Origin of the sequence: Azospirillum lipoferum 4B (assembly GCF_000283655.1) — a bacterium.
Classification (GTDB): Bacteria; Pseudomonadota; Alphaproteobacteria; order Azospirillales; family Azospirillaceae; genus Azospirillum; species Azospirillum lipoferum_C.
This window is the reverse complement of the sequence record NC_016623.1, coordinates 515,317-571,256: the sequence shown is the minus strand read 5'-3', so window position 1 is coordinate 571,256 and position 55,940 is coordinate 515,317. Positions and strand designations below refer to the sequence as shown.

The 55,940-nt window shown below is 69.5% G+C and carries 51 protein-coding genes (2 of these 51 only partly in view); 25 read left to right on the top strand and 26 right to left on the bottom strand.

Annotated elements, in window-relative coordinates:
• The 11 genes from AZOLI_RS23940 to AZOLI_RS23890 all read left to right on the top strand — a co-directional run.
• Positions 1-286 carry the final stretch of a motility protein A gene (locus AZOLI_RS23940; protein WP_014249783.1) on the top strand. Its footprint begins 554 nt before the window's first position, so 286 of the gene's 840 nt are visible here — the last part of the coding sequence; the start codon falls outside the window, past its left edge; the stop codon is at positions 284-286.
• A complete protein-coding gene (locus AZOLI_RS23935; protein WP_014249782.1) occupies positions 273-1,172 on the top strand; it encodes an OmpA/MotB family protein in 900 nt (299 codons plus the stop codon). The genes AZOLI_RS23940 and AZOLI_RS23935 overlap by 14 nt, the downstream gene beginning before the upstream one ends.
• Before the next feature lie 263 nt (positions 1,173-1,435).
• On the top strand, positions 1,436-2,896 hold the full coding sequence (gene atpD, locus AZOLI_RS23930) for a F0F1 ATP synthase subunit beta (protein WP_014249781.1): 1,461 nt from the start codon (positions 1,436-1,438) through the stop codon (positions 2,894-2,896).
• Positions 2,893-3,351 (top strand): F0F1 ATP synthase subunit epsilon, encoded by a 459-nt coding sequence (locus AZOLI_RS23925; protein WP_014249780.1) that lies wholly within the window; start codon positions 2,893-2,895, stop codon positions 3,349-3,351. Before atpD ends, AZOLI_RS23925 begins: the two co-directional genes overlap by 4 nt.
• Positions 3,348-3,626: an AtpZ/AtpI family protein gene (locus AZOLI_RS23920; RefSeq protein WP_014249779.1), complete on the top strand. Its 279-nt coding sequence runs from the start codon at positions 3,348-3,350 to the stop codon at positions 3,624-3,626. The genes AZOLI_RS23925 and AZOLI_RS23920 overlap by 4 nt, the downstream gene beginning before the upstream one ends.
• Before the next feature lie 4 nt (positions 3,627-3,630).
• The gene (locus AZOLI_RS23915) at positions 3,631-3,933 is read left to right on the top strand and encodes an ATP synthase subunit I (protein WP_014249778.1); all 303 of its coding nucleotides are present in this window, start codon (positions 3,631-3,633) and stop codon (positions 3,931-3,933) included.
• The gene (locus AZOLI_RS23910) at positions 3,930-4,604 is read left to right on the top strand and encodes a F0F1 ATP synthase subunit A (RefSeq protein WP_014249777.1); all 675 of its coding nucleotides are present in this window, start codon (positions 3,930-3,932) and stop codon (positions 4,602-4,604) included. The genes AZOLI_RS23915 and AZOLI_RS23910 overlap by 4 nt, the downstream gene beginning before the upstream one ends.
• 5 nt (positions 4,605-4,609) lie before the next feature.
• Complete coding sequence (locus AZOLI_RS23905; RefSeq protein WP_014249776.1) at positions 4,610-4,849, top strand: F0F1 ATP synthase subunit C; 240 nt, start codon at positions 4,610-4,612, stop codon at positions 4,847-4,849.
• A 23-nt stretch (positions 4,850-4,872) separates the two neighbouring features.
• Positions 4,873-5,652, top strand: a complete 780-nt coding sequence (locus tag AZOLI_RS23900) for a F0F1 ATP synthase subunit delta (protein ID WP_014249775.1) — start codon at positions 4,873-4,875, stop codon at positions 5,650-5,652.
• A complete protein-coding gene (locus AZOLI_RS23895; protein WP_014249774.1) occupies positions 5,615-7,144 on the top strand; it encodes a F0F1 ATP synthase subunit alpha in 1,530 nt (509 codons plus the stop codon). The genes AZOLI_RS23900 and AZOLI_RS23895 overlap by 38 nt, the downstream gene beginning before the upstream one ends.
• The gene (locus tag AZOLI_RS23890) at positions 7,141-7,980 is read left to right on the top strand and encodes a F0F1 ATP synthase subunit gamma (protein WP_014249773.1); all 840 of its coding nucleotides are present in this window, start codon (positions 7,141-7,143) and stop codon (positions 7,978-7,980) included. The genes AZOLI_RS23895 and AZOLI_RS23890 overlap by 4 nt, the downstream gene beginning before the upstream one ends.
• A gap of 121 nt (positions 7,981-8,101) precedes the next feature.
• Here the strand turns inward: AZOLI_RS23890 and xdhC are convergent, their stop codons facing one another.
• The 8 genes from xdhC to AZOLI_RS23850 all read right to left on the bottom strand — a co-directional run bounded on the left by xdhC (position 8,102) and on the right by AZOLI_RS23850 (position 18,473).
• Complete coding sequence (gene xdhC / locus AZOLI_RS23885; RefSeq protein WP_014249772.1) at positions 8,102-8,950, bottom strand: xanthine dehydrogenase accessory protein XdhC; 849 nt, start codon at positions 8,948-8,950, stop codon at positions 8,102-8,104.
• Positions 8,947-11,337, bottom strand: coding sequence for a xanthine dehydrogenase molybdopterin binding subunit (gene xdhB / locus AZOLI_RS23880; protein WP_044552900.1), 2,391 nt, complete (start codon positions 11,335-11,337; stop codon positions 8,947-8,949). The genes xdhC and xdhB overlap by 4 nt, the downstream gene beginning before the upstream one ends.
• Positions 11,330-12,802, bottom strand: coding sequence for a xanthine dehydrogenase small subunit (gene xdhA / locus AZOLI_RS23875; protein ID WP_014249770.1), 1,473 nt, complete (start codon positions 12,800-12,802; stop codon positions 11,330-11,332). The genes xdhB and xdhA overlap by 8 nt, the downstream gene beginning before the upstream one ends.
• Before the next feature lie 346 nt (positions 12,803-13,148).
• Positions 13,149-13,814, bottom strand: a complete 666-nt coding sequence (locus AZOLI_RS23870; RefSeq protein ID WP_014249769.1) for a hypothetical protein — start codon at positions 13,812-13,814, stop codon at positions 13,149-13,151.
• A gap of 62 nt (positions 13,815-13,876) precedes the next feature.
• Positions 13,877-14,896, bottom strand: a complete 1,020-nt coding sequence (gene cydB, locus AZOLI_RS23865) for a cytochrome d ubiquinol oxidase subunit II (protein ID WP_014249768.1) — start codon at positions 14,894-14,896, stop codon at positions 13,877-13,879.
• Between the two features lie 5 nt (positions 14,897-14,901).
• Positions 14,902-16,299: a cytochrome ubiquinol oxidase subunit I gene (locus tag AZOLI_RS23860; protein ID WP_014249767.1), complete on the bottom strand. Its 1,398-nt coding sequence runs from the start codon at positions 16,297-16,299 to the stop codon at positions 14,902-14,904.
• 194 nt (positions 16,300-16,493) lie between these two features.
• Positions 16,494-17,120 (bottom strand): MarC family protein, encoded by a 627-nt coding sequence (locus AZOLI_RS23855; protein ID WP_044552896.1) that lies wholly within the window; start codon positions 17,118-17,120, stop codon positions 16,494-16,496.
• Between the two features lie 231 nt (positions 17,121-17,351).
• Positions 17,352-18,473, bottom strand: coding sequence for a DNA topoisomerase IB (locus AZOLI_RS23850; RefSeq protein WP_014249765.1), 1,122 nt, complete (start codon positions 18,471-18,473; stop codon positions 17,352-17,354).
• A gap of 116 nt (positions 18,474-18,589) precedes the next feature.
• Between AZOLI_RS23850 and AZOLI_RS23845 the strand changes: the two genes are divergently transcribed.
• A complete protein-coding gene (locus tag AZOLI_RS23845) occupies positions 18,590-18,919 on the top strand; it encodes a hypothetical protein (protein WP_014249764.1) in 330 nt (109 codons plus the stop codon).
• 15 nt (positions 18,920-18,934) lie between these two features.
• Here the strand turns inward: AZOLI_RS23845 and hemF are convergent, their stop codons facing one another.
• Positions 18,935-19,810, bottom strand: coding sequence for an oxygen-dependent coproporphyrinogen oxidase (gene hemF, locus AZOLI_RS23840; RefSeq protein ID WP_014249763.1), 876 nt, complete (start codon positions 19,808-19,810; stop codon positions 18,935-18,937).
• Positions 19,807-20,295 carry a tRNA (cytidine(34)-2'-O)-methyltransferase gene (locus tag AZOLI_RS23835; RefSeq protein WP_429725911.1) on the bottom strand — a complete coding sequence of 163 codons (489 nt, stop codon included), beginning with the start codon at positions 20,293-20,295 and terminating at the stop codon, positions 19,807-19,809. Before AZOLI_RS23835 ends, hemF begins: the two co-directional genes overlap by 4 nt.
• Positions 20,296-20,533: 238 nt before the next feature.
• Here AZOLI_RS23835 and petA point away from each other — a divergent pair, with 238 nt between their 5' ends.
• The 4 genes from petA to AZOLI_RS23815 all read left to right on the top strand — a co-directional run bounded on the left by petA (position 20,534) and on the right by AZOLI_RS23815 (position 23,825).
• Positions 20,534-21,103 (top strand): ubiquinol-cytochrome c reductase iron-sulfur subunit, encoded by a 570-nt coding sequence (gene petA, locus AZOLI_RS23830; protein WP_014249761.1) that lies wholly within the window; start codon positions 20,534-20,536, stop codon positions 21,101-21,103.
• Positions 21,104-21,131: 28 nt separating this feature from the next.
• The gene (locus AZOLI_RS23825; RefSeq protein WP_014249760.1) at positions 21,132-22,400 is read left to right on the top strand and encodes a cytochrome b; all 1,269 of its coding nucleotides are present in this window, start codon (positions 21,132-21,134) and stop codon (positions 22,398-22,400) included.
• Positions 22,400-23,161, top strand: coding sequence for a cytochrome c1 (locus tag AZOLI_RS23820; protein WP_014249759.1), 762 nt, complete (start codon positions 22,400-22,402; stop codon positions 23,159-23,161). The genes AZOLI_RS23825 and AZOLI_RS23820 overlap by 1 nt, the downstream gene beginning before the upstream one ends.
• A 112-nt stretch (positions 23,162-23,273) precedes the next feature.
• Positions 23,274-23,825 (top strand): DUF924 family protein, encoded by a 552-nt coding sequence (locus AZOLI_RS23815; protein WP_014249758.1) that lies wholly within the window; start codon positions 23,274-23,276, stop codon positions 23,823-23,825.
• Here the strand turns inward: AZOLI_RS23815 and AZOLI_RS23810 are convergent.
• Entirely contained in the window at positions 23,822-24,700 is an 879-nt protein-coding gene (locus AZOLI_RS23810) for a response regulator (protein WP_014249757.1), read from the bottom strand. The genes AZOLI_RS23815 and AZOLI_RS23810 overlap by 4 nt on opposite strands.
• Positions 24,701-24,916: 216 nt before the next feature.
• On the opposite strand from AZOLI_RS23810, the gene AZOLI_RS23805 reads away from it, so the two are divergent.
• A complete protein-coding gene (locus AZOLI_RS23805) occupies positions 24,917-26,347 on the top strand; it encodes a diguanylate cyclase (RefSeq protein ID WP_162488396.1) in 1,431 nt (476 codons plus the stop codon).
• On the opposite strand, the gene AZOLI_RS23800 is transcribed toward AZOLI_RS23805, so the two are convergent.
• A complete protein-coding gene (locus AZOLI_RS23800; RefSeq protein ID WP_014249755.1) occupies positions 26,319-27,779 on the bottom strand; it encodes a helix-turn-helix domain-containing protein in 1,461 nt (486 codons plus the stop codon). The two genes, AZOLI_RS23805 and AZOLI_RS23800, sit on opposite strands and share 29 nt — an antisense overlap.
• A 232-nt stretch (positions 27,780-28,011) precedes the next feature.
• Between AZOLI_RS23800 and AZOLI_RS23795 the strand changes: the two genes are divergently transcribed.
• The 6 genes from AZOLI_RS23795 to AZOLI_RS23770 all read left to right on the top strand — a co-directional run bounded on the left by AZOLI_RS23795 (position 28,012) and on the right by AZOLI_RS23770 (position 35,279).
• Complete coding sequence (locus AZOLI_RS23795) at positions 28,012-29,544, top strand: acyl-CoA carboxylase subunit beta (protein WP_014249754.1); 1,533 nt, start codon at positions 28,012-28,014, stop codon at positions 29,542-29,544.
• An 11-nt stretch (positions 29,545-29,555) separates the two neighbouring features.
• On the top strand, positions 29,556-31,571 hold the full coding sequence (locus tag AZOLI_RS23790) for an acetyl-CoA carboxylase biotin carboxylase subunit (protein WP_014249753.1): 2,016 nt from the start codon (positions 29,556-29,558) through the stop codon (positions 31,569-31,571).
• Positions 31,572-31,719: 148 nt separating this feature from the next.
• Positions 31,720-33,873, top strand: a complete 2,154-nt coding sequence (gene scpA / locus AZOLI_RS23785; protein ID WP_014249752.1) for a methylmalonyl-CoA mutase — start codon at positions 31,720-31,722, stop codon at positions 33,871-33,873.
• An 80-nt stretch (positions 33,874-33,953) separates the two neighbouring features.
• Positions 33,954-34,208, top strand: coding sequence for a type II toxin-antitoxin system CcdA family antitoxin (locus AZOLI_RS23780; protein ID WP_044552888.1), 255 nt, complete (start codon positions 33,954-33,956; stop codon positions 34,206-34,208).
• A gap of 15 nt (positions 34,209-34,223) precedes the next feature.
• Positions 34,224-34,520 carry a CcdB family protein gene (locus AZOLI_RS23775; protein WP_014249750.1) on the top strand — a complete coding sequence of 99 codons (297 nt, stop codon included), beginning with the start codon at positions 34,224-34,226 and terminating at the stop codon, positions 34,518-34,520.
• A gap of 24 nt (positions 34,521-34,544) precedes the next feature.
• Positions 34,545-35,279, top strand: a complete 735-nt coding sequence (locus AZOLI_RS23770) for a DUF2161 domain-containing phosphodiesterase (RefSeq protein WP_014249749.1) — start codon at positions 34,545-34,547, stop codon at positions 35,277-35,279.
• A gap of 9 nt (positions 35,280-35,288) precedes the next feature.
• On the opposite strand, the gene AZOLI_RS23765 is transcribed toward AZOLI_RS23770, so the two are convergent.
• Positions 35,289-37,271 (bottom strand): PP2C family protein-serine/threonine phosphatase, encoded by a 1,983-nt coding sequence (locus AZOLI_RS23765; RefSeq protein ID WP_014249748.1) that lies wholly within the window; start codon positions 37,269-37,271, stop codon positions 35,289-35,291.
• Positions 37,272-37,567: 296 nt separating this feature from the next.
• Here AZOLI_RS23765 and AZOLI_RS23760 point away from each other — a divergent pair, with 296 nt between their 5' ends.
• Entirely contained in the window at positions 37,568-37,942 is a 375-nt protein-coding gene (locus tag AZOLI_RS23760; RefSeq protein WP_014249747.1) for a hypothetical protein, read from the top strand.
• A gap of 29 nt (positions 37,943-37,971) precedes the next feature.
• Here AZOLI_RS23760 and AZOLI_RS23755 read toward each other — a convergent pair whose 3' ends face one another.
• The gene (locus tag AZOLI_RS23755; protein WP_014249746.1) at positions 37,972-38,931 is read right to left on the bottom strand and encodes a glutathione S-transferase family protein; all 960 of its coding nucleotides are present in this window, start codon (positions 38,929-38,931) and stop codon (positions 37,972-37,974) included.
• A gap of 34 nt (positions 38,932-38,965) precedes the next feature.
• A complete protein-coding gene (gene wrbA / locus AZOLI_RS23750) occupies positions 38,966-39,568 on the bottom strand; it encodes an NAD(P)H:quinone oxidoreductase (RefSeq protein ID WP_014249745.1) in 603 nt (200 codons plus the stop codon).
• 142 nt (positions 39,569-39,710) lie between these two features.
• Here wrbA and AZOLI_RS23745 point away from each other — a divergent pair, with 142 nt between their 5' ends.
• A complete protein-coding gene (locus AZOLI_RS23745; RefSeq protein WP_044553077.1) occupies positions 39,711-40,661 on the top strand; it encodes a LysR family transcriptional regulator in 951 nt (316 codons plus the stop codon).
• Between the two features lie 24 nt (positions 40,662-40,685).
• Here the strand turns inward: AZOLI_RS23745 and AZOLI_RS23740 are convergent, their stop codons facing one another.
• From AZOLI_RS23740 to AZOLI_RS23690, 11 genes are all read right to left on the bottom strand, one after another.
• Positions 40,686-41,078 (bottom strand): hypothetical protein, encoded by a 393-nt coding sequence (locus AZOLI_RS23740; RefSeq protein WP_014249743.1) that lies wholly within the window; start codon positions 41,076-41,078, stop codon positions 40,686-40,688.
• A gap of 301 nt (positions 41,079-41,379) precedes the next feature.
• On the bottom strand, positions 41,380-43,026 hold the full coding sequence (locus tag AZOLI_RS23735) for an alpha/beta fold hydrolase (RefSeq protein ID WP_014249742.1): 1,647 nt from the start codon (positions 43,024-43,026) through the stop codon (positions 41,380-41,382).
• Between the two features lie 8 nt (positions 43,027-43,034).
• Positions 43,035-45,308: a serine/threonine-protein kinase gene (locus AZOLI_RS30730; RefSeq protein ID WP_014249741.1), complete on the bottom strand. Its 2,274-nt coding sequence runs from the start codon at positions 45,306-45,308 to the stop codon at positions 43,035-43,037.
• A 61-nt stretch (positions 45,309-45,369) separates the two neighbouring features.
• Positions 45,370-46,986 carry a type VI secretion system-associated FHA domain protein TagH gene (gene tagH / locus AZOLI_RS23725; RefSeq protein WP_014249740.1) on the bottom strand — a complete coding sequence of 539 codons (1,617 nt, stop codon included), beginning with the start codon at positions 46,984-46,986 and terminating at the stop codon, positions 45,370-45,372.
• Positions 46,987-47,028: 42 nt separating this feature from the next.
• The gene (locus AZOLI_RS23720; protein WP_014249739.1) at positions 47,029-47,319 is read right to left on the bottom strand and encodes a PAAR domain-containing protein; all 291 of its coding nucleotides are present in this window, start codon (positions 47,317-47,319) and stop codon (positions 47,029-47,031) included.
• Between the two features lie 24 nt (positions 47,320-47,343).
• The gene (locus AZOLI_RS23715; RefSeq protein WP_048816567.1) at positions 47,344-47,967 is read right to left on the bottom strand and encodes a DUF4123 domain-containing protein; all 624 of its coding nucleotides are present in this window, start codon (positions 47,965-47,967) and stop codon (positions 47,344-47,346) included.
• Positions 47,968-47,987: 20 nt separating this feature from the next.
• Positions 47,988-50,051 carry a type VI secretion system Vgr family protein gene (locus AZOLI_RS23710; RefSeq protein ID WP_014249737.1) on the bottom strand — a complete coding sequence of 688 codons (2,064 nt, stop codon included), beginning with the start codon at positions 50,049-50,051 and terminating at the stop codon, positions 47,988-47,990.
• On the bottom strand, positions 50,051-50,656 hold the full coding sequence (gene tagF / locus AZOLI_RS30725; protein ID WP_014249736.1) for a type VI secretion system-associated protein TagF: 606 nt from the start codon (positions 50,654-50,656) through the stop codon (positions 50,051-50,053). Before tagF ends, AZOLI_RS23710 begins: the two co-directional genes overlap by 1 nt.
• Positions 50,638-54,147, bottom strand: coding sequence for a type VI secretion system membrane subunit TssM (gene tssM / locus AZOLI_RS23700; protein WP_014249735.1), 3,510 nt, complete (start codon positions 54,145-54,147; stop codon positions 50,638-50,640). Before tssM ends, tagF begins: the two co-directional genes overlap by 19 nt.
• Positions 54,148-54,211: 64 nt before the next feature.
• Positions 54,212-55,570 carry a type VI secretion system protein TssL, long form gene (gene tssL, locus AZOLI_RS23695; protein ID WP_044553072.1) on the bottom strand — a complete coding sequence of 453 codons (1,359 nt, stop codon included), beginning with the start codon at positions 55,568-55,570 and terminating at the stop codon, positions 54,212-54,214.
• 198 nt (positions 55,571-55,768) lie between these two features.
• Positions 55,769-55,940: the 3' end of a caspase family protein gene (locus tag AZOLI_RS23690; protein ID WP_044552882.1), read on the bottom strand. 3,170 nt of this gene lie beyond the right edge of the window; the window shows 172 of its 3,342 coding nt (coding positions 3,171-3,342); its start codon lies off the right edge, out of view — the gene reads right to left on this strand; its stop codon occupies positions 55,769-55,771.

Genomic DNA, 55,940 nt, shown 5'->3' with positions numbered 1-55,940 from the left:
GCTGATCGGCATGATGGCGCAGCTGGGAACCGCCACCATCGCCCAGGTGGGAGAGCACATGTCGGTGGCGCTGGTTGCGACGCTCTATGGCGTCGTGCTGGCCAACCTCGTCTTCAAGCCGATCGCCATCAAGCTGGAACAGCGCACCGCCCGGCGGGTGGCGATGCTGAACGTGCTGCTGGAGGGCATCATCCTGGTGCGGCTCGGCCGCTCGCCGACGGTGATCGCCGACGCGCTGGCCGAGTTCGTGCGCGAGCGCGGGGACGAACTCCATGGCACCTCGTGACGACAGGCCCGCGAACGGCGGTCTCGCGCCGGACGACGCGGAGGATCTCGCCTCCCCGACCTGGGCGGCCGGAATCGCGACGGGCAACGTCCTGCCGCAGGCCGGCGCGGAGGAGGATCAGGAGATCTGGCTGCTCAGCTACTCCGATCTGGTCACGCTGCTGCTGTCGGTGTTCGTCATGCTGCTGGCGATCACCAGCCTGAAGGACCAGCTGCCGACCACGCCGCAACCGGAAACTCCGGCATTGTCGCAGCCGGTCACGCTTCCCGCCCCCCTGCCGATCCCGCCGCTCTTCGACGAACCGGCGCCGCAAGCCGAGCCTGCGCCGGCAGCCGATGCCGTGCCGGCCGATCCGCGGCCGCGCCTGGACGACGGCGAGGTGGCGGTGACGGCGCCCGACCGGGTGGCGGAGCGCTGGCGCGAGACCCTGGCGGGTCTGGGCGTGCCGCGCAGCGTGGCGGTCGACGTGCGGCAGAACCGGGTCGGCATCGTCATCGGCGAAGGCATCCTCTTCGCTCCCGGACAGGCGGAGCTGACGCCGGGCGGCGACGGCCTGCTGCGCCGGCTGGCCCCGACGCTGGCGGCCACCCGCGGCGACATCGTGGTCGAGGGGCACAGCGACTCCACGCCGATCGGCAACCGCCGCTTCCCCTCCAACTGGGAGCTGTCGGGCGGACGGGCGGCCAGCGTGGTGCGGCGGCTGATCGAGCTGGGACTGGCGCCGGACCGGCTCTCGGCGGTGGGCTTCGCCGACACCCGGCCGCTCTCCACCGGCACCGACCCGGTCTCGATGGCGCGCAACCGCCGCGTCGCCATCACGATCCAGGCCGATGGCCTCCCGGATGAACTCCCGGCGGGACAGGAGCCAGCCCGGGCGATTCCATAGGGGCAGGGTTTGATTTGACGCAATGCCGCAACGCAACGAAGGGGGCTATGCTGGGATCCGGTGGTCGATCTGGTTGACGCGTTGCCCTCCACCCCCCACGGCGCCGCCCCACGGGAGAAATCCACGGGAGCATCCAGGCGCCCCTTCCCCCGCCCGCCGGGGGAAGGCCGGGTGGGGCTTCGATAATGTAGCCCTGCCGCGGCACTGCCCTTACCGCCACCATCCTGCACGGTTCCCGTCCCGCCCAATCGGCCGGAGTGACCATGTCCGTTCAAACCTCCGCGCGACCGCCTGCCGATCCACCTGCCGCCCCGGATTCCGACTCGGCGCCGGGCCGGGTCGTCGCGGTCCGCGGTTCCGTCATCGACATCCGCTTTCCCGAAACGGCACTGCCGCCGCTGTTCGACGCGGTGGAGATCCTGTGGGACGGTCCCGAGCGGCTGGTGGCGGAGGTGCAGAGCCATCTCGACGCCGCAACCGTCCGCGCCATCGCGCTGCAGGGCACCTCCGGCCTGCGGCGGGGCGCGCCGGCCCGCTCAACCGGCGGTCCGCTGACCGCCCCGGTGGGCGAGGCGGTGCTGGGCCGGCTGATCGACGTCATGGGGCTGGCGCGCGACGACGGGCCGGAGCTGCCGCCCGACACCCCGCGCGCGCCGATCCACCGCCCTCCGCCGCCGCTGGCCCGGCGCAGCCCGCGCCGCGACCTGATGGAGACCGGCATCAAGGTGATAGACCTGCTGGCCCCGCTGGCCCGCGGCGGCAAGGCGGCGATGTTCGGCGGCGCCGGGGTCGGCAAGACCGTGCTGGTGATGGAGCTGATCCGCAAGATGGTGGAGCGCCACACCGGCATCTCCGTCTTCGCCGGCATCGGCGAGCGCTCCCGCGAGGGGCAGGAGCTGTGGGAGGAGATGAAGCGCTCCGGCGTGCTCGGCCGCACCGCGCTCGTCTTCGGCCAGATGAACGAGCCGCCGGGCGCCCGCTGGCGCGTCGGCCTGACCGCGCTCACCATCGCCGAGCATTTCCGCGACGAGGAACATCGCGACGTGCTTCTGCTGATGGACAACGTCTTCCGCTTCGTCCAGGCCGGTGCCGAGGTGTCGGGGCTGCTGGGCCGCCTGCCGTCGCGCGTCGGCTACCAGCCCACGCTGGCCAGCGAGATCGCCGAGCTTGAGGAACGGGTGGCATCCACCCCCGGCGCGGTGGTGACGGCGATCCAGGCGGTCTATGTCCCGGCCGACGACTTCACCGATCCCGCGGTGGCGGAGCTGTTCAGCCATCTCGACAGCTCCATCGTGCTGTCGCGCGCCATGGCGGCGGAGGGGCTCTATCCGGCGGTGGATCCGCTGAGCTCCACCTCCAGCCTGCTCGACCCTCTGGTGGTGGGGGAGGCGCATTACCGGCTGGCGGAGGATGTGCGCAAGACCATCGCCCATTACCGCGAACTGCAGGACGTCATCGCGTTGCTGGGCATGGAGGAGCTGAGCGCCGCCGACCGTCTGGCCGTGGGCCGCGCCCGCCGCCTGCAGCGTTTCCTGACCCAGCCCTTCCTGGTGACGGAGGCCTTCACCGGCCATGGCGGCGTCAGCGTGCCGCTGGAGGAGACCCTGAAGGGCTGCCGCGCCATCCTGGACGGCGAGGGCGACGACTGGGCCGAAAGCGCCTTCTTCATGACCGGCACCCTGGATCAGGTGCGCGACCGCGACCGCGCCGGGAGGGTGGAATGAGCAACCTCTCCCTCATCGTCACCACCCCCACCTCCGTCGCCGCGCAGCTCACCGGCCTCCGTCACCTCCGGGCGGAGGATGCCAGCGGCGCCTTCGGCATCTGGCCCGGCCATGCCGACCTGCTGACCGCCCTGGCGATCTCCGTCATCAGCTGGCGCACCGCCGACGGCCGCGAGGGGCATTGCGCCGTACGCGGCGGGGTGCTGACCGTCCGCGACGGCGCCCGGATCGCCGTGGCGACGCGCGAGGCGGTGGTCGGCGGCGACCTCCACGCCCTGGAACGCGACGTGCTCGCCCGCTTCCGCCGCGACCGCGAGGAGGAGGGGGAGGCGCGCAGCGGCGCCCGCCGCATGCATCTCGCCGCGATCCGCCATATCCAGGCCTATCTGCGCCCCGGCCGCCGCCCCAATACCCCCTTCGCCCCCACTCCCGACGGCGGGGAGGAGGCGCCATGACCGACGACAAGGATCCGCTTCCCGGCAGCGTCCGCCGCCATCGCGAAAGGCGGGAGCGCTGGGCCCGCGAGGGCGAACGGCCGATGGGCCGCAACCTCGCCCTGATCGGGGCGCTGGGCTGGCTGGTGATCATGCCGACGCTGGCCGGCCTGTTCGCCGGGCGCTGGCTCGACGAACGGGCGGGCGGCGGGATTTTCTGGACGGCGGCGCTGCTGTTCGCGGGCGTGGCGCTCGGCGGATGGCTCGCCTGGAACCGTATCGAGCAGGAGCGTTGACGCGATGACCGCCCCCCATCTTCTTCCCATCCTGGTTCTTTCCATCCTGACAGGGGCGCTGGCAGGGCTGGCGTTGGGAACCCTGTTCTTCCGCGGTCTGGCGGCGACCGCCCGGCTCTATGTGGCGGGCGGAATCCGGCGGGCGGTTCCGCTCTATCTGCTGCGGTTGGCATGCGCCACCGCCGGCTTCACCATCGCCGCCCTGTGGGGCGGGGCGGAGGCGCTGCTGGCGATGCTGGCCGGATTCCAGATTGCCCGCAGCCTCGTGGTCCGGCGCGAAAAGCGGGCGGAGGCGGGAACGCCATGACCGAGTCCCCCCTGACGACGCCGGTTGTCTTCCTGCTGGGGCCGGTCCCGGTCACGCTGCCGGTCGTCGTCACCTGGGGACTGATGGCGGCCATGACGCTGGGCTCCGCCCTGGCGACGCGGCGCCTTCGGGTGGAGCGGCCCGGCCGCGTCCAGACCGTGCTGGAGCTGGTGGTGGAGACCCTGCGCCGCCAGATCGCCGAGACGATGCAGGCCGACGCCACGCCCTTCCTGCCGCTGCTGGGCACGCTGTTCCTCTATCTGGCGGTTGCCAACCTGTCGGGGCTGGTGCCGGGGCTGAAGGCGCCGACCGCCTTTCTGGAAACGGCGGCGGCGCTGGCGCTGGTCGTGCTGCTGGCCTCGCAGGCGCTCGGCATCCGCCGCCGCGGCCTGTGGCCCTATCTGAAGGGCTTCGCCCACCCCACCCCGCTGCTGCTGCCGCTGAACATCCTGTCGGAGCTGACGCGCGCCTTCTCGCTGTCGGTCCGCCTGTTCGGCAACGTGATGAGCGGGGAGTTCGTCATCGCCATCGTGCTGTCGCTGGCCGGCCTGTTCGTGCCGGTGCCGCTGATGGCGCTGGAACTGCTGCTGGGCCTCGTCCAGGCGTACATCTTCACCGTGCTGGCCGCGGTCTTCATCGGCGGCGCGGTCGGAACAATAGAAAAGGGATAGGAATCATGGATGTCCATTCGATCAGCATCCTCGGTGCCGCGCTGGCCGTCTCGGTCGGGGCCATCGGGCCGGCCCTGGCGGAAGGACGCGCCGTCGCCGCCGCGATGGAGGCCATCGCCCGCCAGCCGGAAGCCGCCAACACCCTGTCGCGCACCCTGTTCGTCGGTCTGGCGATGATCGAGACGATGGCGATCTACTGCCTCGTCGTCGCCCTGCTGCTGCTGTTCGCCAACCCCTTCGCCTGACCGCGGCAGTTCCGGAGCCCGTCATGCACATCGACGGTTGGACCATTCTGCTCCAGGCGGTCAATTTCCTGATCCTGGTCTGGCTGCTGCACCGCTTCCTCTACCGCCCGGTCCTGGCGGTGATCGCCGAGCGGCAGGCCGCCACCGAGCGCGTCCGCACCGAGGCCGAGGCCGCTCGCCAAGCCACCGAAGCCGCAAGCCGGAGCCTGGAGGACCAGCGCGCAACCCTGCCGGCCGAACGCGACCGCCTGATCGCCGCCGCCCGCGCCGAGGCGGAGGCCGAACGCGCCGCCCTGCTCGACCGGGCGCGGACCGAAGCCGACCATGCGCTGGAGGAGGCGCGCGCCCGGCTGGCCGAGGAGCGGGCGCAGGCGCTGGGCGCCTTGCAACGCCACGCCGCCGATCTCGGCACCCGGCTGGCGACCCGCCTGCTGCGCGACGCACCGGCACGCTCCCTGACCCTCCCCCTGCTGGAAGAGGCCTGCGCGGCGGTGGAGGCGCTGGACGCCTCCCAGCGCCATGCCCTGGCGGACGGGGCCGGGTCGGCGCCGGTGCCGGTGCGTCTCGCCGCAGCCGGCCCGCTGTCGGACGAGGACGCCGCCCATGCCCGCGACCGGCTGGCGGCGGCATTTGACCGGCCGGTGGCGCTGGAACTGACCGAGGATCCGTCGCTGATCGCCGGGGTGGAGCTGCATTTCGCCCACAGCGTCGTCCGCCGCAGCTGGAAACAGACGCTGGCCGAGGCGAAGGAGGAGATGACCCGTCATGACTCCGCAAGAACCGATGCCGACCCCGTCGCTTGAGGACGCGCTCGACGCCTGGATGCCGGGTGCGCTGCGCCGGCTGGACGGGCTGGACACCGCCGCGCGGCTGGAATCGGTCGGGCGGGTGGAGTCGGTCGGCGACGGCATCGCCCATGTCTCCGGCCTGCCCGACGTGCGGGTGGACGAGCTTCTGCTGTTCGCCGGCGGGGTTGCCGGGCTCGCCATGGATCTGGATGACCGGATCGGCTGCGTCCTGCTGGGCGATGCCACGCAGGTCGCAGCCGGCGGCACCGTCCACGGCACCGGAACGGTCCTGCGCGTGCCGGTCGGCGACCGGCTGATGGGGCGGGTGGTCGATCCGCTCGGCAATCCGCTGGACGACGGTCCGCCCATCGAGGCCGACGGGTGGGAGCCGGTGGAGCGCCCGGCCCCGACCATCGCCGAGCGCGCGGCGGTGTCCGAACCGCTGCTGACCGGCACCGCGGTGATCGACGCCATGTTCCCGCTCGGCCGCGGCCAGCGCGAGCTGCTGATCGGCGACCGCGCCACCGGCAAGACCGCCATCGCGGTGGACGCCATCCTCAACCAGACCGACGGGGATGTGTATTGCGTCTATGTCGCCGTCGGCCAGAAGGCGTCCGGCCTGCGCGCGGCCATCGAGGCGGTGCGCCAGGGCGGCGCCGCGGCGCGCACCCTGTTCGTCATCGCCGCCGCCGATTCCGCCCCCGGCCTGCAATGGCTGGCGCCCTATGCCGGCTTCACCATGGCCGAGCATTTCCGCGACAGCGGCCGCCACGCCCTGGTGATCGTCGACGACCTGACCAAGCATGCGGCGGTCCACCGCCAGCTCTCGCTCCTGCTGCGCCGCCCGCCGGGGCGGGAGGCCTATCCGGGCGATGTCTTCTACCTGCACAGCCGCCTGCTGGAACGCGCCGCCAAGCTCAGCCCGGCCAGGGGCGGCGGGTCGCTGACCGCGCTGCCCATCGCCGAAACCCAGGGCGGCAACCTGTCGGCCTACATCCCGACCAACCTGATCTCCATCACCGACGGGCAGGTCTGCCTCGACGCCAAGCTGTTCTACGAAGGACAGAAGCCGGCGGTCGACATCGGCCGCAGCGTGTCGCGCGTCGGCGGCAAGGCCCAGCCGCCGGCCCTGCGCACGCTGGCCGAGCCGCTGCGGCTCGACTACGCCCAGTTCCTGGAGCTGGAGGTCTTCACCCGCTTCGGCGGTCTGGTGGACGAGCGGACGCGCAAGGCGGTGGAGCATGGCCGGCGCATGCGGGCCCTGCTGGCGCAGCGGCACCTGTCGCCCCGCCCGCTGGCGGTCCAGGCGGCGCAGCTGCTGGCACTGGCCGATGGAACGCTGGACGGGCTGGCGCTGGAGGCGATGCCGCGCTTCCAGGCGGCACTGGCGGGTCTGGTCGCCGCCTACCCGCCGCATATCGGCGAGACGCTGGACGACGCCACCAAGGCGGCCCTGCGCGACCTGATCGCGCAAGCCGTCTCGGGCTTGACCGGAGCGGCGCCATGACCGAAAGGCTGGCGGAGGTCGAGGCACGCCGCGCCAGCGTGCAGGATCTGGAGGCGGTGACCGACGTCATGCGCTCTCTCGCCGCCATGCGGCTGCAGCAGGCGCTCGGCACGCTGGCCGGTACCCGCGCCTATGCCGAGGTGATCGCCGGAGCGCTGGCCCAGGCCGCAGCCTTGCTGGACGACGCGCCGCAGCAATGGCCGGTCAACGGGCACGGCCATTGCGCCTGGGTGCTGTTCGCGCCGGAACACGGCTTCGTCGGCGCCTTCGCCGAAAAGCTGGTCGACGCGGCGCTGGCGGCACCGCCGGCCTGCGCCTTGTGGGTGGCGGGGTCGCGCGGCGCCGCCCTGCTGGAGGAACGCGGCCGTCCCCCGGCCTGGGCCACGGCGATGGCGACCAACACCGACGCCGTCACCGCCACCGCCCGGCGCATCGCCGAGGCACTCTACCAAGCGGCGGCGGACGGACGGCTGGGCCGGGTGGAGTTGCTCTACGGCCGGACCAACGCGGGCGCGCCGCCGGAGCTGGTGCGCCGCCCCCTGCTGCCGCTCGGCCTGCCGCGCGATGGCGCCCGGACGGTGCCGCCGCTGATCAACATGCCGCCCCGCGACCTGATCGCCCGGCTGGTGGACGAGTATGTCTTCGCCCTGCTCGCCGATGCCGCGATGGAGAGCTTCGCCGCCGAGAACGCCGCGCGCCTGTCCACCATGATGACGGCCCGCCACAACATCGAAACCACGCTGGACGAACTGACCGCGACGGCGCGCCACCTGCGCCAGGAACAGGTCACGAATGAGCTGATCGAACTGGTGTCGGGGGCGGAAGCGATGGGGTGAGAAGCGAAAGCCCGCTGCCCTAGTCCCTTCTCCCCCCTGGAGAATCCCTTCTCCCCCCTGGGGAGAAGGTTAGGATGAGGGGGTTCGGCGCAGCCGAAGAAATCCTCGAAGCGGCCCCCCCTCACCCCGACCCTCTCCCCGGGGGGGAGAGGGAGACCCGGGAGGGAACCGCAAACGCCACCAGCAGTTCCGCCGCCACCAGCGCCGCGATCACCTCCGGCCGCTTATCCCCGGTCAGCGCCGCACCGATGGGACAGGTCAGCCGCTCCAACGCCCCCGCATCGCGCCCGCGCGCCCGGAACCAGCGCTCGAACTTCGCGCGTTTCGTCGCCGAGCCGATCATGCCGACATAGGCGGCGTCGCCCCGCCGCAGCGCCGCCTCGGCGATCTCGAAGTCCAGGGCGTGGCTGTGGGTCAGCACCAGATAACCGGCGCCAGGAGGAGCCCCCGCCAGCGGATCGAGCGGGCTTTCGGTCAGGATGCGCTCCACGCCCGCCGGGATCGTTTCGGGAAACTCCTGTGCCCTGCCGTCGATCCACCGCAGGCGCAGCGGCAGCGGTGCGAAGGCGGTCGCCATGGCCCGTCCGACATGCCCGGCCCCGAACAGCAGCAGGGTCGGCCGCGCGTCCAGCGCCCGGCGCTCCCGTTCCTGCAAGGCGGCCACGGTGCCGCCATCGGCCCGCTCCAGCCGCAGCACGACATGCCCGCCGCAGCACTGGCCGGTCGCCGGCCCCAGGGCCAGGTCGAGCGTCTCGGCAACGCTGCCGTCCTCCAGCATCCGCCGCGCGGCGGCGATGGCGGTCCATTCCAGCCGCCCGCCGCCGACCGTTCCGGCGCAGGCCTCCCGCCCCACCAGCATGCCGGCCCCCTCCTCCCGCGGGGTGGAGCCGCGCGCCTCGGCGACTGTGACGAGGATGGCGGGCGCGCCTTGGGTCAGCCAGTTGGAGAGGGTGGTGGAAAGTGCGGTCATTGTCGGGGGGAGGCCGCCACCCGCTCACGCAACGCCGCAATGCACCTCAGCACCCGCTCCGGCGTGGCCGGCGCGTCCAGACGCGGACAGACCCGGTGCCCGGCGACGCTCGCCACCGCGTCGGACAGGGCGTGGAACACCGACATGCCCAGCATGAAGGGCGGCTCGCCCACCGCCTTGGAGCGGAAGATGCTGTCCTCGCGGTTCGGCGCATTCTCCAGCAGCGCGACGTTGAAGATGCGCGGACGGTCCGAACAGGCCGGGATCTTGTAGGTGCTGGGCGCGTGGGTGCGCAGGCGGCCCTGCCCGTCCCACCACAGCTCCTCCATGGTCAGCCAGCCCATGCCCTGGACGAAGCCGCCCTCGATCTGCCCCCTGTCGATGGCCGGGTTCAGCGAGCGGCCGCAATCGTGCAGGATGTCCACCCGGTCGACGACATATTCGCCGGTCAGCGTGTCCACCGTCACCTCGGCGCAGGCCGCGCCATAGGCGAAGTAGTAAAACGGCGTGCCGCGCCCGGCCGCGCGGTCCCAATGGATCTTCGGCGTCTTGTAGAAGCCGGTGGCCGACAGCTGGACCCGCGCCATATAGGCGGCGCGCACCAGCTCGGCGAAGCTCATGTCGCAGTCGCCGACCCGCACCCGGTTGCGCTCGAACCGCACCGCGTCGGGCGCCACGCCCCACTTCTCCGCCGCGAAGGCGACCAGCCGCTCCCTGATGGTGCGGGCCGCCGCCTGCGCCGCCTTGCCGTTCAGGTCGGAACCCGACGACGCCGCGGTGGCCGAGGTGTTGGGCACCTTGCCGGTGCTGGTGGCGGTCGGGCGGATGGTGGAGATGTCGACCTGGAACTCCTCCGCCACCACCTGGGCGACCTTGGTGTAGAGCCCCTGCCCCATCTCGATCCCGCCATGGTTCAGCTGGATGCTGCCGTCGGTGTAGACATGGACCAGCGCGCCGGCTTGGTTGTAATGGCTGGCGGTGAAGGAGATGCCGAACTTCACCGGGGTCAGCGCCAGCCCCTTGCGCAGGATGCGGCTGTTGGCGTTGAAGGCGCGGATCTCCTCCCGCCGCCGCCAATAGGCGCTGCTGTCCTCCAGCTGCGCGATCAGCTCCGGCAGGATGTTGTCGGTGACGGTCTGGTGATAGGGCGTCAGATTGCGCTCCCCTCCCTCGGCATCCGTCCCGTAGAAGTTCCGCTTGCGGATTTCCAGCGGGTCCTTGCCCAGCGCGAAGGCGATTTCGTCGATCACCCGCTCCGCCGCGACCATGCCCTGCGGGCCGCCGAAGCCGCGAAACGCCGTGTTGGATACCGTGTTGGTCTTCAGCGGCAGCGATTCCAGCCGCGCCGCCGGATAGAAATAGCCGTTGTCGGCATGGAACAGCGCACGGTCGGTCACCGGTCCCGACAGGTCGGCGGCATAGCCCGCCCTTGCCGCGAACAGCATGTCGACGCCCTGGATCAGGCCGCTGTCGTCGAAGCCGACGCGATAGTCGATCTCGAAATCATGGCGCTTGCCGGTGACCTGGAAATCGTCGTCGCGGTCGGGGCGCAGCTTGGCGGCGCGGCCGGTGCGCTTGGCGACCAGCGCGGTGCAGGCAGCGAACAGGTTCGATTGCGTCTCCTTCCCGCCGAAGCCGCCGCCCATCCGCCGAACCTCCACCGTCACCGCGGCGTCCGCCAGGTCAAGCACATGGGCGACGATGTGCTGCACCTCGGTCGGATGCTGGGTGGAGACATGGATCAGCACCTCGCCATCCTCGCCGGGCACTGCCATGGCGATCTGGCTTTCCAGGTAGAAATGCTCCTGCCCGCCGATGGCGAGCCGCCCCTCCACCCGGTGCGGCGCCGCGGCCAGCGCAGCATCGGCGTCGCCGACCCGGAGCGTCATCGGCGGGGTGACCAGTGTCCGCTCGCCGTCGCGGGCGGCGGCGATGGTCAGGACGGCCGGCAGATCCTCATATTCGATCACCGCCAGCTTGGCGGCGCGGCGGGCCTGATCGCGGGTTTCGGCGGCGACAGCGAAGATCGGCTGGCCGACATGCTCGACCAGGGTCGAGGCGAACAGCGGCTCGTCATGCTTGCCCAGGCAGCCGATGTCGTTCACCCCCGGCACGTCCGCGGCGGTGAAGACGGCCACCACCCCCGGAGCCTGCCTGACCGGAGACAGGTCGATGGAGCGGATGCTCGCATGCGCCCGGCTGCTGAGGCCCAGATAGACATGCAGCAACCCGGCCGGCTCGGCGATATCGTCGACATAGACCGCCTCGCCACTGACATGCTTGTGCGCGCTTTCATGCCGGCGCGGGTCATGGACGGCGCCCTCGATCCGCGCCGGGGCGGCAGGCGTGATGGGGGCCGTGACATCGGGCGCCATGGAATCAGGCATGTGCAAGCCTCCGGTCGCCGACCAGACGGGTGTCCGCCGCCGGGTCGCTGGTCTCGACATACAGCTTCATCAGCAAATTCGCGGCCACCATGGAGCGATAGCCCGCGCTGGCCCGCCAGTCGCTCAGCGGCGTGTAGTCGCCGGCCAGCGCGTCCATCGCCTGGGTCACGCTTTCCTCGGTCCAATGGCGGCCCAGCAGCACCGCTTCGGCCCCGCCGGCGCGTTTCGGCGTGCCGGCCATGCCGCCGAAGGCGATGCGGATGTCGGCAACCCGCCCCTCGCCGTCCAGCGTCAGGCGGAAGGCGCCGCAGACGGCGGAGATGTCCTGGTCGAAGCGCTTGGCGATCTTGTAGGCACGGAACCGCACCCCCGCCGCCGGTTTGGGCAGGATCACCGCCTCGACGAATTCGCCCTCGCGGCGGTCCTGCTTGCCGTATTCGATGAAGAAATCCTCCAGCGGCAGCTCGCGCGTCTCGCCGCCGCGGCGCAGCCGCAGGGTGGCGCCGCAGGCGATCAGCGCCGGCGGGGTGTCGCCGATGGGGGAGCCGTTGGCGATGTTGCCGCCGATGGTGCCCATGTTGCGCACCTGCTCCGCCCCGATGCGGCGGATCAGCTCGCCGAAATCGGGATAGAGCGCGGCGATCCGCTCCGCCGCGTCGCTGTAGGTCACCCCGGCCCCGATCGCCAGCGCGTCGCCGCGATCCTCGATCCGCCGCAGGTCGCGCACACGGCCGGTGTAGATCACGGTCGCCAGCACGCGCTGGAACTTGGTCACCCACAGCCCGACATCGGTCGCCCCCGCCACGATGGTGGCGCCGGGATTGTCGAGCAGGAGCTGCGCCAGCTGCGGCACGGTGGCCGGCGCCAGAAAACGGCGCCCGCCGGCTCCGACGCTGAGGATCTCCCCGTCGCGCAAGGCCGTCAGCCTGTCCGCCCACGCCTCACGGTCGGCAAAGCGGTCGGCGGCCCGGTCGCCAATCTCGTACATGGTGTGGGCGGCGCGGACGATGGGCTCATAGCCGGTGCAGCGGCAGAGATTCCCGGCCAGCGCGTCGTCGATCCGCTGGCCGTCCGGCCGCTCCTCGTTGAGGTACAGCGCCAGCAGCGACATGACGAAGCCCGGCGTGCAGAATCCGCATTGCGAGCCGTGGCAATCGACCATCGCCTGCTGAACCGGGTGCAGCGCGCCGTCCGGCCCCTTCAGATGCTCAACCGTCAGCAGCCGGCAGCCGTCCAGCGTGGCGAGGAAGCGGATGCAGGCGTTCACCGCCTCATAGCGCAGCCTGTCGCCGTCCAGCCGCCCGACCACCACGGTGCAGGCGCCGCAATCGCCCTCCGCACAGCCTTCCTTGGTGCCGACCCGCCGTTCCGACAGCCGCAGCCAGTCCAGCACCGTCAGGGTCGGATCGACCGCATCGATCTCCCGAAGCTCGTCGCCGAGATAGAAGCGGAGGCGCTGGCGCATGGCTGCTCCCGATGAACTGGTGACGATGTGACGCAGTATTTCACCGACGTTAACTCTGTCACCAGATCGGCAGCGGGGGAAAGAGTTTCAAATGAATTGCAAAGGAGGCGGGGTCTGCCCCGTCCGCTTGATGGCATTTGCATTTGATCAGCGCATGGGGTCAAAGCCCCTCTCCCCCTGCGGGAGAGGGGTTGGGGTGAGGGGTTGCAAGCCATTGATTCCCCCGGCCTTCGGCCGCCGCACCCCTCATCCCGCCCCGCAAGGGGAGAAGGGCTTTTGGGGCGGACACGCTATTGTCAGAAACACAGTTCCGATAGCAATAGGTGACGGTGGCAGTAGCCAACCCTCACGCACTCCCCTCCGGCGTCATCACCGCCAACCCGCCATCCGCCCGCACCGACGCCAGCGTCAGCGCATGCCAGTAGAGGTCCAGCAGCGCCGCCGGCATACCGCCCTGCTCATGACCCTCCATCGGCAGGACGGCGGCGGCGTGGGCCAGTGCCGCGGTGGCGGCGTTCGGGCTGCGCGACACCGCATCGCCCAGCAGCCCCAGCGTCTGGCCCAGCGCCGCGGCGTCGAACCGCAGAAGCGCCGGCGGCACGGTGATCTGCGCCTCTCCCCCACGCAGCCGGCCGACGGCGATGTAGACATGCAGCAGGTCTGGCCGCTCCTCCGGCCGCAGCAGGGCGGCGACGATGCGGTTGCCGGTCAGCGGCCCGCTGCCGTCGAACTCGTACATGGTGGCGCGCTCGCCCTGCCGGGTGGCGGCGAGACCGGCGAGGCGGGCGGTCAGCGGCTCCCCGGCACGGCGGGCGGCCTCGTCGAACAGGGCGGGGTGGCTGCCGCCCTCGCTCAGCACCACCAGCGGCGCGTCGGTCGCCGCGGCGGCGGCCAGCAGCCGGGCCAGAACGGCGAAGGGATCGCTTGCCGCTTCATCCGCCCCCGCTTCCGCCTCCAGCAGACCGGCGCCACGGCGCAGCATCGCCTCGGCAAAGCTGATGTCGATATCCATGGCCCCAACCCTTCCGCTTTTCTCGAAACCCGGCCCGTTTTAGGACGGGGCGCCTCCTCCGCTCAATGGTAACCGAAGCTGCCCGTCACCTTTCCGCGGAACACCCAATAGGAATAGGCGGTGTAGCCCAGGATCGACGGGATCAGGAAGGCCATGCCGACCAGCAGGAAAACCTGCGTTTCCGGCGGGCTGGCCGCCTCCCACACGGTGACGCCGGGCGGGATCAGGTGCGGCCACAGGCTGATGGCGAGGCCAAGATAGGACAGGGCGAACAGCGCCATCGACAGCACGAAGGGCGCCACCTCCCGGCTGTTGTCAATGGCCCGCCACAGGGCGAAGGCCAGCACCGCGGTGACGATGGGCACCGGCGACAGGAAGATCATGTTGGGCATGGAGAACCAGCGCTCGGCGATCTGCGGCAGCAGGAAGGGCGTCCACAGGCTGACCGCCGCGACCCCCGCCAGCACCACCAGCATCAGCCCCCGCGCCATGCGATAGCACCAGTCCTGCAGCGGCCCGACGGTCCGCCAGATCAGCCACGTCGCCCCCAGCAGCGCATAACCCACCACCAGCATCGCCCCGCAGAACAGCGCGAAGGGGGAAAGCCAGTGCAGCATGCCGCCGACGAACTGCCGATCCTCCACCGGGATACCCTGGATGAAGGAGCCCAGGATGACCCCCTGCGCGAAGGTCGCCAGCAGCGATCCGAAGAAGAAGGAGCGGTTCCACCAATGCCGGCCCGCCCGCGCCTTGAAACGGAATTCGAACGCCACCCCGCGGAAGATCAGGGCGATCAGCATGACCAGCAGCGGGATGTACATCGCCGGCAGAACCACGGCATAGGCGATGGGAAAGGCGGCGAACAGCCCCGCCCCGCCCAGGATCAGCCAGGTCTCGTTGAAGTCCCAGACCGGCGCCACCGTGTTCATCATGGTGTCGCGGTCCTCCTCCGTCGGTGCGAAGGGGTACAGGATGCCGATGCCCAGGTCGAAGCCGTCCATCAGCACATACATGAACACCGCGAAGCCGACGATCCCGACCCAGATCAGGGTCAGCAGGCTTCCTTCCGCAATCTCCTGCATGGGGGTCACTCCGCTGGTTCGATGGAAGGGTCGGTGGCGGACAGCGGCCGTTTGGGCCGTTGCGCCTCCGGCGGCTGCTTGGCGTCATGCACATGCGTCGGACCGATGCGCAGCAGGCGGATCAGGTAATAGGTGCCGGCGCCGTAGATGATCGAGTAGGCGACGACGAAGGACAGCAGCGAGATCAGCGCCGCTTCCATCGTCAGCGACGGCGTCACCGCATCGGCCGTGCGCATATGGCCGTAGACGACCCAGGGCTGTCGCCCGATCTCGGTGGTGAACCAGCCGGCCAGGATGGCGATGAAGCCGATGGGCATGCAGCCCACCAGCACGCGGAAGAACCAGTCGCTGCCGTAAAGCCGGCCGCGGAAACGCAGCACCAGATGCACCACCGCCACCGCCAGCATCAGGAAGCCGATGGCGACCATCAGGCGGAAGGTCCAGAAGACGATGCGCGGGTCGGGCCGCTCGTCCACCGGGAACTGCTTCAGGCCGGGAACGCTGCCGTTGAAGTCGTGGGTCAGGATCAGGCTGGACAGCGCCGGGATGCCGATCTCCCAGTGGTTGGTCTCCTTCTCCACGTCGGGAATGCCGAACAGGATCAGCGGCGCGCGCGGTCCACCCTCCCAATTGCCTTCCATCGCCGCGATCTTGGCCGGCTGGTGCTCCAGCGTGTTCAGCCCATGCTCGTCGCCTAAGAAGATCTGCAGCGGCGCCAGCACGGTGATCAGCGCCAGCGCCATGCTCAGACCCAGCTTCGCATGGTCGAAATGGCGGCGCTTAAGCAGATAGAAGGCACTGATGCCGGCAACCACGAAGCTGGTCGTCAGGAACATCGCCGTCACCATATGGGCAAGGCGGTAGGGGAAGGACGGGTTGAACACCACCTGCCACCAGTCGGTGACGAAATAGCGGCCGTCCCGGATCTCGAAGCCGGCCGGCGTGTGCATCCAGCTGTTGGCCGACAAGATCCAGAAGGAGGACAGCAGCGTCCCCAGCGCCACGAGGCAGGCGGCCATCAGGTGGATGCCGCGCGGCACCCGGTCCCGCCCGAACAGCATGATGCCGAGGAAGGCGGCCTCCAGGAAAAAGGCGGTCACCACCTCGTACTGGATCAACGGCCCCAGGACGTTGCCCACGGTGTCGGACCAGCGGCTCCAGTTGGTGCCGAACTGATAGGACATGACGATGCCGGACACCACGCCCAGGCCGAAGGACAACGCGAAGATCCGCGTCCAGAATTCCGACAGGCTGCGGTAGATGCCCTTGCCGGTGCCGACCCACAGCGCTTCCAGCAGCGCGATCCAGCAGGCGAGCCCCACCGTGAAACTGGGAAACAGGATGTGGAAGGAGATCGTGAACGCGAACTGAATCCGCGACAGGATCAATGGATCGAGTTCCATGGCCGCCGCCTCTTTTTGTTTGGGCGCGTGGAAAGGCTTGCGCCGGGCGGTTGCCCGGCGCCGATGTGGCAGGAGGCCATGTAGAGTGAGCGGCTGCCGTGGAAAGGGGACTAGTCTTTCAGGCTTAAACCCGACAGCACAAGGGATCGGCGGGACATACGGAGTGTTTGAGCCGTATCGGCGAAGACCGGCGGTCAGTTGGGCGGATAGATGCTGGTGATGCCGGAAATCACCGTCTGCGCCGCCAGCGCCGCCAGCACGATGCCCAGCACCCGGCTGACCGTGTGGATCACCGTGCGGCCCAGCAGCCGCCCGACCCGGTCGGCGCCCAGCAGGATCAGCGTCACCCCGCCGATCACCGTCGCCGCCGCCCCCAGCACGCTGACCTGTCCCGCCACCGTGCCGCCGGTGCGGTCCATCAGCAGCAGGATGGAGGTGATGGCGCCCGGCCCGGCGATCAGCGGCACCGCCAGGGGGAAGACGGCGATGTCGTGGGCGTCCTCGTCGGTCATCGCCTCGCCGGTGTCGCGCTCCTTCCGTTCGGAGCGTTTGGCGAACAGCATCTCGAAGGCGATCCAGAACAGCAACGCCCCGCCGGCGATGCGGAAGGCCGGCATCTCGATGGACAGGGTCTGCAGCACCACCTTGCCGAAATAGGCGAAGAAGACCAGCACCACGAAGGCGATTGCGGTGCCGCGCAGCGCGATGATGCGCTTGTGGCGGTCTTCGAATCCGCGGGTCAGCGCGATGAACAGCGGCACCAGCCCCGGCGGATCGACGACGACGAAAAAGACGACGAGATTGCTGATGTAGTCCGACAAAGCCGGCTCCAGCTTTTTGTGATTGTGAATTGATAGGACCAATCATAAGCGTGACCGTGCAGGGTGTCACCCCCGGACCAGGCATTTCCCCCTCTCCCCTCGCGGGGTGACGGGCTATTCACCAACGGTGGTTGCCGCCATTTCGCAGAGGCGAGATGTGTGCATGCCATAGCCGCCCAGCGGGGATAGGATAGGTGGGGGCATTCGCAAGCCGACACCTCCCAAGCCCCCCTACCCCTTACCCCGCGCGCCCTCCCGCGCCCGCGACGCCGTCTCCCGCTCCAGCCTTTCGCGCAGGAAGGCCAGCACGGCGGCTTCCTCCCCACTCAACCCGGCCAGTTCGTCACGCAGCTCCGCCTCCACCTCGCGCTTCAGCGAGTCCAGCAGGCCGCCCTCCAGATAGGCGTCCAGCACCTCGGGATGGACGTAGCTCTTGCGGCAGACGCTGGGGGTGTTGCCGAGGCGGGTGGCGACCTGTTCGATGGCGCGGGTGACGTTGCGCTTGGCGCCGGTCGCGCTGTCGAAGGCCTGGAACTCCCTGAGCGCCATCGCCGCCAGCACGGTGCCGGCCCAGGTGCGGAAATCCTTGGCGGTGAAATCGGCGCCGGTGGCCTCGCGCAGATAGGCGTTGACGTCGCCCGAGGTCACGGCATGGCGCTGGCCGTCGCGGTCGAGATACTGGAACAGCTCGTCGCCGGCCACGTCCCGGCAGGCGGCGACGACGCGGGCAAGCCGGCGGTCGCGCAGCGCGACGTTCCATTCCTTGCCCGACTTGCCCTTGAAGGAGAAGCGGACCTCCGACCCCTCGATTTCGGTGTGGCCGTCGCGCAGCGTCGTCAGGCCGTAGCTCTGGTTCTCGCGGGCATAGGTTTCGTTGCCGACGCGGATCAGCGTGGTCTCCAGCAGCCGGACCACGGCGGCCAGCACCTTCTCCCGCGACAGGCCGCGCCGGCCGAGATCGGCGGACACCCGCTCGCGCAGGGCCGGCAATGCCCGGCAGAAATCCAGCATGCGGCCGAACTTGGTGCCCTCGCGCAGTTCGGTCCAGCGGCGGTGGTAGCGGTACTGCTTGCGCCCCTTGGCGTCGCGGCCGGTGGCCTGCAGGTGGCCGTCGGGATCGGGACAGATCCAGACGGCGCGGTAGGCCGGCGGGATCGCCAGCTTGCGGATCCGTGCCAGCGTGTCCTCCTCCGTCACCTGGGCGCCGTCGGGCCAGAGGAAGCGGAAGCCCTTGCCGTAGCGCCGCCGGCGGATGCCGGGGGTGTCGTCGGAACTGTAGGTCAGCCCGGCACAGGCGGCTTCCTGTTCGGGCGAGGGGCTGTCCATATCGGACGGAGGGATGGTGCTGTCCATACGGCCATCAACGGCCGGAACGGGCGTTGGTTGCCGCTACCCCCTTCGGAGAGGGTTTCTTCGCAGTTGCAAAAACTCTATCCTCGCATCGCCAGATCCAGCATGGAGCCGCGACCATGGACCGCAAGCCGGAAGAGACGACCCTGACCGCCCATCTGCCGAATCTGGAGATCCAGATCCGCCACCGCGAGGCGGGGGAGGATGGGGCGGAGGTGATCGCCATCCAATTCCGCGCCACCCCGTCCTTCGACGCGGTCGCGAAGCTGCTGGCCCCCGGCTTGATGAACCCGCTGCTGCTGGCGGGTCCCGCCGGCGGGAAGCCGGGCGCCGATCCGATGGCGTCCGCCGCCGGCATGGCCGAGCTGTGGATGGCGCCGATGCGGCTGTGGGGCGAGATGGTGCGGCAGGCCTGGGCGCCCTGGATTCAGATGGGGCAGCGCCGCTAGGCCGGTGCCGCTAGGTCACGGCCACTTCACCTCGGGCGGCAGGCTCATCAGGATCGCCTCGGTGTTGCCGCCGGTCTTCAGGCCGAAGGTGGTGCCGCGGTCGTAGAGCAGGTTGAACTCCACATAGCGGCCGCGGCGGATCAGCTGGTGTTCCCGCTGTTCCGCCGTCCAGGGCCGGTTCATGTGCCGGCGCACCAGGGCGGTGTAGCTGTCGAGGAAGGCGGTGCCGACATCGCGGGTGAAGGCGAAGTCCGCCTCCCAATCGCCCGAGTCGAGGTTGTCGAAGAAGATGCCGCCGACTCCGCGCGCCTCGCCCCGATGCGGCAGGAAGAAATAGCGGTCGCACCACTCCTTGTAGCGCTGGTAATAGTCCGGGTGGTGGCGGTCGCAGGCGGCGCGCAGGCCGGCATGGAAATCGGCGGTGTCCCGGTCGTCGGGGATCATCGGCGTCAGGTCGGCCCCGCCGCCGAACCAGCCCTGGGTGGTCACGATGTGGCGGGTGTTCATGTGCGTGGCCGGCACCAGCGGCGAGCGCATGTGCGCCACCAGACTGATGCCCGCCGCCCAGAACGCGCCGGTTTCGGCCGCGCCGGGGATGTTGGCGCGGAATTCCGGGCTGAAGGTGCCGTGGACGGTCGAGATGTTGACCCCGACCTTCTCGAACACCCGGCCCTTCATCACCGACATGGTGCCGCCGCCGCCCTCGCCGCCGCCATGGTCGGGGCGGGTCCAGCTCTTGCGCTCGAACCGGCCCGGAGGCAGGTCGGCATGGGTGCCGGTCAGCTCGTCCTCCAGCGCCTCGAAGGCGGCGCAGATGCGGTCGCGCAGCTCCCGGAACCAGGATGCGGCGCGGGCCTTGCGGTCTTCGATGATGCTGGGTTCGGCGGTCATGGTGTCTCCTGTGCGGCGGTCTGCCGCAGGGCTTCACCCAACACCATCGCCGCGCTGACCGCAACGTTCAAGGAGCGGGCGGGCGGCACCATCGGGATCACCAGCCGGGCATCGGCGGCGTCATGCACCTCGTCGGGCACCCCGGCGCTCTCGCGGCCGACCAGGATGCGGTCGCCGGGGGCGAAGCGGAAGCCGGTGTAGGGGATTGCCGCCCGGGTGGTCAGCAGCACCAGCCGCCCGGTCTGCGGCGCCGCGCGGTAGGCGGCCCAGGAGCTGTGCCGGGTCCAGTCGAGATGGTCCAGGTAATCCATCCCGGCACGGCGCAGCCGGCGGTCGTCCAGCACGAATCCGCAAGGCTCGATCAGGTCGAGCGCAACCCCCAGCCCGGCCGCGAGTCGCATCAGCGTGCCGGCATTCTGTGGAATGTCGGGTTCGAACAGCACAAGGCGCAACGCGGGCCTTGCCTCGAAGTGTTTGTTTTGCATACAAATAGTCCAGCCCCGACACACGCGACAAATTGTCTCCCGGCCAAGGACTTTTCAAGATGTCGACGCGACGGTATACCGCAGCGCAGAAGCTGGAGATACCCACTCCGGACCGATGCGGCATGCCTGAGGGTTTTTCCTTCGGCGGGCGGGCTTGCCGTGTCATGCATAAAAACGGTCCATCGGTCGTCCGGCGCGGGCAAAGGGCGTCGGGCATGCCTTGAGGAGAAACAGGCTTATGGCTCAGACCACGCATCCGCCCGGGACGGGTGGCCACGCGGCCTCCAGCGGCGAGGGGGGTTCCCGCCGCGATTTTCTGTATCTTGCCACCGGTGCGGTCGGCGTTGTCGGGGCGGCCTCGGCGGCCTGGCCCTTCATCGACAGCCTGAATCCGGCGGCCGACACCCTGGCGCTTGCCTCCATCGACGTCGATCTGGCTCCGGTCGCCGCGGGGCAGGCGATCACGGTCACCTGGCGCGGAAAGCCTGTCTTTGTCCGCCACCGCACTGCCGAGGAGATCGAAGCCGCCAAGCAGGTCAATCTGGGCGACCTGCGCGATCCGGCCGCCGACGATGCCCGCGTGAAGAAGCCGGAATGGCTGATCGTCATCGGCATCTGCACGCATCTGGGCTGTGTGCCGCTGGGCCAGAAGGTCACCGATCCGCGCGGCGAGTATGGCGGGTGGTTCTGCCCCTGCCACGGCTCGCACTACGACACCGCTGGGCGCATCCGCAAGGGCCCGGCCCCCGCCAACCTTGTCCTTCCGACGTACGCCTTCACGGGCGATACCAAGATCCGGCTCGGTTAAGCGGCGCAACGGTTCTGGAGACCCCGAGATGGCTCAGGTTCAAGCCACCAAGTTCAAGAATCCGGTCGTGAACTGGATCGACAGCCGCCTGCCGATCTTCACGATGCTGGATCACGAGTACAACCACTACCCGATGCCGCGGAACGTCAACTATCTGTGGGCGTTCGGTGCGATTGCCGGCATCATGCTGGTCATCATGATCGCCACGGGCCTGTTCCTGGCGATGCAGTATTCGTCCCACACCTCGCTGGCCTTCGATTCGGTCGAGCGCATCATGCGCGACGTGAATTACGGCTGGCTGATCCGCTACGTGCACGCCAACGGCGCGTCGATGTTCTTCATCGCCGTCTACATCCACATGTTCCGCGGCCTCTATTACGGCTCCTACAAGGCCCCGCGCGAAATCCTGTGGATCCTGGGCGTCATCATCTTCCTCGTCATGATGGGCACCGCCTTCATGGGCTATGTGCTGCCCTGGGGCCAGATGAGCTTCTGGGGCGCCACCGTCATCACGAACCTGTTCTCGGCATTCCCGATCGTCGGCGACCCGATCGTGACCCTGCTGTGGGGCGGCTTCTCGGTCGACAACCCGACGCTGAACCGCTTCTTCGCGCTGCATTTCCTGCTGCCCTTCGTGCTGCTGGGTCTGGTGATCCTGCACACCGCGGCGCTGCATGTCTGCGGCTCGAACAACCCGCTGGGCATCGACCCGAAGGGTCCGCAGGACACCGTCCCGTTCAACCCCTACGTCACGGTCAAGGACGGCTTCGCCGTGGTGATCTTCCTGATCATCTACGCGTCGTTCGTGTTCTTCATGCCGAACTACATGGGCCATCCGGACAACTACATCCCGGCCAACCCGCTGGTGACCCCGGCGCACATCGTTCCGGAATGGTACTTCCTGCCCTTCTACGCCATGCTGCGCGCGATCCCGGACAAGCTGGGCGGCGTGCTGGCGATGTTCGGCTCGATCGCGCTGCTGGCCTTCCTGCCGTGGCTCGACCGCTCCAAGGTCCGCAGCTGCAAGTTCCGTCCGATCTACCGCCAGTTCTTCTGGATCCTCGCCCTCGACGCGCTGGTTCTCGGCTATGCCGGTGCCATGCCGGCCGAAGGCGCCTGGCTGATCATCGCCCGTATCGGCACCGCCTATTACTTCTTCCACTTCCTGGTCCTGCTGCCGGTGCTGGGCAAGCTGGAACGGCCGAGTCCGCTCCCCAACAGCATCTCCGAGTCCGTTCTGAAGGGCGGGGGCGGCATCGCCGCCGGCGCCCATGCCAAGCCGATGGAGAAGGCCTGATGCGCGCGTTGAAGACTGCAATCCTCTCGGCGGCGCTGGCTCTCGGCATCGCCGGGGCCGCGCAGGCCTCGGAAGCCGTGCACATCCCCAAGCAGAACTGGCCGCACAGCGGCATCTTCGGGACCATCGACAAGGCGTCGGCCCAGCGTGGCTTCCAGATCTACAAGGAAGTCTGCGCCGCCTGCCATTCCATGCGTCTGGTTCCGATCCGCACCCTGGCCGGCATCGGCTTCAGCGAGGACGAGCTGAAGGCGATCGCCGCCGGCTATGAGGTGCAGGCCGGTCCGAACGACGCGGGCGAGATGTTCATGCGTCCGGCCATCCCGGCCGACCGCTTCCCGTCGCCCTTCGCCAACGAGCAGGCGGCCCGCGCGTCGAACAACGGCGCCCTGCCGCCGGACCTGTCGCTGATGGCCAAGGCCCGCGTCGGCGGCGAGGATTACCTCTATGCCTTCCTGACCGGCTTCGAGGAGCCGCCGGCCGACGTCAAGCTGATGGACGGCATGAGCTACAACAAGGTGTTCCCCGGCCATCAGGTCGGCATGCCGAACATCTTGCAGCCCGACGGCGTCACCTTCGCCGACGGCACCAAGGCGACGGTGGAGCAGCAGGCGCACGACGTGGCGACCTTCCTGACCTTCGCCGCGGAACCGCACCTGGATGCCCGCAAGCAGATGGGCGTCAAGGTCATCCTGTTCCTGCTGGTGCTGGCCGGCCTGATGTATGCCACCAAGCGCAAGCTGTGGAGCACGCTGCACTGAGCCCGACGGTTCGGTGAGGCAATTCGGACCTGGACAGGGCGCCCCTTCGGGCGCCCTGTTCGTTTATGGGGAACGGGTCGTCCGGGGGGCGGACCTACTGCGGAGAAGACGGATGGTGGACAAGCTGATCGACGAGATCGTCGATTTCTGGTTCGACGAGGCGATGAAGCCCTATTGGTTCCGCAAATCGGCAAGCTTCGACCGGGCGGTCGCCGACACGCTCGGCCCCCATTACGAGGCGGCGGCCCGCGGCGACTACGACCACTGGATGGAGGATGTCGACGGCTGCATTGCGCTGTGCGTCCTGCTCGATCAGGTGCCGCGCAACATGTTCCGCGACGACCTGCGCGCCTACGCCACCGATGCCAAGGCGCGGGGCGTGAGCGATCATGCCGTCGCCAACGGCTTCGATCTGGAATGCACCACGGACGAGCGGATCTTCCTCTACCTGCCCTATGAGCATCACGAGGACCTCGCCAGCCAGGAGCGGTCGGTCGCCCTGTTCACCGAGCGGGTCGGCGACGAGACCACGGTGCGCCATGCCCTGCGTCACCGCGAGATCATCCAGCGCTTCGGCCGCTTCCCCCACCGCAACGCCGTCCTCGGTCGCCCGAACACGCCGGAGGAAGAGGCGTTCCTGAAAGAGCCGGACTCGTCCTTTTAGACCGGCAGCGGCGCCAGCCAGCGTTCCAGCGCGCCGAGCAGGTCGGCGCGGCGGACCGGCTTGGTCAGATAGTCGTTCATGCCGGCGGCGAGGCAGCGGACGCGGTCCTCCGGCTGGGCGTTGGCGGTGACGGCGATGATCGGGATGCGGCTGCGCTCGTCGCCCAGCGAGCGGATGGTGGCGGTGGCCGTCACCCCGTCCATGTCCGGCATGGCGACGTCCATCAGCACCGCTTCGGGCGGCACCGGCGCCTGGGCGACGGCCACCACGGCCTCCGCCCCGCCGGTGGCGGTCTCGACCGAGAAGCCGGCCTTGGCGAGCAACCCCGCCACCACCATCCGGTTGGTCGCGCTGTCATCCACCACCAGAAGCCGGCCGCCGCGCGACCGCGCCCAACTCATCAGCACCTCGCCGTCGGTGGTGCGCGACGGCAGGCCGACCGGCATGTCGAGCATCGCCCGCAGGGAGCCGTCGTCCTCCTGCGTCACGGTCATCTGCGCGCCCATCGCCGCCAGCAGGCGACGGGCGAAATCCTTGCCGAACCCGTCCTTGCAGTGCCCATCGTAGCGCCCATGCAATTCGGCGCGGAGAACGACCGAATCCTCGCCGTTCGGCAGGGCCGAGAGGCGGAAGCTGAGCCGGCCCGGTTCGGCGCAGGCGATGGCGCTTGCGGCCAGCGCATTGCACAGGCTGCTCACGGTCTCCGCATTGCCGATCAGCCGCGGCGGCGTGCCCGTCAGCACGCTGACGTCCAGGGTTATCCCCCGCCCCTGCGCCAGAGCCGTGGTGGAAACCGCCAGCATGCGGACCATCGCTTCGGGAGCGAATGCTCTCCCCCGGTGGATGGGGACGTGATGCAGAATGTCACCGTTCATGGCCCGCCATTGGCAAAATGCAAAGCAGCTTGCAGTGATCCTGTCGGAACGTGACGGAGATCGGCGTTCCGACCGATAATGCGACCCATTATCAGCAAGTAGCGGGCCAGCGGCGCATCATTTCCCAAGCCGCGACACGCAAAGCGCGTTATCCTGCGACGACATACCGAAGTAGGCTGGCCGGGATAGGCTGGCCAACGCCGGAGAAGTGGCTTGATGGCGGATTCGATGTATCGGCGAACGGTCGGCCGGCTGTTGCAGCCCTTGGGCGTGATCGCGGTTGCGGTTCCGCTTCTGGCCGGTGCGGCGGCCCAGGGCGGCGAAGCCGTTCCCTACTGCGCCGATCCCGATTGGCCTCCTTACGAATCCATCTCCAGCGACGGAAAGCACCAGGGGATCGCGGCGGACCTGCTGGCGCTGGTTTCGCAGCGTTCCGGGGTGGCTCTGCGCCCCGTGCCGACCCGCGATTGGGAGGAGAGCATCGCGGCGGTGCGCGACGGCCGATGCCGCTTCCTCAGCTTCCTGAACCGGACGCCGAAGCGGGAGGAGTGGCTGGCCTTCACCGAACCGCTGTTCGTCGATCCGAACGTGCTGGTGACGCGGGAAGGTCACGACTACATCGCCGATCTCTCCTCTGTCGGCGGCGAGACGATGGTGCTTCCCCGGGGAACCTCGGTCGAGGAAAGGGTGAGGCGCGATTTCCCCAACCTCCGCATCGTCCTGGTCGACAGCGAGGCGGAGGCCTTCGCAGCGGTTTCCCGTGGCATGGCGGACATGACCTTGAGGTCGCTGACGGTCGCCGTCTACACCATCAAGACCGCCGGCTGGTTCAACCTGAAGGTCGCCGGCCATCTGCCGGGCTACGAGAATGCGTTGCGGATCGGGGTTCGCAGGGACGAGCCGGAGCTGTTGGCCGCCCTCGACCGCGGGGTCGGAACGATTTCCGCCGCCGAACGGACGTCCATCGCCAACCGGCATGTCTCCATTCAGGTCCAATCGCCGCTCGATGCATGGACGCTGGCGAAGCTGCTGGCGCTTCCCGCCGCGGTCCTTCTGACCAGCCTGTTCTGGATCGTCAAGCTGATGCGCGTGAACGAGCGGCTGCGGGTGCAGTCGCGCACCGATGTATTGACCGGCCTTGCCAACCGCAGCCACCTGAACGAGGTCTGCCGTTCGGAAATGGAGCGGGCTGCCCGCTATGGCCGGCCGATGGCGATCATCCTTGTCGATCTAGACCATTTCAAGCAGGTCAACGACCGGTTCGGGCATGTCTTCGGCGATCAGGTTCTGGTCGAATTCGCCGCCCTGGCGCGCAAGGCGCTGCGGACCACCGATACGGTCGGCCGGTGGGGCGGCGAGGAGTTCCTGATCCTGTGCCCGGAAACCGGCTCGGGAGCCGCCTTCGCGATGGCCGAGCGGCTGCGCCGCACGATGCGCGAGTATGACTTCCCCAACGGTCACCGCCAGACCGGCAGTTTCGGCGTCGCCGGCTTTCTCGACGGCGACAGCATCGACCGCCTGCTGATCCGTGCCGACAATGCGCTCTACCGCGCCAAGGATGACGGGCGCGACCGCGTCGTGCTCGACGACGGACCGGTGGACCGGTCGGAAGAGGCGCTCAGCCGGACCGTGTGTCCGGCGGATTGAACAGGTAGGGGACGAAGCTGCGGTGGTGCTCGTTCACCCGCAGCTCGCTGCCGATCGGCGGGAAGGCGCGCTGCTGGCAGTCGGTGCGCTCGCACAGCCGGCAATTGACGCCGATCGGCACCGCCGCCTTCATGTCGGCGATGTCGATGCCGGCGGCATAGACCAGTTCCGGCGCATGGCTGGCCTCGCAGCCCAGCCCGACGGCGAACTGGCGCGACGGCTTCAGATAGGCGCCGCCGCGCTTGGTCACGGTGCGGGCGATGCTGATATAGGCGGTTCGGTCGGGCATCTGGGCGAACTGCACCAGGATCTTGCCGGGCTGGGCAAAGGCCTCGTGCACGTTCCACAGCGGGCAGGCGCCGCCGAAGCGGGCGAAGTGGAAGCGGGTGGCGGAATGGCGCTTGGTGATGTTGCCGGCCATGTCGACCCGCACGAAGTAGAAGGGCAGGCCGCGGGCGCCCGGCCGCTGCAGGGTGGAGAGCCGGTGGCAGACCTGCTCGAAGCTGGCGGAGAAGCGGCTTTGCAGCTGTTCCACATCGTGGCGCAGCGCGCGGGCTTGCGCTGCGAAGGCACGGTAGGGCATCACCAGCGCCCCGGCGAAGTAATTGGCGAGCCCGACCCGGCAGATCGACCGGGCATCCTCGCTGGAGAATTTGGCCTGATCCACCAGCTCGTCGATCTGGTCGCCGAATTCCAGCAATGCGATCTGGTTCGCCATGTGGAAGGCACGGCTGGAGCTGGTCAGCAGGGCCGACAGCCGCAGCGTGCCGGTGGAGGCATCGTAGCTGCGCATGGCGGTCTCCCCCGCCTCGTCGGCGACCATCTTCACCCGCACGTCGTGGCGGCGCTTCAGATAGGCGGCCAGCTCGTTCAGCAGCGACCCGGAATGGATCTTCTCGGTGTCCCACAGCCGCTCCGCCGCCTCGTCCAGCGGGCCGATGTAGTTGTTGCAGTAGTGGAAATAGTCCCGCACCTCCTCGTAGGGGAACTGCGGCCCGGCGAAGCTGTCGCCCTCCTGGCTGCTGGGTTCGCGGTTGGACAGACTGTCGGCCAGCGACTGCACCCGCTCATGCAGTTTCTGATAGGCCTGATGCAGGCTGAGCACCCGGCGGGCCAGTTCCGGGCTGGAGCCGACCACGCTGCGCAGCTCGCCGGCGGTCAGCGGCGCCCCGACGAAGAGCGGGTCGGCCAGCGCCTCGCGCAGGTCGGAGACCAGCCGGCTGTCCTCATCCTCCAGGAAGGCGGACAGTTCAAGCTCGAAAGTGGCGGCGATCCGCATCAGCACCGGCAGGGTCAGCGGGCGCTGGTTGTTCTCCAACTGGTTGAGATAGCTGGGGGAAAGTTCCAGAGTCTTGGCCAGCGACGCCTGGGTCAGGCCGCGCTGTTCGCGCAGGCGGCGCAGCTTGTAGCCAAGGAATAGCTTCTTTTGCATGCGTATAAAATCCCGCCCCTGGATCGCCTTTGAAAACCGGACGTTCTTCGCAATCTTAGCAAGCGCAAATCCGTATTTGCAAAGGGCTTCGCAACTTCGCACGTTTTTGCGAAGAGGCTGTTTGAAGCGCTGCGAAGTTTGTGAATAATCCGCGGCGTTCCGGTGAATGATTGCGTCGCTCGACGCCGGAGCGGGGACCGTCACTGCGACGCCAACGATATGGGAACGCCCGATGCAAGACATTCTGGCCAAGTTGGAGTCCAAGCGCGCCGCGGCGCGGCTGGGCGGCGGTGAGAAGCGCATCGCCGGCCAGCACGCCAAAGGCAAGCTGACCGCGCGCGAGCGGATCGAGCTGTTCCTCGACGAAGGGTCGTTCGAGGAGTTCGACATGTTCGTCGAACACCGCTGCATCGACTTCGGCATGGAAAACCAGAAGATTCCCGGCGACGGCGTGGTGACCGGCCATGGCACCGTCAACGGCCGCCTCGTCTTCGTCTTCAGCCAGGACTTCACGGTCTTCGGCGGCGCGCTGTCGGAAGCGCATGCCGAGAAGATCTGCAAGATCATGGACCAGGCGCTGAAGGTCGGCGCCCCGGTGATCGGCCTGAACGATTCGGGCGGCGCCCGCATCCAGGAGGGCGTGGCCTCGCTCGGCGGCTATGCCGAGGTGTTCCAGCGCAACGTCGACGCGTCGGGCGTCATCCCGCAGATCTCGCTGATCATGGGGCCGTGCGCCGGCGGTGCTGTCTATTCGCCGGCCATGACCGACTTCATCTTCATGGTGAAGGACAGCTCCTACATGTTCGTCACCGGCCCCGACGTGGTGAAGACCGTCACCCACGAGGTCGTGACCGCGGAGGAGTTGGGCGGCGCCGTCACCCACTCCACCAAGTCGGGCGTGGCCGATCTGGCCTTCGAGAACGATGTCGAGGCTCTGCTGCAACTGCGCCGCTTCGTCGATTTCCTGCCGTCGTCGAACCGCGAGAAGGCGCCGGTCCGCCCCTGCGTCGATCCGCTCGACCGCGAGGACTTCTCGCTCGACACTCTGGTGCCGGAGAATCCGAACAAGCCCTACGACATGAAGGAGCTGATCCTCAAGATCGTGGACGAGGGCGACTTCTTCGAGCTGCAGCCGGACTACGCCAAGAACATCATCATCGGCTTCGCCCGCATGAACGGCTCCACGGTCGGCATCGTCGCCAACCAGCCGATGGTGCTCGCCGGCTGCCTCGACATCGACAGCTCCAAGAAGGCAGCGCGTTTCGTGCGCTTCTGCGACGCCTTCGAAATCCCGATCCTGACCCTGGTCGACGTCCCCGGCTTCATGCCCGGCACCAGCCAGGAGTATGGCGGCATCATCAAGCACGGTGCCAAGCTTCTGTACGCGTACGCCGAGGCCACGGTGCCGAAGGTAACCGTCATCACCCGCAAGGCGTACGGCGGCGCGTACGACGTGATGTCGTCCAAGCATCTGCGCGGCGACGTGAACTATGCGTGGCCGTCCGCGGAAATCGCGGTGATGGGCGCCAAGGGCGCGGTGGAGATCATCTTCCGCAGCGACATCGGCGACGCCGAGAAGATCGAGGCGCGTACGGAAGAGTACAAGCAGAAGTTCGCCAATCCCTTCGTCGCCGCCTCGCGCGGTTACATCGACGACGTCATCATGCCGCACGGCACCCGCCGCCGCATCACGAAGGCGCTGTCCATGCTCAAGAACAAGCAGCTCCAGAACCCCTGGCGCAAGCACGACAACATTCCGCTGTGAGGGCTGGCAGCATGTTCGAGAAGATCCTCATCGCCAACCGTGGCGAGATCGCCTGCCGCGTCATCCGCACGGCACGCCGCATGGGCATCAAGACCGTCGCGGTCTATTCCGACGCCGACAAGAACGCGCTCCATGTCGAGATGGCCGACGAGGCCGTCCACATCGGCGCCGCGCCGTCCGCCCAGAGCTATCTGCTGGTCGACCGCATCGTCGAGGCCTGCAAGAAGACCGGCGCCCAGGCCGTCCATCCCGGCTACGGCTTCCTGTCGGAAAAGCGCGAGTTCCAGGAGGCGCTGGCGGCCGCCGGCATCGCCTTCATCGGTCCGGACGCCCACGCCATCCAGGCGATGGGCGACAAGATCGAGTCCAAGAAGCTGGCCAAGGAAGCCGGCGTTTCCACCGTCCCCGGCTATCTCGGCGTCATCGCCGACGATGAAGAGGCGGTGACGATCGCCCGCGACATCGGTTATCCGGTGATGATCAAGGCCTCGGCCGGCGGCGGCGGCAAGGGCATGCGCGTTGCCTGGAACGACGAGGAGGCGCGCGAGGGCTTCCGCTCGGCCACCAACGAGGCGCGCTCCAGCTTCGCCGACGACCGCGTCTTCGTCGAGAAGTACATCCAGCAGCCGCGCCACATCGAAATCCAGCTGCTGGCCGACGGGCAGGGCACCTGCCTGTACCTGCACGAGCGCGAATGCTCGATCCAGCGCCGCCACCAGAAGGTCATCGAAGAGGCGCCGAGCCCGTTCCTCGACGCCGCCACCCGCAAGGCGATGGGCGAGCAGGCAGTGGCTCTGGCCAATGCGGTGCAGTACAAGTCGGCCGGCACGGTGGAATTCATCGTCGACGCCGAGCGCAACTTCTACTTCCTGGAGATGAACACCCGCCTCCAGGTCGAACACCCGGTCACCGAGCTGATCACCGGCCTGGACCTCGTCGAGCTGATGATCCGCGTCGCCTATGGCGAGAAGCTGACGATCCGCCAGGAAGACGTGCAGCTGAACGGCTGGGCCGTCGAGGCGCGCGTCTATGCGGAGGATCCCTTCCGCAACTTCCTGCCCTCCACCGGCCGCCTCACCCATTACCGGCCGCCGGCCGCCAACCCGCATGTCCGCGTCGACACCGGCGTGTTCGAGGGCGGCGAGATCTCGATGTACTACGATCCGATGATCGCCAAGCTCTGCACCTGGGGTTCGACGCGCGACGCGGCGATCGCCGGCATGCGCGAGGCGCTGGACCAGTATTACATCCGCGGCGTCAGCCACAACATCCCGTTCCTGGCCTCGCTGATGGCGAACCAGCGCTTCGTCGACGGGCGGCTGACCACCAACTTCATCGCCGAGGAATATCCGACCGGCTTCCACGCCTCGGACCTGCCGCCGGAAGACCCGGCGGTGCTGATCGCGGTGGCCGCGGTGATCCACCGCAGCCTGAACGACCGCGACATCCAGATCTCCGGCAAGATGGCCGGCAACAAGGCGAAGGTGCGCGACGACTGGGTGGTGGTGCTGGACGGCACGGCGCACCCGGTGCATCTGCAACCCGCCCCTTTGGAATCGACTGAAGGCAGCCCGCAGCGCATCGGCTATATGGTGGACATCGCCGGCAAGCACCATACGGTGTGGAGCGACTGGCAGATCGGCGAGCCGCTGTTCCGTGGCTCGGTGAACGGCACGCCTGTCTGCGTCCAGGTCGACCGCGTCGGCATCGGCTATCGCCTGCACCACAGCGGGTCGCAGGCCATCGTCAAGGTGCTGACCCCGAAGGCGGCAACGCTCGACGCGCTGATGCCGGTCAAGGCGCCGCCGGACATGTCGAAGTTCCTGCTGTCGCCGATGCCGGGCCTGCTGGTGTCGCTGGCGGTGACGGAAGGCCAGGAGGTCAAGGCCGGCGAGGTGCTGGCCGTGGTCGAGGCCATGAAGATGGAGAACATTCTGCGCGCCGCGCAGGACGGGACGGTCGCGAAAATCCACGCAGCCCCAGGCAGCAGCCTGGCGGTCGATCAGAAGATCGTGGAATTCGCGTAACCGTATAATAAGAAGAACAGTATCGAGAGGAAGCGTACCCCCCTTGCCCCCCTTCCTTCGGTCGGTTCGACCGGCGGAAGGGGGTGCATCGGGAGGAAACGCACTGCCAACATAACCTGCGCCCATAAGAAGCCCTCAGGAGGCGTCGATGACCGAGTTCCCGAAGAAGACCCTTGCCGATTGGGACAAGCTGGCCGCCAAGGACCTCGGCGCCGACGGTGACATTTCCAAGCTGGTCTGGAAGACCCCGGAAGGGCTGGACGTCAAGGCGCTCTACACCGCCGCCGACCTGGAAGGGCTGGAGCTGGACACGCTGCCCGGCTTCCCGCCCTTCACCCGCGGCCCGCGCGCCACGATGTACGCGGTGAAGCCCTGGACCATCCGGCAATATGCCGGCTTCTCCACCGCGGAAGAATCGAACGCCTTCTACAAGGCCAACCTCAAGGCCGGCCAGATGGGCCTGTCGGTGGCCTTCGACCTCGCCACCCACCGCGGCTATGACAGCGACCATCCCCGCGTCGTCGGCGATGTCGGCAAGGCCGGCGTGGCGATCGACAGCGTGGAGGACATGAAGGTCCTGTTCGCCGATATCCCGCTCGACAAGATGTCGGTGTCGATGACCATGAACGGCGCGGTGCTGCCGATCCTGGCCGGCTACATCGTCGCGGCGGAAGAACAGGGCGTTTCCCAGGACAAGCTGAGCGGGACCATCCAGAACGACATCCTCAAGGAGTTCATGGTCCGCAACACCTACATCTACCCGCCCGAACCCTCGATGCGGATCATCGCCGACATCATCGAGTACACCTCCCAGCACATGCCGAAGTTCAACTCGATCTCGATCTCCGGCTACCACATGCAGGAGGCGGGGGCGACGGCGGTGCAGGAGCTGGCCTTCACCATCGCCGACGGGCTGGAATATGTGCGGGCGGCGATGTCCAAGGGGCTGCCGGTCGACAAATTCGCGCCGCGCCTGTCCTTCTTCTTCTCCATCGGCATGAATTTCTTCATGGAGATCGCCAAGCTGCGCGCCGCGCGCCTGCTGTGGTCGACCCTGATGCAGGAGAAGTTCCAGCCGAAGGATGCCCGCTCGCTGGCTCTGCGCACCCATTGCCAGACCTCCGGCGTCTCGCTGACCGAGCAGGATCCCTACAACAACGTCATCCGCACCACCATCGAGGCGATGGCGGCGGTGCTGGGCGGCACCCAGTCGCTGCACACCAACGCCTTCGACGAGGCGCTGGGCCTGCCGACCAAATTCTCCGCCCGCATCGCCCGCAACACCCAGCTGATCGTTGCGGAGGAGACCGGGGTCACCAAGGTGGTCGATCCGCTCGGCGGTTCCTTCTACATCGAGCATCTGACCCACAGCCTCGCCAACGCCGCGCTGGAGCTGATCGGCCGGGTCGAGGAGATGGGCGGCATGACCAAGGCGGTCGAGAGCGGCATGCCCAAGCTGCTGATCGAGGAAGCCGCCGCCCGCCGCCAGGCCGCCATCGACCGCGGCGAGGAGGTGATCGTCGGCGTCAACAAGTACCGTCCGGAAAACCCCGAGGGGGTGGACGTGCTGGACATCGACAACACCGCCGTCCGCGAGGCGCAGATCGCCCGCCTGAAGCAGATCCGCGCCAGCCGCGACGAGGCCAAGTGCCAGGAGGCGCTGGCGGCGCTGACCAAGGCGGCCACCGAGAAGACCGGCAACCTGCTGGCCCTGGCGGTCGAGGCCACCCGCGCCCGCGCCACCGTCGGCGAGATCTCCGACGCGCTGGAAAAGGCCTTCACCCGCCATGTCGCCGTCATCCGCTCAGTGTCGGGCGTCTACGGCTCCGCCTATGAGGGCGACGAGGGCTTCAGGAAGATCCAGGAGGAGGTGGCGTCCTTCGCCGCCGAGGAAGGCCGCCGGCCGCGCATCCTGGTTGTGAAGATGGGCCAGGACGGCCACGACCGCGGCGCCAAGGTGATCGCCACCAGCTTCGCCGACATCGGCTTCGACGTCGACATCGGGCCGCTGTTCCAGACGCCGGACGAGGCGGCGCGGCAGGCGGTGGAGAACGACGTCCACGTCATCGGCGTGTCGTCCCAGGCCGCCGGCCACAAGACGCTGGTGCCGCAGCTGATCGAGGAGCTGCGCAAGCAGGGTGCCGGCGACATCCTGGTGGTGTGCGGCGGCGTGATCCCGCCGCAGGATTACGACTTCCTCTACAAGGCGGGCGCCGCGGCGATCTACGGGCCGGGCACCAACATCCCGAAGGCGGCGTCCGACATCCTGGGCATCCTGCGCAAGCAGAAGGCGGCGGCTTGACGCCCTATCGGGAAAAGGCGGCCTCTTGATCCTCTCCATGGCCATGCGCATAGTGACTGTGCATGGCCATGGAGAGACCGATGCCCGACACGCGCCTGCCTTTCGATGCATCCGCTCCGAAGCGGGCGACCAACGTCAGCCTCAACAGCGATCTGCTGGAGCAGGCAAAGGCGCTTGGCATCAACGTGTCGCGGGCGTGCGAGCGCGGTCTGGCCGACCAGATCGCCGAACTGCAGCGCAAGCGCTGGCTGGAGGAGAACCGGGAGGCACTGGCGTCGTCCAATGCCTATGTCGAGGCCCATGGACTTCCACTGGCCCGATACCGGCCCTATTGACGGGCACCGTCGCCGATGGCCCGCTTCGATGTCCACCGTCGTCTTGACGGTCCAGGCTACCTGATCGACCTGCAGGCCAACATCCTGCGCGATCTCAACACGCGCTTCGTCGCACCGCTGCTGCCGCCGGACGATGCGCCACTGCCGGCCGTCCGGCTCAATCCTGTCCTCACCGTCGAGGGGCGGCCACATGTCATGGTCAACCAGTTCGCCGGCGCTGTCCCGGTTGCCGATATGGGTCCGTGTGTCGGCAGCCTGATGGCTGAGGATACGGTCATTGTGGCCGCGCTCGACATGCTGATCGGTGCATAAGGCTTCGGCCGGGGAAACGCTGTTTTGACCGTCACCGCCGAAACCGACCTCTACGCGCCGGTCAAAGCCTTTCTGGAAGACCAGGGCTATGACGTGAAGGCGGAGATCCACGGCTGCGATCTCGTCGCCACGCGCGGCGCCGAGCCGCCGGTGATCGTCGAGCTGAAGAAGCGCTTCACCCTCGACCTCGTGCTGCAGGGGGTGGACCGGCTGGCGATCAGCGACAGCGTCTATCTCGCCGTGCCGCAGCCGGGGCGCAAGGCGACCGGGCCGTCACCGCTGGATAGCGATGTGAAGAAGCTCTGCCGCCGGCTGGGGCTTGGCCTGCTGATGGTCGACCTCGGGCTGGCGGAGGGGCAACGCGTCGCCGTTCTGCTCGATCCGGTTCCCTACAGCCCGCGCAAGGACAAGAAGCGTGCTCACCGGCTGCTGGGCGAGCATGCCCGCCGGATCGGCGATCCCAACCGCGGCGGGTCGACCCGCGTCGCCATCGTCACCGCCTATCGTCAGGACGCGCTGCGCATCGCCCGCATGCTGCGCGACGGGCCGCTGACCGTCGCGGCGTTGCGCAAGGCGGGGGCGCCGAAGGATGTCGGGCCGATGCTGCTGCGCAACGTCTATGGCTGGTTCGAGCGGGTCGGGCGAGGAACCTATGCGCTGACTCCGGCCGGCGTGCAGGGGGTGGAGGCGTTCGCCCATGCGCTGGCAGTCCCCTCTCCCCCGCCCAGCGGGGGAGGGTCAGGGAGGGGGCACGGATAGAGCACCCCCTCAAACCGCCTCCACCGCCTCCGTCACCGGCAGCAGCCGCCGCATCGCCAGGCACACCAGATCCCCGGCGACCGCACCCTCCGCGGCATGGGCCTGGACGCTGCGCAGGACCAGTTCGGCACGGTCGCGGGCCGACATGCCGCGGCCGTGGGCCAGGGCGGCGGCGAGGCGCTCCTCACCGAAGGGTTCGCGCTGACCGTCGACGGACTGCAGCACGCCGTCGGTGCACAGGAACAGCGTTTCGTCCTGATTCAGCACCGTGGTCGCCTCGCCATAGGGGGCGCCGCGGCGGATGCCCAGCGCCGGGCCGCCGGCGGCGGACAGGAACTCCACCCCGCCCTCGGCGGTGACGCGGCAGGCGCCGCGGTGCCCGGCGGCGGCATGGAGCAGAGTGCCGGCGGCACGGTCGTAGATGGCGACGAAGGCGGTGGCGAAGCCGTTGAAGGGGCTCTCGCCGCACAGCCGCTCGTTGGCGTGGGTCAGGATCGCCGCCGGACCGACACCCGGACGGGCGGCCTCGCGGATGGCGGCACGCACCATCAGCATCAGGAAGGCCGCCGGCACGCCGCCGCCCGACACCCCGGCGGTCACCAGCAGGCTGTGGCGCTCGTCCAGTTCGACCACGTCGTAGAAATCGCCGCTGACGGCATGACCGGGCACCAGCGTGCCGAAGAACTGGCTGTCGCGGCCGACCGGTAGCTGGCGCGGCAGCAGGTTGGCCTGCACGTCGCGGGCGGCGCGCTGCTCCTCCTCGATCAGCTGTTCGGCGGCGGCCAGCTTCTCGCTCTTGGTCTCCAGCTCCGCCCCGCGCATCACCAGCTGGGCGTCCAGGGTCTCCTCGCGCGCCGTCGCCTCCATCGCCATGCGGCGGAAGACGCGGGACAGCCGGCCGAACTCGTCGTCGCGGTCCGCCGCCTCGTTCAGGCTGAGGGGGTTGAAGCGCCCGGCCTCCACCGCCTTGACCGCCTCGCTCAGCCGTTCCACCGGCGCCATCTGGTCGCGGGCGAAGCGCAGGCAGAGATAGACGCCCAGCGCCAGCACGAAGACGCCAACCAGCCCGCCGATCTTCAGCTGCCGGCCCAGCATCGCCCCCGGCTCGCTGTAGGGAACGCGCACGGCCGCGACCGCCGGCAGGCCGGCCGCGGCGGCGTTGGCCGCGGCATAGCGGATGGGCGCCAGCGCCAGCAGCCCGTCGCCCGACACGCGGGTCGTCACGTCGCCGGTGGTCGCCGCCGCCTTGACCGCGGCGGTGTCGGCATCGGACAGCGGACCGCCCGACCCGTTGGCGAGCACGGCGCCGCGCGCCAGCACCCGGCCGTCACGGTCGAGCAGCCAGGCCGCCTCCACCGCACGGGTGGCGATCAGCCCGTCGATCACGCCCTCGGCCCCCGATTTGCGAAGGAGGTCTGCCAGGCGCCGCATGTCGGCACCGACCTGGACGATGCGCGGCCGGTCGACGCCGGTCACGCCGGCGAACTTCATCAGCCGGCCGCTCTCCATCGCCGGTTCCGACACCAGCGAGGCGGGCGACCGGTTCAGCAGGCCGCTGTAAGCGCCGTGGCGTGGCCCGCCCTTGGCATCCTGGCCGAAGACCGGATCGGGTCCGGGCAGATTGTGCAGATAGGCCCGGCCGCGGTTGTCGGTGATCCACATCTCGTCCGGACCACCCGACTCGGCGATCTGCTTCAACCGGTCGTTGATGGCCTTGGGCGGCAGCTTCGCCGTTTCCGCCAGCGCCACCAGATGGGCGGTCAGCGTTGCTTCCGACAGCAGCCGTTCGGACAGCAGGGCATCGACTTCCCGCGGGAGGTCGCCGGCCTGGGCGGCACCGCGGGCAAGCATGCCGGCGGTCAGCCGCGCTTCCGCCTCGATCCGCTCGGTCAGCACCGCGCGCGTGGTGAATGCCATCGTCGTGGTGACCGCCACCACCGCCAGCAGCACCAGACCGGTGACCAGCAGGATCAAACGCTGTTGGAACGTCATGGGATTGCGCCCGCCCCCTCTGGCTGAAGCAAATGACCGAAGCCTTGGCCGATGCAACCGCTTCTACCGGTCCGGGGCACGCAAGTCCAGTTGCCGGGCCGCCGCACCGGGCATGGTCACGACCTTCTGGGGCGGCACGAGGCGGCCACGCAAGATTCGACCGCAGGCGCGACATTATCTCTTTCGTAACCACATGGTCCGTAAGACGGAAGAACCGCGGACGGAGTCCCGCCGCGGTCCTGGGCTCTTTCGAACCCGCCACCACCCAACCGCCACCACTCGACCGGTGCACGCCCATGCCGCTCAACGTTCTGGAAGTCGCCGTCTATGCGATGGTCCTCACCGCCAGCCAGCCCAGCCCCTTCGAATGCGTGGCCGTGAAGCCGGAGGGCGTCAACTGCACCAACGGCCTGTCGGCGAAGCAGGACGGGCCGAACCTGCTGTTCAGCACCGGCATCCAGGTGATCAAGGACAACCAGGGCCGGGTGCGGCTCAGCAACGGGCTGCAGACGCGCTTCGACAGCTCCGCCTGGGTGGAATTCCAGGACACCGGCAAGAAACCGGTGGTCAGCGTCCGCAAGACCGGGCCGCTGCGCTTCAAATTCTCCAACGGCTTCCAGTGCGAGGCGATGGGCAACCCGGAAGACATGGCCCGCTGCCACAAGCCCTGACGCATGCCGGGGAGCCGATCCGTCCCGCCTCACACGGGGTCGGGACCCAGCTCCCCACGCCCATGCGGCGCGTCGAGATCCAGTTCCGGCCCCTTCGGCACGATGCCGGTGGGGTTGATGGTGGCGTGGCTGCCGTAATAATGCCGCTTGATGTGGTCGAAATTGACCGTCTCGGCCACGCCCGGCACCTGATAGAGGTCGCGCAGATAGCCCGACAGGTGCGGATAGTCGGCGATCCGCCGCTTGTTGCACTTGAAATGCCCGACATAGACCGCGTCGAAGCGGACCAGCGTGGTGAACAGGCGCCAATCGGCCTCGGTCAGCCGGTTGCCGACCAGCCAGCGCCGGGTCGCCAGCTTGGCGTCGAGACCGTCCAGCGCCGCGAACAGGGCGTCGAAAGCGGCCTCATACTTGTCCTGCGAGGTGGCGAAGCCGGCCTTGTAGACGCCGTTGTTGACGGCGTCATAGACGAAGGCGTTCTCGCGGTCGATCTCCTCCACCAGCTCCGGCGGGCAGAAGTCGGTGCGCATGTCGGTGAAGGCGTCGAACTCGCGGTTGAGCATGCGGATGATCTCCGCCGACTCGTTGTTGACGATGCTGCCGGTCTTCCTGTCCCACAGCACCGGGACGGTCACCCGGCCGCTGTAGCCGGGCCTGGCCTTCAGATAGACCTCGTAGAGGCGGCGGGCGCCGGTCACCGGTTCCGGCTCGGCGAAGGTCCAGCCTTCCGACAGCATCAGCGGATCGACCACGCTGACGCCGATCACCTCGTCCAGCCGCTTCAGCTTGCGGAAGATCAGCGTGCGGTGCGCCCAGGGGCAGGCCAGCGACACCATCAGGTGATAGCGCCCGGCCTCCGCCGCATAAGGGGTGGAGCCGTCGGCCGACACCCGGTCGCGAAACTGCGCCTCCGTCCGGACGAACGCGCCGCCGGATTTCTTGGTGTCGTACCACTGGTCTTGCCATTGTCCGTCGATCAGCAGGCCCACGGCTCACTCCCCTCTTTTCAGCGTCTACCTGTCATCAACCGTGCAGCTTCGCCGCGATCTCGGCGACATGGCGGCCCTGGAAGCGGGCGCCGTCCAGTTCGACCGCGCTCGGCCGGCGCGAGCCGTCGCCGCCGGCGATGGTGCTGGCGCCATAGGGCGAGTTGCCCATCACGTCCGAAACGCCCATCTGGCCCTGGAAGGAGTAAGGCAGCCCGACGATCACCATGCCCAGATGCAGAAGCACGGTGTGGGTGCTGAGGATGGTGCTCTCCTGCCCGCCATGCTGGGTGGCGGTGGAGGTGAAGGCCGCGCCGACTTTGCCGACCAGCGCGCCCTTGGCCCACAGGCCGCCGGTCTGGTCGAGGAAGTTCTTCATCTGCGAGGCCATGTTGCCGTAGCGGGTCGGCGTGCCGATGACGATGGCGTCATACTGGGCAAGCTCGTCCACGGTGGCGACGGGGATGTCGCTCTCGTCCTTGTAATGGGCGGACTGGCGAACCGCCTCCGGCACCAGTTCGGGCACGCGCTTCACCGCCACCTCGGTCCCGGCGACGGAGCGGGCGCCTTCGGCCACCGCCTGCGCCATCTCCGACACATGGCCCCAGCTGCTGTAATAGAGGACCAGAACCTTCGCCATCGTCGCCACTCCCTGTTCGGTTGGTGAATTGGCTCGCCGCGACCGGTGTCGGCCCGGCGGTGACACCAGAAATAGGGCGCGGCGGCCTTTCCGGTAATCCCGGATCTTGGCACCTCATTGTTCCCGGGTGTACAACAATGCCATGGATCGCCTCGACGACATGCTCGCCTTCATCAAGGTGGTGGACACCAAGAGCTTCACCGCCGCCGCCGACCGGCTCAATCTGTCGAAGTCGGTGGTCTCCCGCCGCATCGGCGAGCTGGAGAACAGGCTCGGCGCGCGGCTGCTGAACCGCACCACCCGCAAGCTCAGCCTGACCGAGGTGGGACAGGCCTATTACGAGCGCTGCACCCGCATCCTCGCCGATCTGGAGGAAGCGGAGCAGGCGGTCGCCGACCTGCACGCCGCCCCGCGCGGCCGGCTGCGGCTGAACGCGCCGGTCAGCTTCGGCATCATGCATCTGGCCCCGGCGGTGGCGGAATTCCTGGAACGCTATCCGGCCATCGAGATCGACATGGATCTGAACGACCGCACGGTCGATCTGGTCGACGAGGGCTATGATCTGGCGGTCCGCATCGGGCGGCTGCGCGACAGCTCGCTGATCGCCCGGCGGCTGGCCCCGGCCCGCATCGCGCTGTGCGCCAGCCCGGCCTATCTGCAGAAGCACGGGGTGCCGGAAACGCCGGACGATCTCGCCCGCCACAGCTGCCTGCTCTACACCAACGTGCCGACGCCCGACGTCTGGCAGTTCACGGTCGATGGCGAGACGCGGAACGTCCGGGTTTCAGGCCCGATCCGCAGCAACAACGGCGACCTTCTGCGCGAGGCGGCGATATCCGGCGTCGGCTTCATCATGTCGCCGACCTTCCTGTGCGGACAGGCGCTGACGCGCGGCGAGCTGGTCAGCGTGCTGCACCGGCACATCCCGTCGGAACAGTCGGTCAACGCGGTTTATCCGCAGAACCGCCACCTGTCGCCGAAGGTGCGGGTGTTCGTCGATTTCCTGGTCCAGCGTCTCGGCCCGCGCCCCTATTGGGACTGCGCGCTGCTCGACACGCTGCCGCAGGAGATGAGGCCGCAGGAGGCCGGCTGAACCAGCCCTCTTACGATCACGTCCTTACGACGGCGAGTTCGGCCGGCGGCGGGAGCGCAGGTTCAGCGCGGTGATGAAGTTCGGCTGCTGGCCGACCACCGGGCCCTGGGGAACCGGCTTCTTCGCGGCGGTCGACAGGAAGCCGCCGACCCGGCCGCGCAGCTCGACCGCATGGTGCGCCGCCTCGTCCGCGCTTTCCGCCACCTGACGGCGCACCGACGGGTCCAGCGTGTTGAAGGCGCGGGAGGCGAATTCGAAGGCCGGCTGCGACTTGGTGGCGATCACCTGACGCAGAGCCTTGGACACCAGCACCGTGTCGAGACCGCCCGGCCCCTCCACCCCGTCCAGCACGTCGGCGAGGATGCCGATGGCCTGGATCGTGCCGTTGTCGTCCAGGGAAAGGTCGTGAGCGTCCATACGGGTCTTCCGATCGTCTCAAGCGGTACGGGTCTCGCCCCTGCGGACACCGGGTTGCACCTGCGGAATCATAATGTTTGCGTCCGCATCTGGCAATGGACGCCCGCAGAGGCCGGCGGTGAAATCGTTAAGACCCTGCTTGTCCAGATGCCAACGACGCCGGGAAGGCAGCCCTGAGCGACGGCCACAGTGCCGCCCGGTCGCCGTCATGCTCCATCCCCGGCACCACCCGCACCGGCGCAGCCGGCCGGCAGCAGCAGCGTGGCGGCGAGAACGGCGCGCAACAGGGAGGCGGCCGGCTTCACCGCTCAGGCAGCCGGGTGGCGAAGGTCGGCGGCAGCAGCCGTTCGACGCAGGCCCCGGCATCGCCGACGGACAGCGTCTCGACGAAGCGGGCGGCGGCGTTTCGCCCGCAGGGGCTGACACCCAGCACGTCATGGCCTAGGCCGCGGAAGGACAACGACGTCGCCCGGTGCAGACTGCGCCTCATCGCCTCGGCCCGCGCCGGGACGGTGAAGGTGTCATAGGCGCCGGTCAGAATCAGCGCCGGCACATCGGATTCGACCGGCCGGTAGAAGGCCTCATCGACAGGCGGCAGCTTCAGCACCGAACAGGCGGCGTCGTAATCGGTCTCCACCGCGTCCGCCACCACATGCGGGCGCAGGTCCGCCGCGGCGCGCCGGGCGGCGGCGGCATCGATGCGCGGACGGTTCTCCCGGCACCCCACCGTCAGGTTCAGCCCATAGGCGAGCTTGTCCAGCACCCCCCAGATGCCCGGCGGCATCACCAGCGCCCGCGCCGCCGCATCCTCCAGCCGCCCTGTTCCGCCGGCCCGCAGGACGGCGCGGTCGAGACGGTCGAGCAGGGCCGGCATCACCACCATCCCGTCCGCGCTGCCCAGCCGCAGGGCCAGCACAGTCGCCAGCATCGGCCAGTTGAGTTGCAGGTCGCTCTCCCGCCCGGTGGCGGGATGGCGCAGGCGAAGCTCCAGCGGCCGCCGTTCCAGCGCCGCCGACAGCCGCTCCACCGCCTGCCCCAGCTGCGGGAAGGCGCGGGCGCAATCGGGCTGCGCGGCGCAATCCTCCACCATCCGCCGATGCGCCTGCCGGATGGCGGTCAAGCGGTCGAGGTCGAGCCACGTCGCATCCGGCGCCGCCGGGGAATTCAGCACGAGGCTGCGCACCGCCGCCCCGTCGGCACGCAGCAGCGCCTGCGCCAGCACCCCGCCATAGGAGGTCGCGACGACGTTCCAGCGCTCCACCCCCAGCGCGCCGCGCAGCGCCCGCAGGTCCGCCGCACTCTGCCCGCTGTCGAAATCCTCCAGCCGATAGCCGGCGCGGCGCAGCGGATCCAGGCAGGCGACGGCATCCTCCGCCGTCACGCCGCCGAACCATGTGCGCAGCGGGTCCAGCGCCGGGCAGCGCAAGGACGGCGCCGACCGGCCGGTGCCGCGCTGGTCCACCAGGACGATGTCGCGGCTGGCGCGCATCGGCGCCAGCATCGCCGCGGTGCCGCGCGGATCGTCGCTGCCGCCCTGCCCCGGCCCGCCGGCCAGCACCACCACCGGATCGGCGGCGGGCGCGCCGTTCAGCGCCGGCAGCACCATCACGAACAGGTCGAGCGGCAAGCTGTCCGGCCGCTGCCAGTCCGACGGCACCCGCAGGCTGTGGCAGCGCGGCGCCGGCCCGTCCGGCAGACCCGGCGGACATGGCGCTTCCATGAGCGCCGGTGGCGGGGCGGGCGCCGGGGTAGGCGCCGGGGTGGGGATTGCGGCCGGAACGGCGCCCGGCATGGCAACGGGCGGCGGCGATTCCCCGATCACGACCGGCGGTGGCCCCTTTGGCGCCCCGGCCAGCCAGTCGATCCCCACCCCGAGGAATCCGCCCGCCAGCGCACAGAGCGCCAGTGCACCGCCGATGACGGCGAGACGCCGACCGCCGCCGTCCATCGGCCGGGCTACTCGGCCACGGTGGTGAAGAAGGCGGACTGGACGACGACGTTGCCCTTCGCCTCGGCCTTGGCGATGGCCGAGCGCAGGTTCGCCAGATAGCCACCGGCAGGCTCCACCTCCTCACGTTCCGCCGGGAACAGCGGTTCGCGCGTGACCAGTGCCAGGATCATCGCCGGGCCATAGGGCGGGGCGATGGTGTAGACGCGGTCGCTCGGCGATTTGGCGACCCCCAGCGTGACGGGGCGGCCGGCATCGACGCGGTCGTCGCGGCGCAGGCGCATCGGCACCATGTGGATCGCGTTGCCTTCCATGTCGATGTAGTCGACGGTCAGGTAGCCCGACATCGCGGGCGTCACCGTGACCTCCAGCTTCTCGCCCTGGCGGTAGACCATCGACGGCCGGTTGAAGCCCAGCCCCAGCGCATCCGCCCCCTGCGCCTCCGCCCGCGCCGGCAGGCCGGCGACGCCCAGCGCCTCGCACAGCGGCCAGGGGCGCACGGCGACGCGGGCGTCGATGTCGACGCCGCCCGGCAGCCCGGTGATCGCCGCCTTCAGCGCACCGGCATCGGCGTCGCTGCCGACATAGCCGCCGATGCGCAGCCCCTTGCCGGTCTCGACCGCCCTGACGCCGGCACAGGTGAACCCCGCCGCCGCGGCCTCCACCCTCTTGCGCGCCTCGGCCGGCGTGATCGTCGGCACAGGCGGAGGGGCCGGAACCGCGGCCGGCACGACCTGGGCCGGTGGGGGCGTCGGTGCCGGGGGCGTCACGGTCTGAACCGCCGGAGTGACCGGCTGCGGCGGCACCGGAGCGGCGGGTGTCTGCGTGACCGCGGGCTTGACCGGATCGGGTGCCGGCGCTTCGGTCTTCACGGGCTCTGCCGGGGGCGGTGCCGGCGGGGTGGGCGTGCCCAGCGGCGCCGTCGTCATGGCCGGTGGCGGGGCAGCGGGAGGTGTCGGGGTGGGGGTGGGAGTTGCGGGAGCCGCGGCCTCCTTCACCGGCGCCTGGGCGGACGTCTGGGCGGGCGGCTGCGACTGGCCGAACAGCAGGAAACCGGCGACGCCGGCCGCCACCAGACCGCCGACGCCACCGGCGATCAGCCCGACCGGAGCCTTCTTCGTCGGCTGGGCGGTTGCCTCCACGGTTTTCGCCTGAGCGCTCTTCGCCTGCCTCCCGGCCACCGCCGGCTTCGGCCCCTCCTCCGTCGCCGGGGTCGCGGCCGGGAAGGGTGTGGCGTCGAAGGGGGTGATCTCCGCCGGGCGGCGGGTCAGCGCGCCGACCAGCTCCGCCATCGTCCGGGCGCGGTTCTGCGGATCCGGCTCCAGCATGGAACACAGGACCCCGCGCAGCGGCTCGGCCAACGCCGACAAATCGGGCACCGACATGCGCCGCTCGATCATCGCCTGCGGCGTGCGGCCCATGTCCAGCGGCCGGCCGAGCGCCGCCGCGGCCAGCACCAGACCGGCGCTGTAGATGTCCGACTGCGGCCCGACCTGCCCGCCGAACAGCCCGAACTGCTCGGGCGAGGCATAGCCGTACTTGCCGGCGAAGGCATCGCCGATGACGGTCCCCGCCCCGCCGGCGGTCTGCTTGGCGATGCCGAAATCGATGATCTTGGCGTTGGCGATCTCGCGGCCGGGCAGGATGACGTTGTCGGTCGACATGTCGCGGTGGACGATGCCGCGCTGGTGCGCCGCCGCCAGCCCCGAGGCGACGCGGTCGAGCAGGATGGCGACGTCATCCGGGTCGAGCGGCCCGCCCTGCAGCACCTCCTGCAGCGACGGTCCGTCGAGATACTCCATCGACAGCAGGATCCGGCCATATTCGTCGCGGAAGACGCCGTCGTAGGACACCACCGCCTCGTGCCGGATCTCGCGCAGCGCCGCCGCCTCGCGCCGCAGCAGCTCCACCATCTTGGCGTCCTGCGCCAGTTCCGGCCGGATCACCTTCACCGCATGCCAGGTGTTCATGTCGACATGGCGGGCGCGGTGCACCTCGCCCATGCCGCCGCGGGCGATCAACCCGGCCACCTCATAGGTATGGCTCAGCAGGGTGCCCGGCCCGATCGGCGCCGGCGCCGCCCGTCCTCCCGCCGCGTCCACACCGGAGACGGACGCCGCCGTGACCGAGGTCGGGGCGACGGACGCCCCGGACACCGAGGTGGCGGCGGCCGGCGGCGTGGTCAGCCTTGTCGCCTCGGCATCCGCCCCCTGCTTCGCGCCTCCGGACGCGGCCGGCAGGATGGCGGTGGGCTCGTGGCTGTCGTCGGTGGTCTGGGCCATGGCGGGATGCGATCCGGTTCAGGAAGGGGCGGACAGTGTCGAAGGATGGCGCGGCGGCGGATCAGTCCGGCGATCCGCCCTCCGGATCCCGGCCGGTGTCGCCGCGCACGAAGCGGTCGTATTCGCGGGCGATGGCGTCGCCGATCACCCGGTCGAAATCCTCTTCCAGCTCGACCACCAGATCCTTGTAGAGCGTCTCGTACTGGTCCCAGTAGCGGGCCTTGCGCGCCGCCGGAACGATGCTGTCGAGAAGCCGCGTCTCCAGCCGCTGGCTGAGCGCGCCGGGATCGAACTTGGCGACCACCTGCTTCAGCGCGGTCTGCAGCGCCGCGGCATAGGCGAGGTGGTGGACCTGCACATCGCTCGCCGCCTCGCGCACCGCGTCGGCCATCGGCAGGAAGCCGCGCAGGCGCGGGTTGGCCAGCACCGACACCGCCTCGTCAAGCGTCTCGCACCGCTTCAGCGGGTTCTCCCCCGCCGGGCGGAAGCTGGTCTGCTCCAGATGGAACTCGTCCTTGAAACGGGAGCGCGCCCGCAGCGACGCATGCAGCGCCCCCAGGCTGACGCGCAGCGCCTCGCCCAGGTTGCGCATCGTCGCAGTCGGGTCCGGCAGCCCGTCCGCCGGCAGCGGCGCGCCGAACCCCTCATAGAAGGCGGCGACCGCGGCACCCGCGTCGGTAACGGGCGCGGCGAGCGGCGCGGGAGGGGACACGGGCGCGGGCGGCGGCGGCACGACCTGCGGCACCGCGTGGGGAACGATGACGGAGTCGTCCGGCAGCGGGATCGGCTCGGCCACCCGGGCGACCGGCGACGGCTCCGCCGGCAGCGGATCGGCCGCCGGATCGGGCAGCGTCTCGTCGATGTTCCAGTCTTCCGGCAACGGCTGGGCCGTCTTCGCCGCGGCGGGGAAGGCCGGGTGCGGGACGGTGGAGGCCGCCGGCTTCGGCGGGGCGAACAGCTCGTCGTCCCAGTCGTCGGGGATGCCCCCGCCCGACGGCGGCGGTGCGGCGGCAGGCGGCTGATACGAGACGCCGATGGACAGCGACTGGTTCAGCGGGTCGGAATGGTCGTCCACCGTGCCGAACCGCCAGTCGTCCGCCCGCTCGCGCGGCGCCGCACCGCTGCTGGACGCGGTCCAGGCATCGAAGGGCGCCTCTTCCGACCGCAGCGGCCGGTGTTCGAACGGGCGCTGCTCGACGGAACCGGCGAGGGGGTCGGCGAACAGCTCGTCGAACCGGTCCGGTGCCGCGGCAGCGGGCGGCGGCGGGGCGAAGGGATCGGGGGCGAAGGGATCGGGCGCGCTATCGGTCCCGCCCAACCGGAAGGCGCCGGAAATCTCGGTGAAGCTGGGGGCGGACAGCGTTTCCACCGTCGCCTCGATGATGAAGCGACCGATGCGGATACGGTCGCCCGACCCGAGAGCCGCCGGCACATTGCGGCCGAGCGGCCGGTCGGAACCGTTGAGGAAGACGCCGTTGGTGCTGGTGTCGATCACCCGGTAGCCGGCCGCGGTCTTCTCGAAGACACAGTGCTGGCGCGACAGCAGCAGGTCGGGATCGGGGAGGATCCAGCCATTCTCGACCCCGCGCCCGACGGTGAGGTCGCCGCCATGCAGCGTCTTCTCGGCATTGCCGCCCAGCGACGCCCGATGGTCCGAAACGATCCTCAGCCTCAGCATTCCACGCTCCCCACCCCGCTGCCAATCCCTCTGCCCCGGCCGTCAGCCGCCGACCACCACCGTCGGCGCCCCGGTGACGATCACCCCGCCATGGGCGGTCTGGTCGCCCAGCCGTGCCGCCGGCCGGCCGCCGACCATCACCGTCGCCGATCCCTTCACGATCACGTCGGGCGGGCCGACGCAGACGCACATGTCGGTGACCACCGCGGCCGGCAGGAACTCGATCAGGACCGCCGGCACGCCGGGGCTGACGATGGGGCCGCCGACATGCGGGACCGGGCCGGTCGTCATCGGGCAGCTGTGCATGTCGGTCAGGCGCGCGGCGGGCGGCATGGGCGGTCTCCTCCGGCCTTGGGATCAGCGGATTCGGGGCGCGTCTGCACCCAATACGACGCCCGGGGCGGCGCCCGGAGCGGTCCGCAGCGGGATTTCGACGCGGCGCAGGTCGCCGTTGACCGATTCGAACAGGACGAGCGCGTCGGCGCCCGCATCCTCCATCATGAACCGGATGCCGGGGCCGAACAATGCGGCGCGCTGGGCCTCGTCGCTGATCGGCAGGAAGCTGCCAAGCACCGCCGGGTCGTAGAAACGGAACAGATAGGCCGCCCCGCCCTCGCCGTTGACGATGGTGAATTTGCGGAAATGGCGGCGCACCGCGTCGATGTCGCCGTCGGTCTGCACCAGGATGCCCCAGCCACGTCCCCAGCCCTCCCCCACCAGCCAGTCGGCGACGGCGCTGCCGCGCGTCAGCCGGACCAGATAGGGCGCCACCTCCGCCAGCTCGCTCGCCGTGTCGCCCTGGTAGAGGGAGCGCATGTCGGCCTCCTCCTCCCGCGCCAGCAGGCCGGGATAGAGGCCGGGGTCGCGCGCGGCGTCGACGATCATGTAGAGAGCGCGCGTCTCATCCCCCTGCGGCCACAAATGATGGGCAAGGCGCGCGACCACCTCCTGCGGTGACCGGCGGGGGGAAAGCTCCGTCATCGCCCTCTCCATGCCCGGATTCATGTCTGGCAGATCTCGCACAGCGGCGTGTTGGACGCGGCGGCGCTGCGCATCACCATGGCCTGGGCCGCGGCCTTCGGGGTGTGACTTTGCGCCGGGCGCGGCAGCTTGGCCTTCGGCGGGGCCGGGATCGTCCCGCCCTTGTCCTTGTCGGCCGGCGACGGCTTGTCCGGCTTGGCCGGCGAGGCGCTCAGCCCGTTGGCCGCACCGCCGCTGTTGATCAGCACCATGGTGCCGTTCATGGCGATGCCGGCCGGGCTCAGCGTGATGAAGTTGCCGCCGACCTTCAGCGTCAGCGAGGCGCCGGCCTCCAGGCACAAATTCGCCCCGGCATTGACGGCATAGTTGGTGCCGATCTTGTCGTGCAGGTCGACGCCGACCGTGCGCGACACGCCGCCGCCGATGGACTCCACATGGTCGCCGTCCACCGTGGCGTGATGGTTCTTGCCCACCCATTCCCACAGGCCGCCGGCGACGTTCACATGCTGGCCGGACGCCACCGAGCTGCGGCTGTCATGGCCGATGCGCAGGTCGTAGTCGCGCTGGGCATGGACGAAGACCTGCTCCTTGCCCGCCTTGTCCTCGAAGCGGATCTCGTTGAAGCCGCGCCCGCCGGGCGAGCTGCGCGTCTTGATGCCGGAGCGCGTCTTGTGTTCGGGCAGGGCGTAGGTCGGCAGCGCGTCGGCGTTGTTGACCACGCCGATCACCATCGGCCGGTCGGGATCGCCGTCGACGAAATCGACCAGCACTTCCATGCCGATGCGCGGCACCGTCTGCATGCCCCATTGGTGCCCGGCCCAGCTTTGCGCCACCCGGATCCAGCAGGAGCTTTTCTCGTCCGACCGGCCGCGGCGGTCCCAATGGAACTGCACCATGATGCGGCCGAACTTGTCGGTGTAGATCTCCTCCCCCGCCGGGCCGACGACGAAGGCGGTCTGGATGCCGCGCACCGACGGCTTGGGCGTGCGCCGCGCCGGCCGCACCACCGCCTTCGCCGGCAGGGCGCGGAAGCTGTTGCCGTAGGACGCCTTGCGCTTGTCGCCGGGCAGGAAGCCCTCGTTGCAGGCGTCGAACTCCAGCTCCGCCACCACGACGGGCTGGTTGTTCTCCGCCGCCGTCGGATGGTCGGTCAGGGCGAAAACCATGCCGGGGTGCAGGCTGCGGCAGGCACCGGTGCCGCGCACCCCCTCCAGCCCGCGCTCCTCCGTCTCCATCCGGCGGCGGGCGAGCGCCGATCCGGCGTCGCGCGTGGCATAGCGGCCGGGATATTCGAACAGCTCGTATTTGGTCGAAACCGGCACCTTGGCGACCGACGCCTCGCCGCTGTCCAGCGCCGTGCGCGGAGCCTGGAAATCGTAGTCCTTGGTCGCCCAGCGGCCCGACGCGATGGAATAGACCCGCTCCCACCGCTCGATCTGGTCGGCATACTGGCCGCTGGGGTTGAAGCGCAGGGTGGCCGGCGACAGCTTGGCATAGCCGGCGGCGCTGTCGGACAGGATCAGCTTGTGCCGGTCGCGCTCATGCGCGAAGTAATAATAGATGCCCTCTTCTTCCAGCAGCCGGCTGATGAAGTCGAAATAGGTCTCGTTGTACTGGACGCAATATTCGCGCGGCTGGTAGGTGCCGCTCAGGCTGCGGAATTCGAAGTTGGAGAAGCCGAATTCCTGGAAGATCGTCTCGACGATCTTCGGCACCGTCGTCGGCCCGCCTCCGCCCAGGCTGTGGAAGATGCGGCAATCGCTGGTGTAGGACAGCAGCGACAGCCAGGGCACCACCTCGATGGTGTAGTAACGCTGGTCGCGCCCCACCGGCACGCCGACGCCGAGCGAGCGCGCGATGCCGTTGACATAGTGGCGCTCGCCGTCCAGTTGCCGGAAGCCGATGTTGACGCTGTTGCCGACGATGGTCTCGGCTGCCAGCGGCTCGATGGGTCCCAGCGCGTCGATGCGGTAGAGGAAGGGGCTGGACAGCGCCTCGCGCCCCTGCACCCGCTCCACCAGCAGCACGTCGGGGCCGGCAGGCGTTTCCAGCGACAGCAGGCGGTCGTCCTGAACGAACTGCATCACGCCCCCTCCTCGGCACGGCCGGTCAGGAAATCGGCGAAGTTCGCGGCCGGCGGCAAGCCGGCGCTGGTGAAGCCCTGCTCCGCCACGCCCTCCCCGCCCAGCGTCCACCAGCGGGCGCCGGTGGAAGGCGCCGCATCGGCCAAATGCGGCACCGACAGCGCAGCGACGGAGCCGACGAAGGCCTCCACGTCCAGCGTGTGGGTCAGGACCGACAGCGCCAATTCCTCCGCCGCCTCGAACCACGCGGCATCCGATTCGGTCCCGGCGGCGGTCCGGCCGGGGGCGAACAGGGCGACCAGCGCCAGCGGGAACTGCCGCCCGGCCTTGTCGACGCTGGGCATCATCACGCCGGCCGCCGCCTGCGGCCCGCAGACCCCGGCCTCCAGCGTGAAACGCCAGATCGGCGCGTTGAGGTAGCGGTCCATCCACCCCTCGCCCAGCGCCGCCCGGCTGGCCTGCAACCCGTCGAGCAGCCAGTCGTGCCACGGGTCGGCGAAGCTGCGCGGCAGCCCGCGCAGCAGGAAATCGCCCCGCGCCGGCAGCTTCCCGAAACAACCGGTGTTTCCCATCGCAGACAGGCCCATCACAGACCGTCCGGGCATCGGAAGTCCTTGAGGTCGCGGATCGAGAAGGGGTTGACCGCGCTGGTCATCCGCACGTCGAAGCTGGCCGACTTGCCGCCGGCGCCGAAGCTGAGCGGGATGCGGTCGGGCACCGATCCCTTGCGGCCGCGGTTGGCGTCCAGCGTGCGGAACCACGCCCAGCTGCCGGTGCGCTGGGTCATCTCCGGCGGTTCGGTCGGCTGGCCGGTGAAGGTGACGCGCAGGTCGCCCGCCCCGCCCGGCTTCGGCCATTGCAGCCCCTGCGCCAGCGTGGCGTTGCGGGCGAAGGTCATGCGCTGGCCGTCGATGTCCAGATCCACCTGCTCCACCCCGGCGCCGAGAAGGGTCGGGCGCAGCTCGAAGCGCAGCGAGGGCACCCGGCCGCCATCGGGGAAGAAGGCGTCGCGGATCATCGCCGCATGCTGGAAGGCCGGCAGCACCGACGACGGAATGCCGAGGTCGGCGGCCGACGGCTGCCAGCGCCACGGCTCCCGCGTGGTGTCGACGAAGGGGCGCAGCCGGTTGGCGAAGAAGGCGTCGATCAACCCGCCGGGCGCGAACAGCCGGGCGAAGTCATCCATGCCGACATCGGCCGAGGCGCCCTTGACGAAGGGATAGCGGTTGTCGAGCGAGCGGCGGCACCAGGGCAGCACCGTGCTCTGCCATTCGGCGTTGATCTGCGACCGGGCGCCGCTCAGCGTCCGCGCCGTGCCCTGCTCCACCAGTTCCTCGGTCCAGCGGCGGACCGGCTGCGGATAATAGGCCATGTCGGTGGCGAGCTTCTGGAATACCTCGCCGCCGCCGTTGGCCGCCAGATCGAACAGCTTCTGCCCGCTGCCCGTACCCAGCGACAGCCGCGCCAGCACCGCATGCACGCCCTCAAGCTGGCGCAGCAGTTCCTCCAGCCGGGCATTGCCGCTGTTGCGGGTGAAGTCGTTCAGCGGGCGGAACCGGTCGTCCACCATCTGGGTGACCAGCTTGGCGACGCCGCTGTCGGCGACCGCCGCGGCCACGGCGGCCACCGCCGGAGAGGCGCCGGCCGGCGCCTCCGGCACGCGCTGCAGAGTCGTCTCGTTCGCCACCGCCGCCAGCAGCTTCTGCAGGGGAGAGGCGCGGCCGGACAGGATGTTGACCTCTTCGGCCAGCGCCTGCGGGTTGGCGGCCGGCACCAGGGTGATGTCGTTCAGCAGAGCGTCCCAGCGCCCGGCATAGTCGCGCAGATACAGGGTCAGCGCCGCCGTCTCAAGCTCCGGCCCGGCCTCTTCCCCGCGCGGGGGGCCGAGCAGCCAGCTGAGGTCGCGCACCGACCGCGCCGCACCGGGCAGCCCCGGCAGCATCACGCCGGTGAAGCCCTGTTGCGTGTAGAATCCCGGAATGCCGTCGCTGAACCGCGCGCCGGAGGAGCGGCGGAACACCCGGTCGCCTTCCGGCCCGGCCTGCTCGGTCGGGCGCCATTCCTGCAGCTTGCGCGCGGCCTCGCCGTCGCGGATGGCTGCATAGGCGCGGGCGGCCAGCGGCGTGCGGGCCAACACCTCGCGCGACTGGCGGATCAGCTCGCCATCCAGATTGACCTTCGGCAGCCCGGCGGGAGCCCCCAGCCCGGCATCGATGTGGCCGAGGAGCGCCTTGGTCTCGTCCTCGCCCGGCGGGGGCGAGACGCGGCGCAGCCAGCCCACGGTCCAGGCCTTCACCTCCTCGCCATTGACCGGCCCGGCGCCGCCCAGCGTCAGGTAGAGCCGCAGCAGCGCCTCCACCGCCGGGGCGTCGTCGGCGACCAGCCGGTCGCGCAGGTCGCGCTGCACCCGCACCAGCAGGCGCGGAACCAGCAGCCCGTTGACCGCGCGGCGGTAGAGCGCGTCGCCGGCCTCTTCCAGCTTGTCGCCCTGGTAGAGCCCGAAATCGAGCGCAAGCTTCTGCTTCAGCGCCAACGTGTCATGGCCGGCCGGCAGGGCGCGCAGCTCGTTCAGCACCGGCAGCACGCGGCGGATGTCGTCGTCGGCGACGGTACCGGCGGCCAGCGCCTCCGCCTTCGGGCGATAGGCGTCGACCGCCTGCTGTTCGCGGTCGATCAGCCCGGCATTGCCGAGATAGCTGGCGACCCAGGCGGCGGTGGCGGCGACCGTCACCAGCCCGAACAGGCTGTAGGCGATGCGCGGAACCCAGATGCGCCGCCGTTCCGCCGACGGGTCGAAGCCGACCAGATTGGCCTCGCGGAACACCAGATCGTTCAGCAGCCCGCCGAGGAAATAGCTGCGCTGCTGCCCGGCGGCGACGGCGCCGCCGCGGAAGGGCGCCGCCGGCAGGCCGAAGCTCTCGGCCAGCCCGCCGATCAGCCGGTCGATCTGCGTGCCTTCCTGGGTGCCGCTGGTGAAATAGATGCCGCGCAGCCGCAGCGCCGGCTCATAGCGGTTGGCCTTGAAGGCGGCGGCGACGAAGTCGAGCAGCGGCTCCTTCAAGGAGGCCAGCTGCGACGGGAAGGCGAAGATGGCGCCGCGGCGCTCCTGCGCATGCTCCTGCTGGATGCGGTCGACCGCGCGGGCGGACAGCCGGCCGGCGATGCCGTCCAACTCGCTGCCCAGCGTCGCCATGCCGGCATCGCCCAGCTCGCTTTCGGCCGCCGGCAGGGTGACGCCGACGATCTGCCGGCGTTCGTCGCGGTTCAGGTCGTGGAAGAACTCGTTGAAGCCGGCGATCAGGTCGGCCTTGGTCAGCAGCAGATAGACCGGCGCCTTGACCTTCAACGTCTCGTACAGCTCGCGCAGGCGGCGGCGGATGGCGGCGGCATGCTGCGCCCGCTCCTCCGGCCCGGCGGCGGCGAGGTCGGGCACCGCCATCGCCACCAGCACGCCGTTGATCGGCTGGCGCGACCGCGCGTCCTTCAACAGCTTCAGGAAGGCGCCCCAGCCGGTCTGGTCGACCGCCTCGTGGCTGTCCTGGGTGGTGTAGCGTCCGGCGGTGTCGAGGAAGATGGCCTCGTCGGCGAACCACCAGTCGCATTGGCGGGTGCCGCCGACGCCCTTCAGCGGCTTGGCCCCGGTCTGGTCGGCCAGCGGGAAGTTCAGGCCGCTCTTCAACAGCGCCGTGGTCTTGCCGGCACCGGGCGGGCCGATGATGACGTACCAGGGGGTCGAGTAGAGATAGCCGTCGCCCAGCCCCCGCTGCTTGCGCCCGGCCTTCAAGAGGGCCAGCGAGTCCGCGAAGGTCTTGCGCAGGCCGGCGACCTCGTCGGCCTGGTCCATCGCCGCCATGCGGGCCGCGTCGCTGCCGCCGGTCAACTCCGCCGTCATCCGCTCCTCGGCCTTGGCGTCGCGGCGCTTCAGCAGGATCAGCACGACGGCCAGGATCGGGAAGGGCACGGCGGCGGCCACGGCCAGCCAGGGCATCTCCAGCCCGGCCAGCGGCGCCAGCAGCGCGATCAGCGCCGCCGCGATCGCCGCACCGATGAAGCCCAGCACTGCGCGGGAGAGCAAGATGGCGGTCAGCCGACTCATTCCGATACCCCTGTCCCTGATCTTTTCCGGCCGCTGGCACCGCCCCCGTCCGGGACGGCTCCGCTCATTTCCTGAGAATGATGTCGATCCGGCGGTTCGCCGCCCGGCCTTCGGGCGTGTCGTTGGACGCCACCGGCTCGGTATCGGACTTGCCCTCCGCCTTCAGGCGGGACTTGTCGGCGAAGAGCGGGTCGAACTCCGCCATCACGGATTCGGCGCGGGCCTTCGACAGGTGCCAGTTCGACGGGAAGCGCAGCCGCCCGCCGCCGGTGATCGGCACATTGTCGGTATGCCCGGTGATCAGCACCGCGCCCGGCTCCTCCGCCACGGCGCGGCCGACGCGCAGCACCGATGCCCGCACCTTGTCGTTCAGCCCGGCGCTGCCGCTGGCGAACAGGTTGCTGCCGCGCATGCGCACGGTGATGGACAGCGCATCCTCCGTCACCTCGACCAGCCCTTCGGCGATCTCCGGCTCCAGGAACTTGCGCACGCGCTGAACCTGCGTGGTCTGCGGCGGCGGCGGCGGGGCGATCTGCGGCGGCGGCGGTGCGGCTTCGGCCAGCTTGACCGGGGCCGGCGCCTCGATCACCACGCCGCCATGCGGCGGCAGGCCGCCCATGCCGGCGAACAGCCGGTCCGACGCGCCGTTCAGCAGAAAGCTCAGCGCCAGGAACAGCAGCAGCAGGAACAGCGCGGTGCCGGCCCCGGCCACCCAGACCGGCAGCGAACTGCGCGGCGGACGATAGTCCATCGCCAGCGCCGCCGCGTTCGGGCAGAGGATGCGGTCGGCATAGCCGCGATGCTTGACCAGGATGTTGTAGACGTCCTCGCGGATGCGGGCATGCTCGCTGTCCTGCCGGCCGGCGACGCGGTAGCGGCCGCGGAAGCCCAGCGACAGGCAGAGATACATCAGCTCCAGCAGGTCGCCGTACTTGCCCGGATCCTGCCGGGCGGAGGCGAGCCGTTCATAGAACTGGTCGCCGCCGACGACGTTCTTGTGGAACATGCTGGTGACGTTCTGGCGCGTCCAGGAACTCTGGCTGCCCCATTGCGAGTTCAGCACGATGTCGTCGATCAGGGCGCAGAGCGCGTAATGGGAGGTCGCCTGGGTCGCGGCGTCCATGCCGGACTTGGTCACCCAATGCTGGAAGTCGCGCAGGGCGGAGATCACGCGCTGGCGCAGCGATTCCAGATCCGGCACCCCGGTCACGTCGTTCAGCCGCGCCGCCAGCAGCAGAACCGGCGAGGCGGCGGCGGCAAGCGGCGACCGGGCGGCGAAGATGCCGGCCAGCGCCGGTCCCGGCACGCCGACAGCCTCCACCCGCGCCGCGGCAGGCGGTTCCCCGCCGCCGGGAGCACCGGATGCGCGCCGGCCACCCGGCGTCGGCATCAGGACCGTGCGTTCCGTCTCCGGTCCGGGCATGCCGCCAAACTCATCGCCGCCTTGCATGTCCACCCCAATCCGCAAGCTGGCCCGAAAGCAGTCCGGCCCCTGTTTTGTAAACACTGTGAACGAACCAACCGAAGTTTACCTAGCCATTTCTGGCCATTTCTGGCGGACGGCACCGGGGCATCGACGACGAAAGGTCGTACCCCCGGCACTCCCGGCCCAAGCGTCCGCTCAGGGTCGACCGGCCTGCGGCGCCGCCAGCGGGAAGGGGTTCAGCTCGTTGCCGCCGGTCTTGAAGATTGCGGACTGGCTCCACTTCTTCTCGCGCGCCAGACGCGGCACCGCCCGGTTCACATACTGGCCGAGCGTGAGGTTGTAGATCGCCTCGTCCCCCGGCAGCAGG

What these genes read in the sequence shown, in the direction of transcription:
- AZOLI_RS23845 (WP_014249764.1), top strand. Translation starts at nt 18,590, where the DNA reads ATGGACCGCAAGCCGGAAGAGACGACCCTGACCGCCCATCTGCCGAAT.
- AZOLI_RS23735 (WP_014249742.1), bottom strand. Translation starts at nt 43,026, where the DNA reads ATGGACGGCGGCGGTCGGCGTCTCGCCGTCATCGGCGGTGCACTGGCG.
- scpA (WP_014249752.1), top strand. Translation starts at nt 31,720, where the DNA reads ATGACCGAGTTCCCGAAGAAGACCCTTGCCGATTGGGACAAGCTGGCC.
- AZOLI_RS23825 (WP_014249760.1), top strand. Translation starts at nt 21,132, where the DNA reads ATGGCTCAGGTTCAAGCCACCAAGTTCAAGAATCCGGTCGTGAACTGG.
- AZOLI_RS23860 (WP_014249767.1), bottom strand. Translation starts at nt 16,299, where the DNA reads ATGGAACTCGATCCATTGATCCTGTCGCGGATTCAGTTCGCGTTCACG.
- AZOLI_RS23790 (WP_014249753.1), top strand. Translation starts at nt 29,556, where the DNA reads ATGTTCGAGAAGATCCTCATCGCCAACCGTGGCGAGATCGCCTGCCGC.
- AZOLI_RS23775 (WP_014249750.1), top strand. Translation starts at nt 34,224, where the DNA reads ATGGCCCGCTTCGATGTCCACCGTCGTCTTGACGGTCCAGGCTACCTG.
- xdhB (WP_044552900.1), bottom strand. Translation starts at nt 11,337, where the DNA reads ATGCCTGATTCCATGGCGCCCGATGTCACGGCCCCCATCACGCCTGCC.
- atpD (WP_014249781.1), top strand. Translation starts at nt 1,436, where the DNA reads ATGTCCGTTCAAACCTCCGCGCGACCGCCTGCCGATCCACCTGCCGCC.
- AZOLI_RS23720 (WP_014249739.1), bottom strand. Translation starts at nt 47,319, where the DNA reads ATGCCGCCCGCCGCGCGCCTGACCGACATGCACAGCTGCCCGATGACG.
- AZOLI_RS23760 (WP_014249747.1), top strand. Translation starts at nt 37,568, where the DNA reads ATGCCGCTCAACGTTCTGGAAGTCGCCGTCTATGCGATGGTCCTCACC.
- AZOLI_RS23795 (WP_014249754.1), top strand. Translation starts at nt 28,012, where the DNA reads ATGCAAGACATTCTGGCCAAGTTGGAGTCCAAGCGCGCCGCGGCGCGG.
- AZOLI_RS23890 (WP_014249773.1), top strand. Translation starts at nt 7,141, where the DNA reads ATGACCGAAAGGCTGGCGGAGGTCGAGGCACGCCGCGCCAGCGTGCAG.
- AZOLI_RS23810 (WP_014249757.1), bottom strand. Translation starts at nt 24,700, where the DNA reads ATGAACGGTGACATTCTGCATCACGTCCCCATCCACCGGGGGAGAGCA.
- AZOLI_RS23715 (WP_048816567.1), bottom strand. Translation starts at nt 47,967, where the DNA reads ATGACGGAGCTTTCCCCCCGCCGGTCACCGCAGGAGGTGGTCGCGCGC.
- AZOLI_RS23710 (WP_014249737.1), bottom strand. Translation starts at nt 50,051, where the DNA reads ATGCAGTTCGTTCAGGACGACCGCCTGCTGTCGCTGGAAACGCCTGCC.
- tagH (WP_014249740.1), bottom strand. Translation starts at nt 46,986, where the DNA reads ATGCTGAGGCTGAGGATCGTTTCGGACCATCGGGCGTCGCTGGGCGGC.
- AZOLI_RS23895 (WP_014249774.1), top strand. Translation starts at nt 5,615, where the DNA reads ATGACTCCGCAAGAACCGATGCCGACCCCGTCGCTTGAGGACGCGCTC.
- AZOLI_RS23835 (WP_429725911.1), bottom strand. Translation starts at nt 20,295, where the DNA reads ATGCAAAACAAACACTTCGAGGCAAGGCCCGCGTTGCGCCTTGTGCTG.
- AZOLI_RS23920 (WP_014249779.1), top strand. Translation starts at nt 3,348, where the DNA reads ATGACCGACGACAAGGATCCGCTTCCCGGCAGCGTCCGCCGCCATCGC.
- tssM (WP_014249735.1), bottom strand. Translation starts at nt 54,147, where the DNA reads ATGAGTCGGCTGACCGCCATCTTGCTCTCCCGCGCAGTGCTGGGCTTC.
- AZOLI_RS23780 (WP_044552888.1), top strand. Translation starts at nt 33,954, where the DNA reads ATGCCCGACACGCGCCTGCCTTTCGATGCATCCGCTCCGAAGCGGGCG.
- AZOLI_RS23805 (WP_162488396.1), top strand. Translation starts at nt 24,917, where the DNA reads ATGGCGGATTCGATGTATCGGCGAACGGTCGGCCGGCTGTTGCAGCCC.
- hemF (WP_014249763.1), bottom strand. Translation starts at nt 19,810, where the DNA reads ATGACCGCCGAACCCAGCATCATCGAAGACCGCAAGGCCCGCGCCGCA.
- AZOLI_RS23915 (WP_014249778.1), top strand. Translation starts at nt 3,631, where the DNA reads ATGACCGCCCCCCATCTTCTTCCCATCCTGGTTCTTTCCATCCTGACA.
- AZOLI_RS23765 (WP_014249748.1), bottom strand. Translation starts at nt 37,271, where the DNA reads ATGACGTTCCAACAGCGTTTGATCCTGCTGGTCACCGGTCTGGTGCTG.
- AZOLI_RS23925 (WP_014249780.1), top strand. Translation starts at nt 2,893, where the DNA reads ATGAGCAACCTCTCCCTCATCGTCACCACCCCCACCTCCGTCGCCGCG.
- AZOLI_RS23800 (WP_014249755.1), bottom strand. Translation starts at nt 27,779, where the DNA reads ATGCAAAAGAAGCTATTCCTTGGCTACAAGCTGCGCCGCCTGCGCGAA.
- cydB (WP_014249768.1), bottom strand. Translation starts at nt 14,896, where the DNA reads ATGCAGGAGATTGCGGAAGGAAGCCTGCTGACCCTGATCTGGGTCGGG.
- AZOLI_RS23740 (WP_014249743.1), bottom strand. Translation starts at nt 41,078, where the DNA reads ATGGACGCTCACGACCTTTCCCTGGACGACAACGGCACGATCCAGGCC.
- AZOLI_RS23820 (WP_014249759.1), top strand. Translation starts at nt 22,400, where the DNA reads ATGCGCGCGTTGAAGACTGCAATCCTCTCGGCGGCGCTGGCTCTCGGC.
- AZOLI_RS30730 (WP_014249741.1), bottom strand. Translation starts at nt 45,308, where the DNA reads ATGGCCCAGACCACCGACGACAGCCACGAGCCCACCGCCATCCTGCCG.
- AZOLI_RS23905 (WP_014249776.1), top strand. Translation starts at nt 4,610, where the DNA reads ATGGATGTCCATTCGATCAGCATCCTCGGTGCCGCGCTGGCCGTCTCG.
- petA (WP_014249761.1), top strand. Translation starts at nt 20,534, where the DNA reads ATGGCTCAGACCACGCATCCGCCCGGGACGGGTGGCCACGCGGCCTCC.
- tagF (WP_014249736.1), bottom strand. Translation starts at nt 50,656, where the DNA reads ATGCCCGGACGGTCTGTGATGGGCCTGTCTGCGATGGGAAACACCGGT.
- AZOLI_RS23815 (WP_014249758.1), top strand. Translation starts at nt 23,274, where the DNA reads ATGGTGGACAAGCTGATCGACGAGATCGTCGATTTCTGGTTCGACGAG.
- AZOLI_RS23870 (WP_014249769.1), bottom strand. Translation starts at nt 13,814, where the DNA reads ATGGATATCGACATCAGCTTTGCCGAGGCGATGCTGCGCCGTGGCGCC.
- AZOLI_RS23910 (WP_014249777.1), top strand. Translation starts at nt 3,930, where the DNA reads ATGACCGAGTCCCCCCTGACGACGCCGGTTGTCTTCCTGCTGGGGCCG.
- AZOLI_RS23900 (WP_014249775.1), top strand. Translation starts at nt 4,873, where the DNA reads ATGCACATCGACGGTTGGACCATTCTGCTCCAGGCGGTCAATTTCCTG.
- tssL (WP_044553072.1), bottom strand. Translation starts at nt 55,570, where the DNA reads ATGCCCGGACCGGAGACGGAACGCACGGTCCTGATGCCGACGCCGGGT.
- AZOLI_RS23850 (WP_014249765.1), bottom strand. Translation starts at nt 18,473, where the DNA reads ATGGACAGCACCATCCCTCCGTCCGATATGGACAGCCCCTCGCCCGAA.
- xdhA (WP_014249770.1), bottom strand. Translation starts at nt 12,802, where the DNA reads ATGCGCCAGCGCCTCCGCTTCTATCTCGGCGACGAGCTTCGGGAGATC.
- AZOLI_RS23935 (WP_014249782.1), top strand. Translation starts at nt 273, where the DNA reads ATGGCACCTCGTGACGACAGGCCCGCGAACGGCGGTCTCGCGCCGGAC.
- xdhC (WP_014249772.1), bottom strand. Translation starts at nt 8,950, where the DNA reads ATGACCGCACTTTCCACCACCCTCTCCAACTGGCTGACCCAAGGCGCG.
- wrbA (WP_014249745.1), bottom strand. Translation starts at nt 39,568, where the DNA reads ATGGCGAAGGTTCTGGTCCTCTATTACAGCAGCTGGGGCCATGTGTCG.
- AZOLI_RS23745 (WP_044553077.1), top strand. Translation starts at nt 39,711, where the DNA reads ATGGATCGCCTCGACGACATGCTCGCCTTCATCAAGGTGGTGGACACC.